The sequence below is a fragment of the Acinetobacter sp. Q186-3 genome, from assembly GCF_013420655.1.
GTDB lineage: Bacteria > Pseudomonadota > Gammaproteobacteria > Pseudomonadales > Moraxellaceae > Acinetobacter > Acinetobacter indicus.
Map to the genome: position 1 here is coordinate 1 of NZ_VOXS01000019.1, position 49,115 is coordinate 49,115.

The following is a 49,115-nucleotide window of genomic DNA, read 5'->3' on the forward strand; positions in this document are numbered from 1 at the left end:
AAGTGGAATATGCCTATTCGCGACTGGCGTTTAGCCATGAGCCGCTTTATTATTGAATTCGGTGACCGCTTAAGCAATCGCCTTTAAATTTATGAAAAGCAATTACACAAAATTATTTACAGGCTCTAAAAAAAGCAGCTATCTTTAGCTGCTTTTTTATTTTCAAACTATTGATAATTTTCTAAAAATTTTACTCGCTTGTAGTTTTCCCGAGCATAACAATCTATTAAATAAATCGGTGCTTCACGCCCCCCTTCTGCAGCTGAATATTCACAGATACATTTATATTTTCTATTCTTTAACCACAATCTCTGACTTTCTAATAATTTCTCTTTTTTAGTTCCTTTTAATAGTTTCATTCTTTTTTTATATTCTATATTTAATTTCTTATCTGAATCTAAATAACTTCTTGAAACACAATACATTAAGTCTTCTTGCATAGGACTTCCATCTTTACACTCTACCTCTAAGGCATCTGGATATAAGAAGTCTTCAGGAGTTACTGCATAAGAATTTAAAGAGATAAATAAAAGATTCAAAATAAATAGCTTACTTATAACATTCACATTTTAATCCTTTTTCAAAAATTTTTGCTTCTTCTTCCCGTCTAGCTTGCAACCCTCTATTAGCTTTTGTTGTCCATAATCGTTTCATACTTCTTAACAACGAAGGAACCTTTTTTCCATTACTTTTAAGATCATCTTGGATTTCTTTCATTTCTCTACGACGATCTCCTTTTAAACCTATATACCTGTTATACACTAGAGATAAAATAGCTCCTTGACAATGAGGATGATATTTCAAAATATCTGGATAAACTTTTAATGTATTTTCCGCATACCTTTTTTTTACTATCATTACCATTTGATAAGCTTTATCTTTAGTAATAATAATATCAGAAAGACTATCTACTAATTTTTGTGCTGCTATTCCTTTTTTTCCTTGGGCTTTGAGTAATCTTTGAATCTGACCTAAAGTATAATAGGAAGCTAAATCTTTTTTAATTTGTTCTACACTTTGGTGACCTAAATCATAGCCATATCCTAAAGTTACTCCACTTTTACCATCTTGTCCTTTACTAGGTACATAAGGCTTAGATTCATATTTTTCCCATTTTAAAATTGCATCAAGAGCTTCTTTTGAAATAATCATTGCTCCTAAAGAAGTTTCAAAAGTATAAGTTTCTACAATACATTCTGGAGGACAAATTTTCTTAATATTCTTGTTTATGATCGGTTCATTAGGCTTTGTACTTCCCTCAGTTATATCCACATCTAATTCCAATTTATTAGAATGTTCTTTTATTCTTTTAGAATAATAATTTTTAGCTTCTAAAGACGTTCCATCTGGTTTGAATACTGTAATTTTTACTTTTTCTCCAACCATACTCTGAAATGAAAATTTTCCATTGGATGTATTCGCAACTTTCTTTATTTCACTTTCCAAATATAAGATTTCAATTTTAGTATTTTCAATCCTGTAGTCATTTCCTAATCTGTCTACTATTTTAAAATTTGAGAGACTTTTAAACTTTTCATAGGGTTCATCTAATTGAATCAGAATAGGTTTTTCTGTGCCATTACCTGAATTAAGCGATCTTTTTAAAACAAACTCATCATTCGATGTTAAGGCTAAAAATTCAATATCACGATTAGCCGAAGAGAGGACTTCAACTCTTCCTTGATCATCTGTAATACGTTCAAAACTTTTCTTTCCCTTTGGTCGTGTTTGTATCGGAAAATTAGCCATAATCTTTCCATGAACATCAACCACTTGAAAAGGTGTTACCACCAAACCATTCTGAGAAATCGTACTATTCATTTGTCGATATTCTTCAATGGTGTTAGGTAACTGAATTTTTATAGGATGCTCTGAAGAGGAGAGTGTCGAAGAATTAATGACCTTCACCACAGTATAATCAGATGCCTTCGGTGGTTTTGCTAAAATTTCTACCATCCGATTAGGAGAAGCTTGAAAGACAAATAAGCCATCTGTATCTGTTTTCTTCAGATTCTCTCTCGATGAATTTTGATAACGTGATTTCACCTTCAGATTTCTGACATATCGTCCAGATTTATCATAAAACTTAGAGGTAATGGTCACCAGTTTACTCATGATTCAATATCCTCGTGTGTAGACACCTCATCCTCCTGATCTTCTTCTATTTCTTCGAGCAAATAATCAATCTGTTCATCACTCACTGCTCCACTCAAATGTGTACGCAAAGAGTTAAAGCCCAGTGCAATAAAGTCAGTTGACTGCGACGTATAGAACCTAAAAGTACTCAATTGATGTTGTTCATTTAATATGGATTTATTGGTTTTCAGAAGTTTTCCATCAGTTTGATCAATCACAAAAATTTCTTTTTCTCCTGCAGATGAGCTATTCCATTGATAATTAATCTGATTACTAAACAATGTTGCCATCTGAGGTAAGCTCATCTTCGGTTCAACCACATTTTGTGGCTGTAAAAACAGATGCTGCCCTGCTTTCACCTCGAACTTGCCACCCGTGGTCGGTAACACACCTGAACCACTAATCTCAATCTGACTTCCTCCAGCCACCAATATAATTTTTTTACTCGCCTTGACTTCAATCCTGTCTTCCGTCGAAATAATTTGCACCCCCTTTCTGGCAATAAGATCTGCACCATCACCCTGTGCCTGAATCTCGACTTTGCCTTTACCGGCATACAGTCGTGCCCCTTCTTGTGCTGCAAACAGGCTTAGTTTCTGGCTGGCATGCGCAATCAAAGACTGCTGCGTGCTGAGGTTAATACTCTCTCCGGCACTGTGGCTGATCTGACCATCAGCAGAGAGATGTACATCTTGCTGGCTACTCAACGCAATAGAGTTTGGTGCACTGAGAATCATCAGTGCCTGTTTAAAAGCAGCGGCTTTGCTTTCATCCTGCTGTTCGATCTGCTCTAAAAAGTTCTTTAAGTTATCGAGAACTTCTAAAGGATCGGTCTGCTGGTTTTTGGCCACTTCACTTAGGGCTTGGGTATTGTTCAGTGAGCTTTCAATCTGGCTCTTGGCTTCACTGGCATCGAGATGATTGCCTTCTGCCTGTGCCTGTGGATGGGTGGAAATTAGTAGCCCTTCTCCAGCACGAACTGCGCCCCACTGATCGGTTCTCAGTTCAAAGCCTTCTCCCCGACCGTCACTTTCAGCGCTGGCTTTGGGATGGCTCAAGTTCCCCAGGTTCAGTTGGGTCGCACCATGGCTGCTTTGCAGCTGGGCAGAAATCTGCTTCGGAGTATCATCAAAACGCAGCTGGTTAAAGCCACTGCCTTCAATTTCCTGTGAGCGGATCCCGCTGAGTTTTTTGGTATCGGGTAGTTGGCCTTGTTGGTCGAATTGGGTTGGCGAGCGTTCTGCTTCATGTAAACGACCAACCACGAAAGGCCGGTCGATGTTACCGTCAAAGAAGTCGATCACCACAATTTCATTAATCCGTGGCAGGAAACGTGCCCCGTAGCCTTCTCCGGCCCAGGGGGTCAGTACATCCACCCAGGCCGAATCGGTGTCATTGTCATTACTGCCGGCCCCGCCATCATGCTGATGGTCATCACTGCGGGTAAACAGGAAACGGACTTTGATTCGGCCCCATTCATCGACATGGATGCTTTCGCCAGCAGGACCGACTACCCGGGCGCGCTGTGGATGAGCCGCCGGTCGGTGCTGTAGTGGATGGTATTCCGGTACGGTGCGGATATTGCGGCGTTGCAGGGCTAAGGTATTGCCTTGACGTTCATCCGGGTGTTGTTCGTGTTTAACATTAATATGGCTATGCCAGTGGCTCTGGCTGAGTAACTGGTTAATCTGCTGATTGAGGTCTTTGGGTAAGTTGTTCTGGTTATAGAACTGTTTGCCGGTAATTAGAAATTCTTTGTCTGCTGCGCTGTGCTGGTCAATTTCCGGGTGTTCATTCAGTTCAAACCAGTAGCCAACCTGGGCATCACGGACGGTGGAGTGGGCACTAAAGTATTTGGATTGCAGGTCGTGGTAGTGACTGAGGTTCTGGTTCAGTTTGTCCAGCTGGTTATTAGAGGATGCGGTGGCCTGGTCTTCGCCATTTAAATCCTGCATCCAGGCCGGGCTGATCTGCCAGGCTTGTTCCAGGCTGAGGCTGGCATTGTCCTGATTGTGGCTGTGCTGGTGTTTGCTTTGCACTGAACCGGCACCTTCTTCCTGGCTCAGGCTATCTGACTGCCAGCGTTGCAGATGTACGGCGGTCGGTTGCAGGCTGCGCTGGGCAATCAACTGGGTGATGCTATCTAATTGTTCGGTGGCACTGGAGCGATGAAAGCGGATACTGCGACGATTTAAGGCGCTGTACTGGTTGTTATCATCAATCAGGCGCAGTTTCTGGGCCTGAATCGGGCTGCTGGAATGTACGACCTGTAACTGGGCTTCATCAATCAGCCAGTTAATGCCTTCACTGCGCCAGAGCCGGGTCAAAAAGTCATAGTCGGTTTCATTGGACTGCATGATAAAAGGACGCACATCCAGTTCCTGGGTCAGTCCGGTTAAGTCCAGAGTCAGGCTGGCAGCAAAGAGCGGGCTTTTGTTTTGCCATTCTTTAAACAGAATCTCGCTGACTTCGCGCACGCTTTTATTCATAAACACGCGGCTGTTACGGCGTTTATGCCAGAGTGCAGTCGGATCTTCTAGCGTAAGTTTATAGAGGGTGAGAGAGCCATCACTCTGGCCTTGCGCGGCTGCGGTGATAATACCGCTGCTGCGAAATAGCTGGCCCTGGTCAGTGACCTGATCGACGGCAACCTGCGCGCCGATAAACTGTTTTAACGGAATCTGGGCATTGGTCGAAAGACAGATCAGTTCGGCATGTAAACCGTCATTGAGCTGGTGTTCACCGTCGATGCGCTGTAAAAAAACATCGGCATTTAAGGCCGGCTGAGAAAATTGAATATGGAGGGCACGTTTTTGTGGGCTGAGGCCGGCCTGCTCCAAGGCAGTATGGATATGAACACGGGTTATCATTGTTATAAAAGGTATTGTTTTAATTTGCCCCGATTCTAAACAATGCTTATTTTTTAATCCAGCCTCCCGCTTTCATTTCTTGCCTACAAACCACCTGTTTCCGACCAGTTGCGATCAACAGCTGCCCAAAAAAGGAGCCGAAGCTCCTTATGGTGTTTGTCTATATTTTAAAAGGTAATCCGGCGATAACTGCGATATTCCGGTTTCCAAAAATTCGCCTCAATCGCCTCTGCCAGTAACTCGTCACTGATTACTGGTGCTACACCGGCCAGCATCGCCGCTTTAGCCACCTTAAAAGCAATAATTTTCGAAACCTTCTGGATTTCATTTAAATCCGGTAACAGATCGGCTGCTGGATCGAGCAGCATCGGCGAACAGTCCGCCAGTGCATTACTCGACGCCATCAGCATACTGTCTGTGACTCGGGTCGCGCCGGAGGCGACTACACCCAAACCGATGCCCGGGAAAATATAGGAGTTATTGCACTGCGAGATATGATAAATCTTGCCATGATAATTCACCGGCGCAAATGGACTACCGGTTGCAATGAGGGCCTTGCCTTCAGACCATTGCAGGATATCAGCCGGCACCGCCTCAACCCGCGAAGTTGGGTTCGACAGTGGCATTACAATTGGTCGCTCACAATTCTCGGTCAGGGTGCGAATAATTTCTTCGGTAAACAGCCCCGGCTGACCTGATACGCCAATCAGTACCGTTGGTTTGGCATGTTTGACTACATCGAGTAGTGAAATCATGTCATCGGCATTGCCCCAGGCTGCAACCCGTTCAGGCGACTGTGCCAGTTTGCGCTGGAAGTCCAGCAGATTCGGCTGGTTTTCGGTGATCAGGCCAAAACGGTCAACCATAAATACCCGCGCACGCGCTTCGGCATCGCTTAAACCTTCATACATCATCTGCGCAATAATCTGCTCGGCTATGCCGCTACCAGCAGAACCGGCACCGAGGAAAGCCACCACCTGATCTTTCAGCTGTTTGCCAGCGGCGCGCGATGCAGCAATTAAACTGCCCACCGAAACGGCTGCGGTGCCCTGAATATCATCATTAAAACAGCAAATCTGGTCACGATATTTGTTTAACAATGGCATCGCATTGTTCTGAGCGAAATCCTCAAACTGGATCAGCGCTTTTGGCCAGCGGCGCTGGATCGCGGCAATCACTTCATCAACAAAGGCATAGTATTCATCTCCGGTAATCCGCGGCTGATTCCAGCCCATATAAATTGGATCATCCAGCAGTTGCGGGTTGTTGGTACCTACATCTAAAGTAATTGGCAAGGTATAAGCCGGGCTGATCCCACCACATGCGGTATATAAGGATAATTTGCCAATCGGAATCCCCATCCCGCCAATCCCCTGATCACCAAGACCTAAGATGCGCTCGCCATCAGTGATTACAATCACCTTCACGTTTTTCTTGTTCACATTTTGCAGAATGTCATCAATATGGCCGCGGTCCGGATAGGCCAGGAAGATGCCACGATGACGGCGGTAAATATCAGAAAAACGCTGGCAGGCCTCACCGACCGTTGGGGTATAAATAATCGGCATCATTTCACTTAAATGATGCTCAATTAAGTGATAGAACAGGGTTTCGTTGGTGTCCTGAATATTTCTTAAATAAATATGCTTGTTGATGGCATCGTTAAACGACACATACTGCTGATAGGAGCGCTGACTCTGTTCTTCAATGCTCTCGATGGCATGTGGAAGTAAACCGTGGAGATTAAAATGGCGGCGTTCCTCTTCTGTAAATGCACCGCCTTTATTAAGCAAAGGCAGCTCCAGAAGCGTGTTTCCGGCATAAGGGATGTAAAGCGGTTTTTTGGTGGCTGAATTCGCTGATGTCATTTCCGATCTCATTATTCGATGATCCAGAAGGAGGCTCAAAGCAAAAGTTCCTCTGGGAGATAAGCTAGCTTAGCCCGTTTTGAGGACAATGGGGTATTTAGAAAATTGATAATGATTTGTGGATAATTTAGGTACTGAATAAATTTGTCCAATCCGGCATCCAGTCACGACATAACGCTTTCCCGAAGCTCAAAATGCGGTTTTTTATGCCCAAATCAATCCCCTGCCTGTTTAGCTTACAAATCCTCGACCCATCAGGATGTAGTTTTTCGCTGTTTTTCTGTTACATGCAGCCAGTGCAGATTTTTCAATTGGCCTCAATTTGGGTATGCTCTGGGGCAAAACACAACGACATATTTAAAAATCATGTATATCAAGCCATGGATTACACTGGGCGGTTTGGCCGCTGTGCTGGGGTTAGGCGGCTGCCAGACCCTTTCCAATACCACTGAAAAAGTCAGCGATCAGGTGACCGGTTTATTCTCCAGTAAAGACAAAGCGCCGAAAATCGACAAAGATGGCGTGGTCGATATCAGTAAAAAAACCCTGGAGCAACTGGAAAAATTTACTGCCAGCATGCCCACTCAACAATGGGTCTATATTGAAAATGAACAGCTGGGACGCTATCAGCTGAAAAACAAGGCTCAGGATGGAGTGATTCTGACTCTGGCCCTGCACTGCAAGATCAGCAGCCAGCGACCAACCTTCTCGCTGAGCAGTGCCGAAGGCAAGACATTGTTAAAGGCTTATGATCCGAATGCCGGACAGATCCAGTTCCTGCTCGACAATCAGAATTATGGCAATCCTTTTAATGTACATACCGATGAGCCATTGAAACGCTTCCAGGCAGCCATTGCGCAGGCCAAGGTGATCAAGATTTTTAATGCCTCCCGGCTTTATACCTTCCAGAATGGCAATGCCGATCTGCTGAGTAAACCGGTGTCCTGTCAGGAGTCTGGTGCATCGAGCTAAATACTATTTGGGTGCACCCGGCATATCCACCAGCATCGCGGTAAACCGGCGCACCAGCGGCAACACCACCAGCACCACCGGAAAGGCAATGGCCCAGGAAATCATCCAGTTCTGGAACCACAGTGTGATCAGTCCTTCGACCCAGCCCAGCGCACGCAGCATATTGACCATGGAAATAATACCGCTCATCAGGCCAGACAGCAGCAGCGGCATAATAATGCCCGCCCATTTTGCTGGCAGTTTAGGAATATTGGCGATGATTACAGGACGTTTGGCGTGCATGCGTGCTCCTACAGCGGGACAAATCCGTCATTGATCAGGTCATTTCATGGCCATGGTAGCATTTTCAGGCTACAGATGGCGCAGAATGTCGGACAATCTTCATTCACTACAAATGGGTTCACCTAAAGACAGTGAAATTTGCTATATTTGCTGTTTTTCTGCGACATTTATTTTTCGACTGATTATGAATACGGCAATCCAAGCAGCTCTTGAACATGCAGTGCAATCCCTTCAAGCAGAAGGTGTCCTCCCAGCAGACTGGAACAACACCAGTAATTTGACGCGAACCAAAGACCGAAGCCACGGTGACTTTGCCTCAAATATCGCCATGATTGCCTCTAAAGCTGCGGGCATGAAGCCGCGTGATCTGGCCGAAAAAATTCTGGCCGCATTGCCAGAAGTGGCAGATATCAGCAAAGCAGAAATTGCCGGTCCGGGGTTTATCAACTTCTTCTTAAATGCCGACCAGCGTTTTGCCATTCTTGATCAAATTCAGGCGCAGCAAGACCAGTTTGGCCGCACCAAGGTCAACGCGGGCAAACGCATTCAGGTTGAATTCGTTTCTGCCAACCCGACGTCCAGCCTGCACGTGGGTCATGGTCGCGGTGCCGCTTATGGCATGACCGTTGCCAACCTGCTCGAAGCCACTGGCGCGACTGTAGATCGTGAATACTATGTGAACGATGCCGGCCGTCAGATGGATATTCTGGCAACATCAACTTACTTACGTTACCTGGAACTGACCGGTCAGGAGCTGGTGTTCCCGAAAAATGCCTATCAGGGTGATTACGTCAAAGAAATCGCGCAAAGCATTATCGACCAGGATGGTGATGCTTATGTACGTCCAGTGGCCGATGTCTATAAAGATGTACCGGAAGATGTGCAGTATGCAGCTGAACCGGATGCAGAAGGCAATAAGGTGGTCCTGTCTGGCGACAAAGAAAAACACATTGATGGTCTGATTTTCAATTCACAAACTTTAATTGGCGAAGGCTATCGCGTATTCCATCAGGCGGCTTTAAAAGCCATTCTGGATGACATTAAAGATGACCTCGGTGAATTTGGCGTAACCTTTAACCAGTGGTTTAGCGAAGCCTCTTTAACTGAAAAAATTGATGAAGCGCTGCAAACACTGGATCAGCGTGGTTATCTGTATGAGCAAGATGGCAACATCTGGTTTAAATCGACTGAGTTTGGCGATGAAAAAGACCGCGTGGTCAAACGCCGTAATGGTCAAACCACTTATTTCGCTTCAGACATTGCATATCACCTGAATAAATTACAACGTGGCTATACCAACCTGATTGATATCTGGGGTTCTGACCACCACGGTTATATCTCCCGTGTAAAAGCTGCAATTGATGCGATGGGTTATGACTCGAAAAAACTAACTGTTTTACTGGTGCAGTTTGTCAGCTTATGGCGCGGCGGCGAGATGGTTCAGATGTCTTCCCGTTCTGGCCAGTTCGTGACCTTGCGTGACCTGCGTAAAGAAGTCGGCAACGATGCAGCACGTTTCTACTACGTCATGCGTAAATCTGAACAGCACATCGACTTTGACCTGGATTTAGCGGTCTCACAAAGCAAAGACAATGCGGTGTATTACATCCAGTATGCGCATGCCCGTATCTGCCGTATGCTGGAAAAAGCAGCCAGCACAGGCGTGAATTTTAATGCGCTTGACGCGCGTCAGTTTGCGGCCAAGCTGGAACTGGAGGCTGAAACTGAAATTCTGGCCAAGCTGGCGGCCTATCCTGAAATTGTGACCCGTGCTGCCAATGCCTGCGAACCCCATCAGGTTGGTAACTACTTGAAAGAATTAGCAGCTTTATTCCACGGCTGGTATAATGAACACAAAGTGCTCAATGATGATGCTGCGCTTACTCAAGCCCGCTTATTGCTTTCAGTAAACGTACAACAAACCTTGCGCAATGGTTTAGAATTATTAGGTGTTTCTGCACCTGAAAGCATGTAAACCAAGACATTCTTCTGCTGGGCAGGCGTACCATCACGCACCTGTCCAGCCAATCAGCCAATAATCAGAATAAAGAGGTTCCCTCGTGTTTGGAAAAACGCAACGCGGTGTATCAGAACGACCAAATAAGCCCAAAAAACCACTCATTCCGACCTGGTTAGGCACACTGGTGGTGATTCTGGTCGTGTTATGTTTCGCAGTGGCCTTAATGCTGTGGAAGCCGTGGGAACCTGTGCCACCAAAAGGCCAGATCACTTCTGAACATTATCAGGAAGACACCAACAAGGATTACCGCTTCTATGACCTGCTGCCCCAGCAACAGGTAACACCAATTCCGGAGCAGGCCGTACCTGAAACCCAAGAACAGACGGCAGTGGTGATTGTCGAAGCGCCAATTGTTGAGCCGGCAGCGCCCGCAGCCGCCAGTGAAGCGACGGCGGGCATCACGCCAACTGAACCGCCCGTGGCCGCGCCTGCCAGCTATATTCTGCAGGTCCGCAGCTATACCGATCCGGATGCCGCCGATGCACGTCGAGCTGAAATTATTCTGAATGGTCTGTCCGCCGATGTGGTCAAAACCGTAGAAGGTGGTGAAACCTGGTATCGGGTAATTTCGGGGCCATATACCTCTGCAGAGGCGGCGCTAATTGCTCAGCAAACCCTGCAACATAGCGGGATTGATTCGATTGTGGTGAAACGCCAATAATAAAAAAGATGCGCAAGCATCTTTTTTTATAGCTTCAAATTTTGTTTAAGCCAACTGTGCCTCTAGCTTCTGTTCACGAGCGAACGCCCGCTGATAGCCCTCGCGCTGTGCCAGTCGCTGCAGATAACGCTCAATCTGCGGATATTTGCCATCAGTACGGCTTTGCAAGGCCTGTAGCGGAAAGGCCATCTGAATATCGGCAAAGGAAAATGTGCCGGCAAAATAGTCATGTGTGGCCAGATAATCTTCCAGAAACTGGATATGATCTTTGAGTCGCGGCTGAATAAAACCCTGCCGGATACCTTCACTGACTTTTGCTGCCACCGGACGAATCAGCCAGGGTGCGCGCTGCGGCACTTTGCTGGCCACCAGCTGCATCACCAGCAATGGCATCAGTGAACCTTCGGCATAGTGCATCCAGTAACGGTACTGCTGCTGATCGGCCGGACGTGTTGGCTTGAACTGCTGCGCCGCATCATACTGTTCCTGTAAATACTCTAAAATCACCGCAGATTCGGCAATCGGCTGCTCACCATCTGTCAAAATTGGTGCTTTACCCAGCGGATGCACCCGTTTTAACTCTGGTGGCGCGGCAAAACTCGGTAAACGGCGATAAAATTCAATCTGATAAGGCTGGCCCAGTTCTTCTAAGGCCCACAAAATACGAAAGGAACGCGACTGTTCCAGATGATGCACAGTAATCATAATGACACTCTGATTGTTTTTCTTGAAATAAAGAACCACCGGCCACCTTGACCGGTTGCGGCAACTCAGCATCATCAGGCCCACCCATCGATCGCGACGCTTGGGCCTGAAGTTCAATTCATCATGCCTGCTTAACATGAAGCACGCATTTTATCTGGCAGGGCCGGTGCTTCCAGCCGTGGCCCATTATAATCTGGAATGCTGCCAAAACGCGGGTCCTGATTGACCCACTGGTCACGTGCCTCGCTCAGCTCGTCCTGGGTACGTCCGACAAAGTTCCACCATAGTAAAATCGCGGATTCAAATGGCTCACCGCCCAGTAACAGTACGCGTGCACCCTGGTGCAGTTCAATCTCAATGTCCTGCAGACCCGGCTCCAGCACCACCATATTGTCTTCGTTCAGTTCATGCTGGTTAATATGCGCCGTGCCTTCTAGCGCCATAAAGCCATATTCAAAGGCCGGATTCAGCTGAAGCCGGGTGCGTACCGTTTCTGCCGCAGTTAAGTCCAATGCCAGTAACGGGCTATGCACCTCAACCGGCGAGCGGGTTTCCAGAAACTCCCCGACCAGCACGGTAAATTCAACCCCATCTCGTGACACCACCGGTAATTCAGGATAATGGTCAAAACGCGATGGCATATTGCGCTTGGCATCCGGCAAGGCAATCCACAGCTGGGCCGCATGCATGTGGGTTTCCTGCTCTGGCGCGACTTCGGTATGCGAAATCCCCTGCCCGGCTGTCATCAGGTTGACCTGTTTCGGCCGGATCAATTGTTTGGAGCCGATACTATCGGTATGCATGAGGGTGCCTTCAATCATCCAGGTAAAGGTTTGCAGGCCAATATGCGGATGTGGTCCGACATCCAGCCCGTCACCCTGCGGAAAGCTGACCGGACCGGCATGGTCTAAAAAGCACCAGGCGCCAATCATGCGTTTATGACGGCTGGGCAAGGCGCGTTTAATGACGGTGTCCTGCCCGATTTCTGCACGGCGCAGCGGCACTTCCTGAATAAACTGCTGGATATATTTTTCACAATCGTCTGAATGGGACAGTTCGGTATAGTTGGCATTGGTCATAGTTGTATCCTAACTCTGGCGATGTTCCATGTCGCTCATCTTGTTGTTTATCTTATACGCGGATGCTGCATGAGTTTGCTATAGTTCAGTTAATATGCAGCATTCTCCTGGCAGAACAATCAAAAAATCGCTTTTTGTTGTAAGGATTCATGTGAGCACCAGCGCACAATTTCCTCTCTTTTCCTGCCGTTTTGAGGCTTTTTTTCAGCAAATTACCCATATTTAGGGAGGTCTTTTTTTAATCGCGAAAGCTATACTATTACTTTGATTTTATTAAAGACTTGGGGCAATTCTATGAAGATGGGAAATCGGATTAGAATGTCGACGAATTCAACAGATCTTGCACCCGATGATTCGGATCGACATATTTTACAAGCGTCAGAGTGCGACCTGGAAAGTCGTCAGGCCCTGGAACAGGCCCTGCAAGATCCGGCTGCCCGTATTCCGCCCCAGTTTGAAGACTATTTTTATAAATTCCAGACCATTCACCAGAAGCTGTATTTACAACAGGTCAATCACATTGGCCAGCTGGCATTTTTACTGTACTTTTTCGCCGATTATTTTGTACTGCCCGATGTCAGTCTGCTCTCCGGCATCGCCAGAGTCATCGTGATTGTACTGGCCATCAGCATTAATTATTTCCTGTTCAAATATGTGAAAGATATCCGGATCCATGACCAGATTTTACCGGTCGGCACGCTGGTTTGTGCCGGCCTGTGGTTTTATCTGATGTCCTTGTCGAACAGCCCCTATATCGATATCTATATCTATGCCTCGGTCATTTTTGTGGTGCTGGCCAATTTGTGTATTCAGGTGCGCTTTAAGCCGGCGCTATATACCTCGTTTTTAATCAGTACCGTGGTGTTTTTAGGCGTATCTAACTTAACCAGCGCCATTGAAACCATTATTTTTGCGCTGGTCTATCTGCCAATCTGGCTGTTCAGTTTATATATCAGCTGGACCAATACCCTGAATGCACGGCGTAATTTTCTCAGAACCATGCTAAATGACTGGAATTTCCATATTCTGCAAGAGTTGGCGCATACCGACGAGCTGACCCAGCTCAGCAACCGCCGCCAGTTTGTGCATATTGCCGAGCATAAGGTACATGAATGGCCGCAGCATGCTTCGACCTGCCTGCTGATGTTTGATGTCGATTATTTCAAGCAGATTAATGACACCCATGGTCATGACGTCGGTGATCAGGTGCTGCAGACCATTGCCGATATTGCCCGTAAGGAAATGCGGCGCAAGGATATTCTGGCGCGTTTTGGTGGCGAGGAATTTACTGCTTTACTCACCGAAACCAGTCTGCAGGATGCACTGCTGATTGCCGAACGTTTAAGAACCAAAATTGCTCAGCACCGGATTTATATTGGCCAGAATATCAGCCTGAATTTTACCGTTTCGATTGGGGTATCTGAGCTCAAAGCCGAACAGCCTGATTTAACCACATTAATTAAAGAAGCTGATATTGCCTTATACGCGGCCAAACAGCATGGGCGTAATTGTGTACTGCACTATGATATTGGCATGAGCGAACCGAAAAAACCGGCCTGCCCGTCCAATATTTCCTGGGTGGTTTAAATGCAAAAAGAGCGCCGAGGCGCTCTGCAAAATGAATTAGAAATTATCTTCATCAAAACGGTCTTGGTCGATTTTATAGATATGGAAACTCCGTTCTATCTGTACCCCTAAACCAAATTCAATCATCAAGGAGGTCAGCTTATTGCCATCAATTAAAACAATACCTGATTTCTTCGCAGACTCAATTGCCTCTTTACTAAAACTTGAAGTTGTAATGAAAACACCCTTCTTGGCGACCTGATCTGCCAAAGCGCCTTTAAACTGCTGAATATCAGGACGCCCCACGGTATTTTCCCAGCGTTTTGCTTGAATATAAATTTTATCCAGATCTAAGCGATCTTCGCTGATTACACCATCAATTCCACCATCATTCGTTTTTCCAATTGCTTGCGCTGCATCTTGATGTGAACCGCCATACCCCATAGCGACAAGAAGATCGACAACAAGTCGTTCAAAAAATAAAGGAGATTTATCTTTTATGATCTGAAGTAAATCATTTTTCAAATTAGACTTTAATAATTCTGTCGTAGTCTGAATCGTTTCTTCAGGTGTTTGTGTTTCCGGATAAACATTTAAACTTTCTGCATCTGTTAAAGTTTTAACTTCCGATTCAGCTTCATTTTTCTTGCCAAATTTAAAACTTTTAAACCCGTCAAATTGGGCTAAAAATTCATTGGTTATAGCATTTAAATTTTTTAAATCAATTGTTCTTCCTAAATCACTGATCTCACAATAGGCCCTTTTAGGCTGCTGAATTAAGCCTGCTTTGACTAAATATGTCTTTGCCCATGAAACTCTATCTTTAAATATATTTTTTCCACTTGGCAGTGTTTGATTTAAATCTTCTTCAGACAGATTTGAACGTTCAGCTAAAACATCAGCAGCATCTGAAATTTTAATGGGCTGATCTAATTCCGACAATAATCTCATTAAAGGAAGCATTAACTGATCGTATGTAGGTAAAGACATATTTTTAAACTTAAGATTTTATTTTTATTCAGTATAAATAAAAAAGAGCGCTTAAGCGCTCTTTTTTAAATAATTTCGGGCTTCTAAACTGCCGCGCACCTTGCGCCGATTTTAAAAGCAATGCTTTAAAATGGGCTCATGGCGTAATTCAGGCACAAAGCAATGCTTCGTAAAACCCCACTGCCGCGGGCACAGCCCTTGGCGTAATTCAGGCGGACAGCAGTACTGTCCGAAAGCCCTGAATTACTCCCATTCAATTGTTGCAGGTGGTTTAGACGATACGTCATATACCACACGTGAAACGTCTTTAATCTCGTTCATGATACGAGTTGAAATACGATCTACCAGATCATATGGCAGGTGCGCGAAACGTGCTGTCATAAAGTCAACTGTTTCAACGGCACGCAGGGCAACAACCCAGGCATAACGACGGCCATCACCCACCACCCCAACAGATTTCACTGGCTGGAATACAGCAAAGGCTTGTGCAGTTTTGTCATACCAGCCGCTGGCACGCAGTTCCTGCATAAAGATGTCATCAGCCAGACGTAAAATGTCGGCATATTCTTTTTTCACTTCACCCAGAATACGCACGCCCAAACCTGGACCCGGGAATGGATGACGGTAAATCATGCTGTGTGGCAGACCTAAAGTGGTGCCCAGTTTACGTACTTCATCTTTAAACAGGTCACGTAACGGTTCAACCAGTTCAAAAGCCAAATCATCCGGTAAACCACCCACGTTGTGGTGTGATTTAATTACATGCGCCTTGCCCTGTTTGCTGGCGGCAGATTCAATCACGTCTGGATAAATCGTACCTTGTGCCAGGAATTTCACACCATCTAATTTACGTGCTTCTTCAGCAAACACTTCAATAAATTCACGACCAATAATCTTACGTTTCGCTTCAGGATCAGTGACCCCTGCCAGTGCAGACAGGAAACGATCTTCCGCATCGGCGCGAATCACGCGGATCCCCATGTTGTCAGCAAACATTTGCATAACCTGGTCGCCTTCGTTTAAACGCAGCAAACCGTTGTCTACGAATACACAGGTCAACTGATCGCCAATTGCTTTATGCAGCAATGCAGCAACCACAGAAGAATCCACACCGCCTGACAGACCCAGCAGTACTTTTTCATCGCCAATCTGTTCACGTAGCTGTTCTACACGCAGGTCGATAATGTGCTCTGGTGTCCACAGACCGCGACAGCCACAAATCTGGTGTACGAAGTTCGACAGTAATTCCGCACCTTTAGAAGTGTGCGTTACTTCCGGGTGGAACTGGATGCCGTAGAAACGACGTGTTTCGTCAGATACCATGGCAATTGGGCAGCTTGGAGTTTGCGCTGTCACCTGGAAACCTTCCGGAATACGGGCAACTTTATCGCCGTGGCTCATCCAGACATGCAGCTGGTTTTCACGGTCTTGCAGGTTACCAATCAGCTGGTCACGCACCACGATGTCTACTTCTGCATAGCCAAACTCATGGACAGTACCTGGCTCAACTTTACCGCCAAGCTGTTCGCACATGGTTTGCAGGCCATAACAAATGCCCAATACCGGCACACCCAGTTCAAACACCACTTGTGGTGCACGCGGGCTGCCTTCCTGGTGAACGCTTTCAGGTCCACCCGACAAGATGATACCGTTTGGATTAAATGCACGAATGTCTTCTTCAGACATGTCATAGGCATACATTTCAGAATATACGCCAGCTTCACGAACACGACGTGCGATGAGCTGACTATATTGAGAACCGAAATCCAGAATCAGGATACGATCTTCAGTAATTTGAGTATTGGTAGTCATGACAAACAACTATGAGAGGCAAACGAATATAAGCGCCGTATTCTAGCATTTTTTCTGCGCATTAAACACAAGATTCAGATCAGTCTGTGCGGATCCCCGAATCAGGCCGCTACCGGCAGATGTTCTCGACCCTCTTCTTTATTATCTATTTAGGCAAAAAATAAGGCAGCCGGAGCTGCCTGTACTGAATGACGGGACATTATTTCCCTGCATCACATCTTATTTTTCAATCAGATGATCCAGACTCAGTTTACCTGCACCTTGCAGCACCAATAGCAGGAAACCACCTGAAATCGCCAGGTTCTTCATCAGGTTAACTGCATCTTCCGGTGCACCATGGAACATAAATGCAGTCAGCAAACTGAATACTGCCAGTGCCAATGCCACCAGACGGGTTTGCAGACCCAGTAAAATCGCCAGACCACCACCCAGCTCCAGCAGAATCACCAGTGGCAACAGGCCACCCAGCACCCCCATCGCTTCCATATAGCCCACCGTTGCGCTATAGCCGGCAATTTTGCCCCAGCCCGACACAATAAAAATATAAGCCAACAAGACACGCGCCAGTAGCAGCGACAGGTTGTTTAAGGCAGGGGTTTGAAAGATTTTGGCAACCACAGTATTTGGATTAAACATGAGAGAACCTACAGCAGATCAGTAAAAAGATGCTGCTATCTTAGGGACTGGCCGAAGATCAAAAAATCACCATTTCAAAGATGTATCGTTGCAAATTTAGAATGATGACAGCGGAAATTTATTTACGTTTTTCTACTGACTTTCACCAACCGGACTGATAGGATTTGACTACATTTCTGCTTGTTTTTCCCTCATGGAACTGATTGATTTTATCCTGCATGTTGATGCGCATTTACTTGAGTTCATTACCAATTATGGGGTCTGGATTTATGCCATCCTGTTTCTGATTATTTTTGTTGAAACCGGTCTGGTGGTGATGCCCTTTTTACCGGGGGACAGCCTGTTATTTGCAGCCGGTGCGCTGGCGGCCTCGACCGGTGCCATGGATCCGTGGTTATTGGGCGGCTTACTGTTTATTGCCGCTGTCTTGGGCGATACCCTGAACTATCATATTGGTAAATATATTGGGCCACGGGTATTTGAAATTGAATCACGCTTTATTAATAAAAAACACCTGATTGCCACCCAGCAATTCTTTGCCAAGCATGGCGGTAAAACTATTATTTTTGCCCGTTTTGTGCCTTTTGCCCGCACCTTTGCCCCTTTTGTTGCCGGTGCCGGGAGCATGAACTATAAATACTTTCTGACCTATAACGTAGTGGGCGCTTTCTGCTGGATTGGCTCATTTATTACCCTAGGTTATCTGTTTGGTAACATGCCAATTGTGAAAGAGAATTTTACCTATCTGATTTTTGGCATCATTATTTTAAGTGTCTTGCCGGGGGTGATTGGTTTTGCCCGCCAGAAGCTGAAAAAGCAGGTCCGCGCTTAAGCAAAAAAGCGCAGAATAACCGGAAAAGCACACAGCACCAGCAACATGGCCGATCCTTTATACAAGAGATCGGCTTTTATTTGCTTAGATTCTCCCGACAAAATCGCGCGACCAAAAGACATCCAGAACAGCGCAGTCGGCAACAGCACCAGACAGAACACTGCATAAACCATCAAGAAATTGGTCGGATTATCCCAGGTTTCAGTCGGTAAAATCCCGGCAGCAAAAAGTAGTGCCTTGGGATTTTTTAAGGTGGCAAAAAACAGCTGATGCGGGCGGATAGACGGGTTGAGCTGGTTATGCTTGACCAGATGCGCATGCTTCCACAAATGAAAAGCCGTCCACAGCACATATAGTGCGCTCAGGCCATGCAGAATATGGCTTAAATACGGCCAGATTGGGACGGTCAGATGAATCAGCAGCGCCCACAAACTGATGGCATATAAATAGCCAAGCAGCTCGGCAGGCACAAATAAACTGGTTCTGGCAATTCCATGTTGATGTGCTGAACTTGCAAGCAAAGCATTGGTTGGTCCCGGAATAAGCAGAACCGCAATCATTGCCAGCACAAACAGCCAACTTTCAATCATAGACACCTGAAATTACCTGAAATTAGGCGCACACCTTATATTAATTTGATAAAAACTGACAAGTTTTTCTCACGACTGGGAGGATATTTGGACAGATAAAAAAGCCTTTATTTTTATTTAAATTTAAGATTTTTAATAATTTTTTCTGAAACATTTTGCTAAGATTTTTCACGCCGTGACTCGCATAAACTGCCAGCCCAGCGTGAAAAATGCGAAGCCTTAACTGGCCTGCTTGGTGCGTACAACAATTGGACAGCCTTTAAAACGCGCCGCCTGCACAATGGCTTCCTGCTCGCCCAGCACCCGTGCCAGTTCAGTATTTTTGGTATTCGATGATTGTCCCATATTGACCGAAACACTTGGGCCAATGCCCCAGCCGCCACGACTGCCCCAGCCTCCGCCAAGACCCACCCCCACACCAACACCGGTCCGTTTAGGCGCCTGTACGCCCTGATCAATATAGGACTGAATCCGGTTATATTCGCTTTGCAGCTGCTGACAGTTCAGCGCCTGATAATGTGTAGGCGAGACATAGGTCGGTTTAACCGTCGTGGCACAGGCACCCAGCAGCAAGGTTCCGGCAGCCAGCAGGCTGATATACAGTGTTTTCATGCCCATCTCAGGATTGTTTCTGTTCAATCTCATTGAACAACGATTGATAGGCCTGCGTCAATTTATGATCTGTAGCAAAATGAATAAGCGGCAGATTTTTATGATGCGACTCTTTCATGATGACTGAGGGTGGCAGCATGCTGTTAAATACCGGTAACTGCTCCTCTTTCAGCTGCTCGACCACTTCTCGTGGCAGCTTGGCCTGGGCCTGGAACTGGTTCACCACAATGCCTTCAATCTCCAGCTCGGCATTATGATCTTCCTGGGTTTCCAGCACATTTTCAATCAGGCTGTGCAGGGCACGTTTGGAAAACACATCGCAGTCAAACGGAATTAATACCCGGTCAGCCGCAATCAGCGCCGATAAGGTAAAGAAGTTAAACGCCGGCGGTGTATCAATAAAGACCCGCTCATAACGCCCGGCCAGTGAGGCCAAGGCATCCCGCAATTTATAGATTTTATGTTTGCTTTCTAAGGCATGGGCCAGACTGCCCAGGTCCGGACTGGCTGGAATTACATCCAGATTTGGAAAAGGCGATTGATGCACATAGGCTTCCAGCCCCTTGGCGCGGCTTTTTAAGATCGAGCCCAGGGCATTGCCAATCAGGCCTTTGCTTTGGGTATTGCCCAGCACTTCTTCAAAATAGTTCTGGATATTTGGCTCTAGTGCCGGCTTATGGGTGGAATAGGTGGCATCATCACCCAGTAAATACTGGCTGGAGTTGGCTTGCGGGTCCAAATCAATGACCAGGGTTTTAAAGCCCTGATGGGCACTGATGGCGGCCAGATTGACCGTAATACTGGATTTTCCAACGCCGCCTTTCTGGTTAAAGACCACACGTGTTCGCATGTCTATCCCTCTGATTTTATATTCTAATTGGCTCAAGTGTAGCGAAGTATAGCCGAGAGATAGACATTATTGTCGAACAATTAACCAAAACTTGGCTTGATCATTACCAAGGCGATAATCGCCAGCAGTGCAACCAGGGCTATGCCCCAGCCGGCGCGGCGTTGCACCAGTAAAATACTGTCCGTTTTACGGTAGGCTTTCATTAACGAAGACAGCATCACCAGGAATAAAATGATTTTGGCATAAAACCAGGTTTCGACCTGAAAATCCTTTAATGCCAGCAGCACAATTCCGGTTACTACTATCAGCGTAACCGATAAATGTTGTAGCGCCACCCACAGCGTGCGCCCGGCCGGATTGGGCTGGTTGCCCTGCACGCCTTTAAATAAGGTCAGGCCACGGGCCAGCAGAATGACCAGCAATACGCTGATGCTGGTCATATGAATAATTTTAAGTAAAAGTTGGGTTTCCATGAACTGTTCTGATCTCTATTTCTTGTTCGGGGTTATTGTTTCGGGGCGTGGGCACATTCCGGGCTTGAGGTATCCTGTCCTTGCCATTCATCCTGAACAAAAGCATGAATTGCCAGCGCATGAATCTTGCTTGGACTTAACAGATCACCGACCGCGGCATAGACCTGTTGATGGCGCTGCACCAGACGTAAACCGGCAAACTGTTCACTGACGATTACCACCTTAAAATGAGATTCCTTCCCCGGATAATAGCCGCCGTGACCAGAAGATTCATTCACCACGTCTAAATGTGTCGGGTTCAGGGTGTGTAAGCGTTCAATCAGTTGTTGTTCTATACTCATGATCATGCATCCAAAAAGGCCTGAGATTAATCTTAGTATACCCTGTTCTTTTTGCGATATTGTGGCGACCGGCTGAAAACCACCTTTTTCCCGCTTGAACCGCCGCTATTGGCTGATTTCACAGCAGAAATCATCTAAACCTTGGTCAAAATGGCTTTTATTTATGCAATCAGCACAAGTTTTTTCACAAAGTTATTGACCCTGTTTTTGCATAATGTATTATACACCGCATGCGGGAATAGCTCAGTTGGTAGAGCACAACCTTGCCAAGGTTGGGGTCGCGAGTTCGAGTCTCGTTTCCCGCTCCAAATTCTTTTTTGTTCATTTTTTAAAGTAAAAAATTGATCGACCCTGCGGGAATAGCTCAGTTGGTAGAGCACAACCTTGCCAAGGTTGGGGTCGCGAGTTCGAGTCTCGTTTCCCGCTCCAAATTCTAAAAGCCCTCATCGAAAGATGGGGGCTTTTTTATTATTGATTTTAAATAATATTTTTTCTTTCAGTCTATAAAGCTATCAGCTTCAACGCGAGTAAAAAGTTAAGTTAGATCAGTTAAGAGTGGGCTTACGTGACCAAAAGTGACCTAAACGTGCCCTGTAACCATCACATATAGATCAATATATTAAAGATTTTGTATAAATTTTAGTGAACATCGGCTGAGTAATTCTAAAAAAACTTAAAATACTTCATTCTGACTTTTATTGAAGTCTTTTTCACTACTTTATAAAAATGGTGACCAAATTTGGTCACCAAAAATACTTAATAAAAACAATATACTAACTAGAAAATTATTAAATTACATGACGCTTTTTATTAGCAATAATTATTCATCTGGCTTGAACTTTAATAAATCGCCAACGTCTACATTTAACAATACGCACAATTTTTCTAATGTTTCAAAATCAATACGAGTTGATTGACCATTATAAAGCTTATGTAAAGTCGTCTTACTCATTCCGGTTGCCCGAGCTACATCTGCCACTTTCATTCTTCGTTCCGCCAAAAGAACAGGCAAGTTACAAACTATCATTAATTACCACCATTGTGTAATAAAGTACTTGCATGATGTATTAAACGCATTTATTATTGCATTGTGATCTTAAATAACACCATTGTGATACTTTATAAAAGGATACAAACATGAATCTTACTTATATTACTACAAAAGAACTGGCGGAACGAATCCATTACAACGAACGCACTATCCGAAATCAGTTGAAGGACAGTGTTCTAATCGAAGGCATTCATTACATCCGCCCTTTTGGTGGACGCAAAATTTTATATGTATGGGAGCGTATTGAAGAAGATATGACTAAAACCACTTTAGGCTCGCTACACAGCCTACAACTTCAATAAGGAGGATATTATTATGGCTGCCATCCGTACTAGATACGGTAAGTTATGTGTCGATTTTCGATACTTAAACATCCGTTGTCGTGAAACAACAGCTCTTGAAGACAATGCTCCAAATCGCAAAAAGCTTGAAAAAGTGATTGAGCGAATGGAAGCGGAAATCTTATTGGGTATTTTTGACTATGCTAAGTACTTTCCAAAAAGTTCTCGTTTGAAAGAAATCAAAAATGCAGAAAACAGAGTAAATGAAATCAGCTCTAAAACACCTCTATTTTCAAAGTTCTGTGAAATCTGGTTCACTGATAAAGAAATAGAGTGGCGTACAAGCTACAAGGGAAAAATTCAAATTGTAATCAAAAAGTACTTGATCCCTTTTTTTGGCGCAATTCCTGTTATTAATATTAAAAAGTCAGACATTCTTGGATTCCGTTCATCCCTCGCCAAAGTGACTAACGGAAAAAACCAAGAATGCCTTTCACCATCAAGAATCAACCAGATTATGATAGTGCTTCGTATGATACTCGATAGTGCTGCCGAACGATATGAATTTGATAGCCCTTATAAAAATATCAAGAACTTAAAGCAAGGAAAGATTGAAGTAACACCTTTTTCATTAAAGGAAGTACACGCAATCCTTGCCACAGTTCGTGATGATTTTAAGCCTTATTATACTGTTCGATTTTTCACAGGTATGCGCACCAGTGAGATCGATGGCTTGCAATGGAAAAATGTGGACTTACAACGTCGGGAAATCCACATTCGTGAAGCATTGGTGAATGGGGAGCTTGGTGGAACTAAAACTTATGGTTCTGACCGCACGATCCAGATGAGTGATCGGGTTTATCAGGCCTTTCTGCAACAGAAAAGCTTAAATAATGGTAAATCAGAGTTTGTCTTCTGTAACCGCGATGGTGGACCTCTCGATTATCGTTTAGTGAATAAACGTGTCTGGCATCCCCTGCTACGCTATTTAGGACTAAAGCCTCGTCGTGCTTATCAAACACGTCATACCGCTGCAACGCTCTGGCTGTCGGCAGGCGAGAATCCAGAATGGATCGCACGCCAGCTGGGCCATTCAACGACTGAAATGCTGTTCCGGGTCTATAGCCGCTATATTCCCAATGTTACGCGCCGCGATGGCAGTGCATTTGAAGCCATGCTGGAAAAACTAAATACAGAGGAGCTTGCACATGAATAGTAAAGCTTTCTTTGGTGGTGTGGTCGTCAGCGCTGAAGCAGATATGGTCGCTCGTGAATTAATCCATGAGCTACACATTCCCAAACTTCACAATCTAGCTTTTTTGTTGGAAATCAATAAATGCTTCGATGATCACCAGGCGTTGAGACTCTGGTTACAGCGAATGTTGGATGAAGGGCAAGCCCATTACGATGACTTGGCCCAACAGGCCCGTCTCCGCTTAATGAGTCTCGCTCACTAATAAAACAAACACAGACAGAAGGTCATCCAATCGATGACCTTAGCCCCTCTATATCTATAAAAAGGTGAACACATGCATAAAGATATTTCAATTTGGATGCCACTCTATATTGGCGACCTACAGGCAAAATTTGCACGAATGACGGCAGAACAAATTGGTGCGGCACTGCTGTTAATGATGGATTTCTGGAAAAATGGTGCCATCCCTCATGACCTAGCTACTGTATGTAGCATCACGAAATTACCTCAGCACACCAAGGCTAAAACTTTGTTGAATACGCTGATGGCTCTGGAATTGTTTGAAGTCGAGTCTGAGCAGATTCATTCAAGTTTTTTAACCAGTTTAAAAAGCCAGGCATTGCAAAATCAGCAAATGAAATCTGATAAAGCTAAAAATGCAGCTCAAGCACGTTGGGGTAAATCCGCAAGTAATGCTCAAGCATCAACCAAGCAACGAAAAGTAAATGCTCAAGCAGCTCCTGAGAAGAGCCCGAGTATTACTCAAGTCATGCTTGAATCATGCCCTTCATCTTCATCTTCATCTTCATCTTCATCTTCATCTTCAAATTTTGAAGAAAAAAATGAGAGTTTTTTAGAAAATTCAAAATGGATTTAGGAGAATAATCATGAATACCATGCTTAAAACGCTCCAGTTTCGCGCAGAAACAACGGAAACAGCTTGCCCTACCCATCATATACCCCTAATGGAAATTGCGGGTCACAGGCTCTGTAAATTGTGTGCCAAAGAAACCGTCGATCACTCACATGCAGCCTATGAGAATGAACTGCAACAGCGATTGCTACAACAGAAAATTAAAAATTCAGGGCTCAATAAACGCTACCTGGATCGTGGCTTCAAGAATTATGTAGTTGCATGCCCTGCACAAGACAATACCATCAAGCTATGTCAGGCCTTTGCACAGCAGATTATTTCTGACCACAACCCGAATATGTTGATGATTGGTACACCGGGTACAGGTAAAACCCATCTGAGTGCATCAATTATTCGCAACATTCTGCATAACAGTACAAAATCTGCACGCTACTATACCAGTGCAGAAATTGCTCAAAAAATGATGGACACTTGGTCAGATGCTTCACGCTCTGAAAAGGAAGTCATCGACCATTTCTCCAGCTTTGATTTATTAGTGATTGATGAATATGGCCTGCATGACCGGCATGAAAAACGCCTGGAGATGGTGCATAAGGTCTTATATAGTCGTTATGACAATATGAAATCTACCCTGCTGATTTCCAATTTCACAGTCCAAAATATGCAGCGGGATTTAGGTGTCCGATTATGGTCAAGGTTGCATGAAAATAGCCTGATCATTGTTCCATGCTACTGGGCAGATCAAAGGATTACTTAATACTGCTTGCAAAAAAGAGCCTTGTTAGACGGCTCTTTTTAACTTATCTCTTTTTTAAATTAAGTGGCTTTGTTGCACAAACCTATCTGTAAAGGGTTTTTCAGCGATATAATTTTCAAATGAAGAAGCCTACACACAAAATCTACCGCACAACCAATTGGCCCGCATATAACCGAGCACTCATGAGTCGCGGAAATATTGCCATTTGGTTTGACCCTGCTACGCAATGGTATGCGCCCCTTCTAAGCTAGGTTTGTGCAACAAAGCCTTACCTCAATTAAAATCCCACATAAAACTTCTCAATCAATTGCCTTGTCTTCACCATTAAACTGGTCAAAACATTATCCCGCTCAAACAGCTTAACCTTATAGTTTGGTAAGTCCTTCAACTCTTCTTTACGTGGCAAACGATGCGTATATTCATAGTGATCGAGTACTTCTTTCATCGCTTCAGGCTTTAGATTTTCCTGTTCACAAAGCTGCTGGTAAGCCTGTTCTTTTTCGATATCCCAAAATTGTGCAAAGGCATCTTGTACGCTTTGACCATTGATCATCTTCGGCATGTTTTCTTCAATGAACTTCTGAATCAGTTCCTGCTTGTCATGCAAGGTAACTTCATTACCAATTAGATCATGTATCTGTGCTTCGTATTTCTTGCGTTTGGCCTCATCCCCGCTATCCAGAGCCATTTGCAGCAAATTGATAATATAGCCCACATTGATCCGGTCACTATGTAGCAGATCCAATTGGAAATCGACATCATCCAGTACAGAGACTTTTTCTTTTTTCGTAGTCTTGCGTACATCACGACATAAGTCAGCATACTTGGAAGCAAAATTGGCAAAGTGCTGTTTATCTAAAGCGGTCTGGTTCTGATCGTATTCGATAAAGGTTTGCAGCTGAGCGTTATAACGCATCACTTCACGGAAGGCCTTAATAAACTCCAACTGCTGATCTTCTGTCATGAGATCATCCACGCTTTGATAATCAGGCGTGATCTTGAGCAACTTCTGAACAGCAGCATCATAATCCTGCTTAATTTCCTCAAAGCTTGGAACCAGTACCACCTTTTGCGCATCTTTATTGGAAAATAGCGCCAGTGCTTCATCTGTCGCACGTTTCAGGTTACGGAAGCAGATAATGTTTCCAAATGGCTTCTTATCGTTATAGACACGGTTGGTGCGTGAGAATGCTTGAATCAAGCCATGATATTTTAGGTTTTTATCGACATACAAGGTATTTAACGGCTTAGAGTCAAAGCCCGTGAGGAACATATTGACCACGATTAGAATATCAATCTGTCTGTTTTTTACGCGCTGTGCAATGTCGCGGTAGTACGCATAAAATTGATCACCAGAATTGTAGTTGGTTTTAAACTGTCGATTGTAATTCGCTATGTAGCGATCTAGCTTATCCCGACTGGATGAATTGACCTGACTTGGAATATCTGCGGCTTCTTCATGAATTAAGCCATTTAAGTCATCAGTCGGTACAGCCTCATTTGCAGCATAGGAAAAGATAGTGGCAATGGTCAACGGTTTAAATATCCGACCTTGTGCTTCATCTTCAATTTGCTTTTCAGCCTGCACCTTTTCAAAGATGTCGTAATATTGGGTCAGTGTTTCGACCGAACTGACACAGAACATTGCGGTAAATTCACGATTACGGGTTTTGGTATCGTGAATATTGACAATGTAGCGGGCAATCATTTCTAGGCGTTGTGGGTTGTCATACAGTTCTTTGGTATCGATGCCTTCTACATCTTCCTCATAACTTTCATTCGTCGCCATGCCTTTGGCGGTGTATTTGCCACGATAATCAATCTGGAACTGCAAGACATTACGGTCACGGATGGCATCGACAATCACGTATTTATGCAAACACTCATTAAACAGGTAGTCTGTGGTGAGTTTTAAACCTGCTTTGCTTTGGCTGTTCTTTTCAAAAATAGGCGTACCGGTAAAACCAAACATTTGTGCATTGCTGAAGAATTTTTTGATGTTCTGATGGGTCTCACCAAATTGACTGCGATGACATTCATCAAAAATAAAGACTACTTTTTTATTTTTAAGATAATCAATCGATTCTAAATAACGCTCGGTGCTGATGGCCCGATTGAGTTTTTGGATGGTGGTCACAATCAGTTTGTCATGACGTTGATCCAGCTGTTTCACCAAGGTCGATGTGTTATCGGTGCTGTCCACGCTATCGGCTTTAAAAGCATTAAATTCGCGTGAGGTTTGCGTATCGAGGTCGTTACGATCGACCACAAACAGGACTTTTTCTACATCAGGCATTTGCATGATGATCTGACTGGCTTTAAAAGAAGTCAGGGTCTTGCCTGAACCGGTAGTGTGCCAGATATAGCCATTGCTGTTGGATGTTTGTACATGCTGCACGATTTTCTGTACTGCATAAATCTGATAGGGACGCAGCACCATCAGGCTTTTGGTGGTTTCCAGCAGTACCATATACTGGGTCAGCATTTGGGTCAGATGCTGCTGATTTAAAAACGTATCGGCAAAGTCGACAATTTCATTGATGTGTTTGTTGCTGACATCGGCCCAGGGAAAGGCAAATTCAATGCCGGTCGTGCCGTTGGAGTAGTAACGGGTATTGGCGCCATTACTGATGACAAAAAGCTGAATAAAACCAAACAAGCCCTGTCCAGCCCAATACGCTTCACGAGTATAACGCTGAGTCTGGTTAAAGGCTTCGGCGATTTCCATGCCTCGTTTTTTCAGCTCGATCTGTACCAAAGGCAAACCATTGACCAAGAGCGTGACATCAAAACGGCTGGTTCTGCCATTATAGTCACGGTGGTCGATGGTGATTTGATTGGTCACCTGATAGATGTTTTTGCTTGGATCATTCGAGAGAAAAAAGATGTGCTTGCTTGTACCATCATCAAATTTGACCGGGAACAGATCACGCAGATTTTTGGCGCGCTCAAATACTGTGCCCGTATTTAAAAAACTGATGACCTGTTTCCATTCAGTTTCTGACAGTGGTGCTAGCCCATTGGCACGTTCGACTTGGGTTTTGAGGTTAGACAGTAGTTGGCTTTCATCCTTGAGCGTGACTGAGGCATAACCTAATTGTTGCAGTTGGCCGATCAGTTCATTTTCAAGTTGATATTCGCTTTGCACTGTCATTTCCTTTCCCTCTAAAATCTTAAATTATTCACTTCAATGTTTGTTTAATTAAACTCAAGATATATTCTAAATTTTCTGTATCTGAGACGATCACCTCACAATCACCATTTCCCCAATGTCCAATATTGGTCATATCTTTCGCGAGCTGTTTCGGGTCATCCAGTTGATTAAAAGGCATATTCAGCCATATACGAATTTGCTTTGTCCCAATACTCATATAGACATAGTTACGCTTACCCTTACGGAAGGCGATGTACATTTTCTTGGGATGAACCTCTAAATCGGTGGTTAAGCCCAGAATTGAGTCTCTGAATTGCTCATATAGCTCTTTGATGTCATCGGACTTATCCGCCAAGTGATAGGCTTCATCATATTGCTGGATTTCTTTAGCAATTTTTTGAATATCTTCAGAGTCAACCTTTTGCACTTGCTTGATTGAAGGGGCTGATTTGGCTTTCTGCAATGGATTGACTGAAACAATTCCACCTTGATAGCGTTTGATTTCCCACAGCTCAATGCCCAAATCTTTAAAATTAGTAGACTGCTTTTGAAAGTCGGTAAAGCTCGGTGAAACAAAGATGATTCGACTTTGTGACCAGTCGACATCCTGACGTTTAAGCTGTTTACTCTGGTTCTCGTTGTACTCAACGATGAAATCTGCCTTGTAGTCGAGCATCAGATTCAGATAAGAAACGCCTTGGTCAATCACGCTATAATTGCGTTCACGCTTGTATTCGATAATTACGAAGGCCTGACTTTCGGGATCGAAAGCTAGCGTGTCAATACGATTATTCTTGATCGTGAACTCGGACTTGATGAATTCCAGACCTGTAAAACTGTAAAGATTACTTTCAAACAGGCTTTGAATCTCTCTTTCCAGACGAAAAGGATCTTCTGTAAGTTCTACTAATGACTGTGCTTGGGTTTGATAAAGCTGCATTAAAAATCTCGAATTATTTATTCTTCAAATGTTTGTCTAAGCGGATTCCTCAAAGAAACACTATATAAAAGTTTTAATCTCTCAATTGTCATTGGAAGACCATTTTCGGTTTTATGGAGCATGGCGTGACAATTTGGACAGACTGGTCTTAGATCTTCTTTAGGGTCTACTTCATATTGTTCGCCAATCGTGTGCAAAGACTTAAGATGATGTACATGGATGAAATCTTTAGCAAATGAGCCATACATATGTTCAAAGCTCAAGCCACAAACGCAACAACGTGTTCCATAAATTTCTATACATTTAGCCCTTGCTTCAGGGTTACGCTCATATTTATTCACTAAAACCGTTTGCTTAGCTCCTTCAGGAAAAGTTTCATTTTCTAAACCTGCTTCATCGGGATAGTCGGTATTCACACTATCAGTTTTAAACTCATTAAAAATATGAGTTAAAAAAATGCGGATTGGATCATTTGAAGCTTTATCTCGATCTGTGCGACGGCCTTGAATAGGAGCATCAGGAATTAAGTTTTCCTGTCTGAAATATTCAAAAGACAAAGTGGATTTATCCACTTTGTTTAACTTTTCAAAAATAGAGTACCCACCTAGATAACTTTCAATTTTCTTTTTATCCGACCAAAATGCTTTCTGTGCTACTGGGTATTCTGAGTTTTCCGCATGCCCAATAACTTTGAATTGATACATCACCTTTGAGATGGGTTGGGTCACATATACATGAACAATATCATTGATTTGTAACCCTTTACCTTCACTAGTGGCTGAATTCTTCCAATAAATCTGCGGCAAAGCCTCATAAGCTGCTTCTAAATCAAACTCAGCATAATTCACGGTTACTAGCCAATTTGCCATAATTTCCCCCCTACACAAACATCTGCTGCAACAAGCCTTTTTTCCAAATTTTCGCTTGTTCAATTTGCTGTACCACGACTTCAATTTTTTGGTCGATGGCAGAGAGGAAATTGGCGATTTTGGTTTGTTCTTCTAGACAAGGGAAGTCGAATGTAAACTCATTTAAAGTGCCCGTTGTAATTTGATTAATACGAGCACCTAAGTTCATTTGAACTTGCTCAAAGAACCATGGCGTTTGCATCAAGTAAGCGATAAATCTGTTGTAATCACTTCTATAGACAGACATGAATGCGCCAAATGTCATTATCTCATCATCATTAATAATCACGCTTTTACCGATTAGTCTTTGACTACCATTTCGAGTACAAATCAAAATATCATTAGGTTGAATAATAATCTTGTCTTTAATCTTTTTATTCACTCGCACTTGGTCAGATTTATCTAAACGCCCCTCTTTAATATTTGAAGAACGCAAAACAAGTATCCCTGTACTGTCATTAGTCACATCTGTTGGAGAGTAAGTCAAACCTATAATATTTTCGCCAACTTCACCAAGTGTTTTATTCTCCCACTCCCCAAACTCACTACCATCATCCGCCTTAAAACGAAGCTGCTGACTAAACAGCTTTTGCATCATGCCTTGTTTGTATTGGCTCAGCAGTTGGTGTTTTTGTGTCAGTTGATTAATCTTTTCATCTACTGCGGAAAGAAAAGAGGCAATTTTTGTTTGTTCATCTAAAGATGGGAGAAAAATAGGCATTCCTTGAATTGCATAAAGAGCAAGCTTAGGTTGTGCACCTATTGTAGAAACAGAGTCTATTAATTTAGATAATGATCCATTATTTAGGTAATGTAACAAATAGAACTGATTACATTTGATATTAGTTAATTTATCAGCATTCTCAGTTAAATTGGCATTATTAAGTTCTTGAGGAATAATTCCAACTAGTCCTAAAGTTCCTGCCACGGAAATATATATTTCATCAACTGAAATCCGATATCGTTTTATTTGATCAATTGCTTCTAATGGAACATAACGAATCTTTTCTAAATTAACTGTTCCATTTTCCATATCCGTCACAGTTATATAGGGAAACCCATTATTTTCTTCCTGAAGTGAATATCCTTTGGGTAGTCTTTTGCCACCACGAACATCCGCAATCTCTGAGATTATTTTCTCAACCCAACATCCATCAAACTCTTTAAAACGCAATTTAGGGGTAGTCATTACTTCACCTCCGCAAACGGTGAAACAATGCCTAGCTCTTTGCAAAAATCTGCAATGATGGCATCGGTCTTTTGGCTCTCAACTTCCAAAGCTTGAAGCTGTTTTGCAATCGCATCTAAATCAATCTCGGCTTCCGCTTCAAAAGTATCCACATAACGCGGAATATTCAGGTTGTAATCGTTATCTTTGACTTCTTGCAAGGTCGCCACATGCGCATATTTTTCAATATTTTCACGCTTTTCAAATGCCGCAACAATCTTATCCAAATGCTCAGGCAATAACTTGTTTTGGTTCTTCTGCTTTTCAAAATCATTGCTGGCATCAATAAACAGAATATTACCGCTCTGCTCACGATTTTTCTTCAACACCAAAATACAGGTCGGAATAGACGTTCCATAGAAAATATTGGCGGGTAGACCAATAATGGCATCCACCACGTTCATCTGTTCAATCAGGTACTGACGAATCACACCCTCACTGGAACCACGGAACAATACGCCATGCGGTAACACCACCGCCATGGTGCCATTGTCATCCAGTTGATACAGCATGTGCTGTACAAATGCCATATCCGCTTTGGAGCTTGGCGCCAGTTTGCCATACGCAGCAAAGCGTTCATCTTGTAAAAATAACGGATCGGCAGACCATTTTGCAGAAAATGGCGGATTCGCCACCACCGCATCAAACTTTTTATCTAAATGCTGCGGACGGGTTAAAGTATTTTCCTGCTTGATGTCGAACTTGGCAAAATGCACATCATGCAGAATCATGTTCATGCGTGCCAAGTTGTAAGTAGTACGGTTCATCTCCTGACCGTAAATCATATCGACATCTTTCACTTCACGTTTTACCCGTAGCAACAACGAACCTGAACCACAAGTCGGGTCATAGACTGAACGTAAACGGTCTTTGCCTTGCGTGACAATCTTCGCTAGTAAGGTCGATACCGTTTGTGGCGTATAGAATTCCCCCGCTTTTTTGCCCGCGCCTGAGGCAAACTCACCAATCAGGTATTCGTAAGCATCCCCCAGTACATCGGCTTCGGTATTGGAAATATCAAAATCAATATCATCTAAATGACTGAGGACTTTCGCCACCAGTGCATTACGGTCACTGGCATTATTGCCGAGCTTGGTCGAGTTTAGATCCAAATCTTCAAACAGGTTGGCAAAGTCATCGGCAGAGTCGGTGCCTAAAGTGCTTTGTTCAATCGATTTTAAGGTCGCAGTTAAATCATCCAAAATGAATTCGCCCTGACGACCACGCTCGGCTAAGGTATGGAATAGCTGTTTTGGTGTAAGCGCATAACCCACTTCGGCAATGGCATTCTTTTTAATTTCTTCGATGTACGGCACATGCTCAGCATTATTTTCATCTAATTCTAAAAAGCTGAGGTCTTCACCATCGAGCAATTCATTGGCAAAGTTCACCGACTTTTCCGATAAATATTTAAAGAAAATAAAACCCAGAATGTAATCACGGAATTCATCTGCCCCCATGGTGCCACGCAAAGTATTGGCGATATTCCAAAGTTGTTTTTGTAATTCTTGCAGTTGTACTTGGGTCATTTTTATAGAAGTCCAATTAAGTGAATCATTAATTAAATGATTTTACCTAAAATTCTAAATCATGCAGCAGTAAAAAGGTGGACAAGGACATGAATTGTCGTGCTCCAGCGATGTAATCTATCAATTCAAGCGCTAGACAGATACATGATCTAAATTTTATAGCAGCCTACTCCAGTAATCTTCACTACAGAAAAATAAAGACATTAAAGTACTCCAGATATGGGACTAAACACCTAATATATGTTTATCTTTTCCACCTAGCCAGACTAAATATTCATTCTCTATTGCCTGCTTATACGCCCAGTCGGCAACCCGATGCGAACGTTGCAGATCGGTTAAAAAACCTAATTGAGAAATTTCCCGAACAATAGATTGATCATGTAGATAGTTCCGCTCCTGCCACTGTTGCAGAAATTGTTCTGACGCCAAATAATTACTTTTTTGTGAGTTGCACTTTTCATCCGCCAGGACAAAATTATGTCCGGTATCGGCAGGATATAATGACCATGGAATAAAATGATCCACGGCATATTTTGAATTTTTTAGGCTTTTGCCACAGTAAAAACACTGGCATTCTTGCAAATCAATCAGAAAGTCTGCGACCTGTCCTAGTTGGTTACGACTCGGTGCAAACATGAATTCATCTAGGTCAGGCAAACCATCCAGTACCACCAGGTTCTGCTTATTTAGCCGAACGAAATCAATCCAGCGTTTCTGACACAACTCTTCAATGATTTCACTAAACTGTCTTAAGCAATACATCACCTTGGGCAACAGCTTGAGGGACTGTTTGGAGTCTTCAAGGCAATAGAGAAATTCTACCGTTTGACCATTCAGATTCTGCAAATATACCACCGGCATTTGCTTTACCGTTGTCGCCACTGTTCGCTTCAGCCTGTTCCAGTAAAGTACATCCTTTCTCAACGCGGCCAAGGTCTTGAATTGTTGCTGTGCTTTCTGGATTTCACTGATGATCTTTGCCTGCTTACCAGTGCTTTGATGAATAGTAAAAGGCTCATACTGGTTAAACTGAAACGGCAGTGACTGTTTCCAGTATAAGTCAATAAACTTTTCAGCAATATCCTGATATTCTAAATGCAAGGCAGCACCAGTATCTTGCCCCTGTTCAATCGCCAGACGCGTGATACTTATCAGCAAAGCAAACTTATATGTCGAAGTAAAAGTCCCTGACTGCAAAATCTGCTGAATATGCTTTAAGAATTTCAACTGTTCTTGAGGGGTTGGTATTTCGGCTATACTGAATAACATATCTAAGCCTGCACTTTTCTAATCAGAATATTCATCCACTCTTCTGTACGCTCTGGACGTTTATCTACAGTAATCCATTGTTGTAACAGTAAAGCCTGATCGATCTGCTTAAGTAAGTCATGAGCTTGCTGTTCATTCAAGTCAGTAAAGCTACGCCCCTCTATCTCACGGTCTGTATTGCCATACTTAAAAGACATGTAACACACACCATTTAGCTTTAATGCTTTGAATATAAGCCCCAGCACTTCAGTTAGGCGATCTCTTTCACAATGTAAAAGAGATGCACAAGCCCAAATACCATCGTATTTATTATTCTCAGCTAGGTCATAAAAACTTTGCTGACGTACTTCAATATTGGTCAGCTCCCTGGCCTTTTTAACCAGCTCGGCAGAATAATCAATTGCCTCAACTTGATAGCCTTTTTTCTTAAATGCCAAAGTGTCCCGCCCCGAGCCACAGCCCAAATCTAGGATCAATGCCTGTTCCGGCAAATATCTTAGAAATGGTGCGTAAAGACTTTCCATTTCAACCTGATAGGTATTTTCAAAAAATGCTTGAGCATGTTGATTGTAATAATTTGATGTTTGATTCATTGTCTAAAAGCCAATATCTTATGTTAAAGAACATACTGATTTTTCACTAGATAAGTCAAATGATCAGTCCTATGAATGAATCAAACTCTTATTTCACTGTATCCGGACAACTGAGATAGAAACCAAACTGGTTCTTTTAAATGGAAAAAAATGGGCTTCAGATTTCGCAAGAGTATTAAAATATTACCTGGATTAAAAATCAATCTGACGCATAAAGGCATTAGTAGCGCGAGCATTGGCAAACCTGGTGCTTCTTTAAATATTGGCAAAAAAGGCACCCGAACCAGCGTTGGTATTCCTGGCACAGGCCTATCCTATTCCAAGCACCAACCCTATAAAAACAGAGCCGGCAACCAAGAAAATCCTGCTCAGGAACAACAACCGCTCTATACATCACATACTGAGCAACCCAAATCGAATGTCTGGATTTGGGTGATTTTTGGATTATTTTGTTTTATTGTCGGGGCAATTATTTTTTGAATTTAGCCATTCTTTGTACCTCATAATATCCACTGCTAGGCAAAATTTAATTCATTCATTACTATGGACGGATGTTAAATACAATAAAGGCTGCCGCTGATGTCTGATAATGACAGTACTATGGATTATGATGAAAATGATTTAATCGATTCTCCCTTGTCTCAAATTTTAAAAGAGGATAATGAGCAAATTGAAGTTCTAATTTATCGATTACCCGATAGTGACTGGACACTGGAAGTGGTAAACCAAAATGGTACTTCTACTGTATGGGATGAAACATTCCCGTCAGATCAGGAAGCTCTATCTGTCGCTTTAGATGGAATTAAAGCCGCAGGCGGTATTCAAGCATTTTCCGAACTCAGTGACCTCGAAGCAAAGAAAAATATTTTTCCTGAATCCCTTACTCGCCATTAAAAATGAAGCTGCTGGCGTGGATCTGAATCAGTATTTTCTGGATTCTTAGAACCTGTCGCGATGATAGGTTCACTTCAACCCAAACCCATCCAGGGTTGAAAGGTCAAAATTTTCATCAAACATAAACTCATCTGCTCGCTCTTTTTTCAATATTGCCAAGGCATAAAAGAAATATTTTTCACATAACTGCAATTCATATCATTCCCCGTCATGCCTGGAGCCATAGCCCCAATGTGCCGATAAAGTTCCAAACTCCAATTTCGTTGATTGGTTGCATACATCACATAAAACATCGGTAACGACTTCTACCTGTTTCAGTTGTTTAATTTCCATATACGGCTCCCGGTATCAATCAAGTTAAATTTGTCCCCTGCTTAGAAAAAACTTATTTATTTTTGATTTAAATCACACTTTTACAAACAACAGATAACTATATATAGTGATTTAAATAATCTAAAAACACAATATATGGTATTTTTAGCCATTACCCCCTATTGAAAATTATATGAATATTATTGTTTTATTTTCAGCCATTTGGCACAAATATGGGGAAGTATCACTGTATGTCTGTAAAAAAGAAAAGCATACCCAATTACCGCGTACCTGCAAAAAATCTGCAATTAATATGCTATCCAAAATGTATGCACGCCTACCAAGTTTGGATAGCTTTATTTTTTCAACTTAATGAAAAACAGCAAAGCTATCATTTGGATTTTACTTTTAAACAGAATATCAACATCCCGCTCCTTACAACTAATAAACCGGACCTCTATTTTTTTAGTAGTCATTTCAGCTGGATCTATGCCTATTTTTACAGCAAAAATAAAAATGAATTCAAGTTCAGAGCTTATGAGAAAAATAATTCCTACGAATTCACCATCCAGGCTTTAAGCGAAGTAAGGGCCTTACTGTGTTCCGGATTACATCAATCAATTCATGGCTTAGACGTCATTTCAAATTGGCTAAATGAACAATACTTAGCTGTACATCTTCAGGACGTTTTCGGTCATGAAGTTTTAACTATCGATCATCTACGAGAATTATCAGGACTGTCTAAATCCAAAAGTCCAGTAAGTTCTGTTTCAAATTATGCCGGCCCACTGTCATTAGAAAAGATTCTGGAGGGAATTGCATAATGAACGGATATAGTTATTTAGAAGATACTCAAGAATTAAAGCTTGAGCCATTTCGAGACTTCTATCAAGCACTGGCGGAAGCAAAACTGAAAAATGATCAGGACTTCTTTAAGCTGAATGATTTCATCCAACCAACTGAAGTCGTTAAACTAATTAAAATTATGACTCAGCATCCTACTGATCTATCGATTAGTAAATATCCATTGGCGCATTATCTCTTGGCACTGATCAACACTCCATCAGCATATCAATCAAATGCACTGAAATGGGCTATTTTCAATACTCAATGTATCGAGTTACTGAATAGTAAAGAACATACAGCAACTGTAGCTAATCTATGTAGGCGTTTTCGTTTAGCAAGTACAAAGAAAGAATACTATTGGCTTTACAATTTTTTACCGTCTCTTCCGATCGAATTAGACGATCTTGTTAAATTTCTAAAAGAAGCTGAAACTGAGAATGGAAAATTATTTGACGAATCTAAAGAGAGTTTAGAGAAAAGGGAAATGGGCCAACTGGCAGAAATCCGCGTTATTTATACGTATACCCATATTCAATCAGAACGTCAAAAAAGAAATCGTCAAAGTAATCCAAACACCCCAAAACAGTCTCAAACTGACGTTAAAAAGACATTAAGAATTTCACTTGATGGAGAAAAAACATATCAAACTCATTTTGAGCGAGGTGTGGCAAAACAGCCACCTGAGGATAAAACTATAGAAAAAGTTGAAGATCATAATTTTGAATTTAACTCACTAGAGCAATGTTCTATTACAGCTCAGATCAATAATCTCAAAAATAAAATTCTGCATCAAAACAAGAATGAGCTAATGAGCAAGCCGAATCCTCGGGTCTTCGATTTGCCTACCGCACAGTACATTATGCAAATTTTATTAGAACAGGCAGAAAACTCTCCAATTCATACCCTGCTTTTATTTTCAGCCCTCAGTCTTACTCATTATAAAGATCTGCCGGTATTTCAAAAAAATTTACGAGTCAGTACGAAAAACAAAGAAGTATCACTGAAACCCCAAAAATGTTTCTTTAAGCAAAGCTTTGAAGTCTCAAAATTCAAGGATTTTGTTTTAAGAAAACATCGGTTGAATACCGTGAATTCTTTTACGATTCCTCTGCCTCAATATTATCTGGAAAATCTAAATCAGTTGAAAAAAATGGATGGTGTTGAGATTGATTTCAAGATACAGGAGTATTTACGAAAAATTAATAAAGGGCTGACCTTCCAGTTAACATCACAAAATCTTCCTCGCTTACTCAGTGATATTGCATTGAATGAAATGGGGTATGAGCTGGAAAGCAAATTACTGAATGGAGAAAGTGTTCAGCACTATATTCCATGCCATTACTTTTCAAAACAGATCGTAGATATTTTTGATATTTATACTCAAACTCTAATTTTGACTGTTCCTCAACTGGAAACTGAATATCTTGAAGAATTCAGCAATCCGCATTCTTTTGGTAGCCAGCAGACACCTAATCTCCCATTCGTCCAGTCTTTTTTTTACCAGCTTGACCACCAAGTTCGGAATAATCCCAATCCCTTTCAGACTTTAAATCATTATTCAATCTGGCTGTGGCATATTTGCATGCTGATAACTTCAGCACGGCCGAGTGAGTCCTTCCCACCCAATCTAGATTATATTGACCTTGACAACCAATTGATGGCTGTTGCAGATAAAGAGCAGCGTTATTCGGGCACCATTGGACGCTATTTACCTTTTAATAATTTTCTTCGTGATGAAATACAGCATTACCTAAAGTATTTGAAACATTTTCTGCACCTCACTAAAGCCTATCTGTCGCAAGAACAAGTACAAGCAATCCAAGAGGTCTTCGAGGGGGAACGCCCCTTTCTATTATTTTACGATCCACAAGGATATATCCGAAATCTGGAACTTTCTGATATTCAAAAATACTGTACTGAAATAGCATTACAGCGCAATTGGACCCGCCACTTCGCTCGCTATTTTTTTGCCCAATACTGCAATGAAGATCTAATAAAAGGCATCTTTAGTCATGACGAAGCTATGCAGGAACTGTTTGACCGCTATTCAGCTTTTCAGGCGACTGATTACGATCAAATCAGAACAGCACAAGACAAGCTGGTCGAAATTTTAGAACTTAAAAGCATGTCAAGTTTCACAGGAATAATGATTACATGAGCAAACATCCTCACTCGCTCAAACGATTAAAGAAACATAGAGAGAGAAAAGCGTTTCTTCTGCAATTATTTAGCGAAAAATGCTCAAAGATGACACCTGAAAATTATCCTGAAGTTTATCGACAAATTGATGACCGGCTTTTAGAGCGCTGTAAATCCAATATCCGAAGCTACCAAATAGCACGTATAGAATTTGCTAAATATATCAAGCGCTTTAATCTTTCATCGGATCACCACTATCCGGTGCCTGCTGCCCCCGTGAGGCACGAAAGGTCTCTGCCACTACAAAATATTGAAACCTTAAAACATGGTAAAAAAGTTACTCAATTTGCCAAAAATATGATTGCTTACTGGACACGACATAATGACTTCAGTCCAACCCAATCACTTGGCTTCTGCTTGATCAGTTCAATATTATTTAATGGCATTTATAACCATGCCGAACTGCAAAAGTTTTTAAAAATCATTTTAAAAACAAAGAAATTTCAAAGTTTTTTAAATCTAAATCATATGATTACACTCGAAATCCCGAACCGGCATTTCGGTAATCAGCGGATAAATGACCCTGATTTTTCAGTCAGCTATACAAAAACGTTTGTGCTACACGACATTGTGAAATGCTGGATCTACAGACTAAAACATCAGAAATTTGATTTATTTTCAGATATTGAAGATGCAGAAAATCTGATTAACACTTGTATTATTGAATGCTTCCCTGAAGAGAAGGTGGGTTGTAAAGACCTGTTAAAATACGGTTTTTACTATACACAGTTCCTGAAAAACAGCGGACTGGATCAAATGTCCATTTGTATCTTAAAAAATGAAATTTACAGTTCCAGTCCTCTCGAAAAACAATTAGCAGCTTATTTTATTCAACCTGAACCCACGCCTACCCATACGATTCAGAAAGTTTATGAGAACCCTCAGGACCAGTCTACAGTCACTATTGCATTAGATATAGCCGATATTTTAGTAGAAATACGTCAAGCTATTCGTGCAAAAAACTATAGCGATCAACTCATAGAATTATATGCTAAAGAACAATCTCCAGCCTTGGAACGTTTGCTGCTGTGGAGCATTCTACGCTCAAAAGTAACGGAACCTCAACTGGACCTTCTCAATCATATTATTCAGCAGCAGCAACGATTTAAGCGCAAGCTTATACGCGCAGATTTTCAGCCAATTAAACAAAGCTCTCTAAAAACCATGTTTTCACAATTTGCAGTCCATTGGCTGCAGGCAACGCAAGACAAAGATATTTCATCATTTTCAGATGCTGATTTTGAAGATCTGTATGGAGAAATGCTTCTATTAAAGAAAGAAACAACTAGAGCGACTTTACAAAAACGTCTACAGGAGTTTCATCACAAACAGACCTTATTTTTTAACGCACCCACTGTTGATCTGGATAATTTAATCCAGGTAAAAATCTGCAGAACCGCATTGATCTCGCCCCATATTTTTCACCACATGCTAGAGCAGCTCGAAAATACTCAAGATATTTCGATTCAGGATAAAAATATATTTAAACTGATTTTTATTCTAGGATTCAGAGTCGGACTACGGATCAATGAAACATTGAATATCTTCGTACGTGATCTATTTATTAGTGAAGATGCTGTGATACTCACCATTCGCAACAATCGCAATAAAAATCAAAAAAGCTACTCAGCTTACCGCAAGATTCCCCTGCATCATCTACTTAAAGCCGACGAATTACATGCATTTAAAACATACAGTCAGAATAGAAAACGTCTGCTAAAAGAACAAGGAAAATCAGTTGCACACCCGCTGTTTTTAAAACAGTCCTTAGAAGAAACTCATGAAAATGCAGTGAATTCCCTATTGAAACAATTGATCCAGCCAGCTTTTGGAGAGCACAATTTTACTTACCATAGTCTGCGTCATTCTGCATTTAATCATCTTTACCTGATTTTAAAAAACTCAACACTTGCAGATGCATTTACTGACTATAGCCCACATGAGCAATTACGTATCCGTTATGCATTGCTGCGAAACAGAAATACTCAGCAAACCTGGTATGCGCTTTCTCATTTTGCCGGGCACCTGACACCTGAAACTACCTGTTCTAGCTATCTGCATTTAATGCATCTAGCAATTAGCTACCAGCTGAATCAAATGCACAGCCCGCTTCCTAAAGAAGCCTATTTTAATATTCTAAAACATGATGATGCTATTAAATATCCTGTTCAGCAACGGGCGATCAAACAGTTTTTATTTGATCAACTCACTAAAGACCGTTACAGGCAACATGATCATCAATATCAACCAGGGCAACAGAAATCACCTGATTCACTGATGCTAGGAGCTCATGACTCAGAGATGACTTTTGAACTATTGCATCACATTCTTGCAGTAGAAAAAGAACAAGACCTTTTGTTACCTGAAGCTATTCCTTTGCAAATCGCGCAAAAATTACGTGCCAGAGCTCTGCATTTGAAAACCTCCTGTGTAAACCAAAAAAAATCATCGAGGTTATTTACCACAGATTTTTTAAGGAAAACTCCTGATGCATTAGTCACCATGTTGCCGACCAATCAGGAGGAAAAAAAGGTCATTCAACATGTTCAGGAGCGTTATGCAAATGTACAAAGTAAATACAAAAAACAGCTTCATACGATCTACTCAATTTATCTTGAAAAAGTTCAGCCCAATTCTGCTCAGTTCATTTTTGAAATAAATGAAAAACGTCAACTGAAAAAGTTTCTGTCTTTTATTAGTAAACTGTTTCCAACAGAATATCTTCACCTCGAACTTTCTAAACAGAGCAAAGAACAGCTCAAGAATACATTACAGGGTTTGAAATTAGGTTCAAAAAACTTCAGCCTGAATGAAAATGAAAGGCGAATTAAGTTCTGCTTCAAAAGTAAAGATGTAAAAGCACTTGGGGTATTCAAGTTACTGATGTATCTCATGATAGTTTCTCATCTTTAAGCTGTTTGTAATAAAAATTTGAACTCTGAGAAACGATAATCAAATAGTATAAACTCTAGGTATCAGCAACGTCTGAAACTGAGATCAGTCATGCATAAAACATCAGAAAAAATTGCAAAACAAAAAAAGGTATTAGCTAAAGCTGTTTTATCTTCCGCAAAGCAACTTGGTTTGACACAGGAGCAGCTTGCCATCGTTCTAAATTTAGATTCAATGGAAACTTTAAATTCGCTTGAGTTAGATCCAGATTCAAGTCAGGGAGAACTCGCAATTATTTTAATTCGTATTGCGATATCACTAGATGCTCTAACTGGTGGAGAGACTAAATGGATGCAACATTTTATGAAGTCACCAAGTAAGTTAACCAAAGGCATTCCGATAGAGCAGATTCAGACTACTGAGGGATTAACCACTGTATTAAACGTAACCGAAGGACTTCGGCTTCAGGGTAAATATTAATAAAACAAAGCTTCATTACACAGAAAATTAAAAGTCATAATTTTGTCTAATCATTCAAATTCAAGGCATATGAAGTTCCTCTTCTCAAGAGGTATATGACTGTCTCATTATTGATAACTGCCATACATATACGGATTCTATTAACTTAATTCGAGGCTAAATTGAATCTTATAAGTTCAATTTAGCCATTCAAGAGTCATTATAAAAGTTTGCTATATAGCGAACATTAACTATTATTAGTTAAAAGTTTGCTATATAGCTAACAAATTTGGGGAGCAAAAAATGGCTACACGAGGTGAAATAGGTAAAAAAATACGTTTGGCCAGAAAAGGATTGGGCCACACACAGAAAAGTCTTGCAGAAAAAACTAAAGTCAATAAAACAACAATTTCAGAGATGGAAAATGGCCGTTTTACAGGTTCATTTGACATATTTGAACGTGTGCTTGATGGTGTTGGTTTACAATTCGAAGTGAATAAAAAAAATTGTAAATTGCCACAGTGGGATGAAATTGAAGAAATATTTTCAGAATATGATAAATAAACAGCTTTTTTACACAAACATTCAAAAGGTGAATTCTCCCCAATCCATTCAAATTAATTTTTTTATATGAAAGCTGATTGAAATACACATCTAGATCATAAATCTGATTAGATAAATGCGGATCAAATCGACATGGCTTTGTTGCACAAAGATTTCATAACTATATGATTTTAAAAGTTTTGATTGTTTTTGATCCAAAATTAAATTTATTTAAATCAGATGCTTACATATTTATGCAACAAAGCCAAAATGACTTAAAATAATCTGAGAACTACAAAAACTTATACATATTTTGATTTCAAATCAAATCTGATAAAACTAAAAATGCAGCCCAAGCACGTTGGGGAAAATCCGCAAGTAATGCTCAAGCAAATCATGAGCACAGCCCGAGTATTACTCAAGTCATGCTTGAACCATGCCCTGAATAGCCACCACTTTCCTAGACACATACAGCCCAAAGAATGATTTCACCCTGAAAATGCCGACCATGGAAGGGATTCATATGCTGCACCTTTAGCTAAAAGAGGATTCAGCTTACCATTAGTGGTTATTTGCAACAGTGCCCTTTTTCTTATGCACGTGGCATGTTCCCTCAGGTTTGATTTAAACCTTCTGCAGTAGAAGTTGAACCTCAACAGCTTGGGCTGCAAATAATTTTTAGCTCAAGTTTGATTGCTCTAAGTAATCTATAACCACCTTCTGGTGAGATAGATATTCAGAACACAATCCGACGAATGGAGTTGTTTTTTTCCACTGCTGTTTTACCATCTTGATTATGTTACACAATCAAGATGAACAAGTAAAATGGATGAATTTCAGCATGGTGGTGCCCGTGAAGGTGCTGGTCGCAAACCAGTTCATGAAGGCCCAACCAAAGTGATCCGGGTTCCCGAAGCCCGTGTACTGGAGATCAGGCAGTATCTGGATCAGATAAAAAAACCAGCCCGCAATGATGTTGCTTCGATTACTCCGGTTGAAGCCAGAACACATTATGAGATTCCGGTTGCCTTGCAAAAGGTGGCTGCAGGTTTCCCTTCCCCAGCCCAAGACTATATCGACAAGACCCTGGATCTGAACGAGTTCCTGATCCAGAACCAGCAGGCTACCTTTATCGTTGAGGTGGAATCGCTTTCCATGCGCGATGCCGGGATTGATCTGAAGGACAAGCTGATCGTGGACCGCAGTATTGAGCCCAAGCATGGTGATATTGTTCTGGCCCTGATCGACAATGATTTCACCATCAAACGACTGATGATTGAAGGCGACAAACGCTGGTTACAGGCGGAAAACCCGGATTATGCGGATATCCATTTGAAAGATGGTCAGACCCTGCTGATCTGGGGTGTAGTCACCAGTGTCATCAAGAAGTTCAGATGAACAGCCCCGAGCGGATTTATGCCCTGATCGACATCAACAACTGTTATGTCAGTTGTGAACGGGTGTTTAATCCCAGCCTGAATCACCGTCCAGTGATTGTGCTGAGCAATAATGATGGTTGTGCAGTGGCCCGCAGTAATGAGGCCAAAGCCCTGGGCATCAAGATGGGTGTTCCGTTGTTTCAGGTTCAGGACATTGTCCGGCAGCATCAAGTGGTGGTGCTGTCGAGCAACTATGCCCTGTATGCGGAAATGTCCAATCGCTTCCATTCGATTTTGGCCGGTTATGTGGCTCCGCATGAACAGGAAATCTATTCGATTGATGAATGTTTTCTGGATTTAACCAGTTATGCACAGCATTTTGACTTGACCCGCTATGCCAGAGAGATGAAACAGCGGATCTGGGACTGGATCGGGTTGCCGGTATCCATCGGGATTGGTCGCAGCAAGACCGAAGCCAAGCTAGCCAATCACCTTGCCAAGAAATGGCCTGGCTTTGCAGGCGTATGCAATGTGCTGGAGCTGGATTATCTGGATCAGGAAACGCTGTATGCTGGAATTGAGGTGGGTGAAGTCTGGGGTGTGGGACGTAAGCTGGTCAAAAAGCTGAACCAGATGGGCATCCATTCGGTACTGGATCTGGCCATGCAGGATGCGCATCGCATGGGAAGTTTGTTTTCAGTGCTGATGCAGCGCACGGTGCTGGAATTACAGGGCATCTCCTGTTTGCAACTGGAGGATGCTCCTGCACCCAAGCAGCAGATTGTGGCTAGCCGCTCCTTTGGAGAACGGATTACTGAGCTGGATGATCTGAAAGAAGCCATGGGTAAGTATGTGCAAGATGCAGTCATGCGCTTGCGTGCGGATGCCTCGCTGTGTGGCTGTATCATTGCTTTTGTGCAATCCAATCCCTTTGATCAAAACACAGCGTATTACAGCAAATCGTTGGCCTTTGAATTCCCGGAACCCACGGACTGTGTACTTGATCTGATTCATGCTGCGATGCAGTTACTGCAAGGCATCTATAAGCCAGAGGTAAAGTATAAAAAATGTGGGGTGATTCTGACCGGTCTGGTCAGCAAGACCCGCTATGTGCCTGATCTGCTTACAGACCATCGCCAGCGTGAAAGCAACGAACAGCTGATGCAGGCTTTAGAAGCCGTGCAAGCCAGATATGGCAAGACTAAACTGGCAGTGGGATCGTGTTATTTACCACAGCGGAAATGGTCGATGAACCGGACACATCTGACCCAGAACTATTTCAGCTGGCAGGGATTATTGAAAATTACCCATTAAGCCAACACCCCTTTTTAGGTTAAACAGGTGACAATTAACAACCGGACATCTATCCAGCCCCCCTATTGCGGACGGATCGCTGCTGGGAAGATACTCATATCGCTATGGTAAAACATTGAGCTCATCATATTGCAAGCAACTCAGGAGGCTTAAATCGCATGGCTAAAACAACAAAGGACGAAATCCCTGTAGAAGAATCAGCTCAAGCCAGTGAAGTTTCTGACAAAGTAACGGAAGCTAGAGCGTTATTGGGCAAGCAAATGTCCGCAAACCTGATTGCGATCGCAGAACTGACCCATACCCCGATTCCACACATGCAGGTAGATGAACACGGGGTTTTTCACGAGATTCAAAACACTGATAGGTAGACCGGCATGGATTGCAGTAACGGACGGTATTCTCCTGTTCAATCGGTCGAGTGCTCAGATCCGGTTTGATCGTTATCGTTAAGTCCATATTTTTGTACCTAACACATGGTTTTATACAGTTAAGTACAGGAATACGTACTGAACAGACAAAGCGTTTTTATGGTCCTTAGGCTTTTTTTCTATTCCTTAAAGGTGTCATTGAGCGCCTGCTGAACCGCCTCAATCCTTGATTTGCAGGCTTTGTAGGCGGTCATGGATTCTTCAACGATCGCCATCAGGTTATCAATATCCGGTTCTTCCTGCGATTCCAGCAGTTCGGCATTCTTCTTCAGAATCTCGTAGCCCTGTTTGAAACTGAGTTCTTCATTGTTCATGTGTATTTACCTGTGTCACGGTGGCATCAATCATGCCATCCTGGAGTTCGATCTGGAGTTGCTGGCCAGTGATTTGTTGCACTGAGCGGATGGCTTTGCCCTGACTGCGGACAATCGCATAGCCTTTAGCCATCACGTTTCGTGGGTTCTGTAGCAAGGTTTCCCGCATCAGGGATTCGGTCTGCTGTACAGCCTGCCGCAGCTGTTGCTGGGCAAAATACTGGGTATCGCTTTTCAGCAGATCAACGCTACGCTGCGCATCATTGAGCTGGCTTTGTGCCAGGGTTTGGATGGTTTTCAGATACTGGTCATTCTGGCTTTGATAGGCGGTCAGCTGATGCTGGGACAGCAGTTTGATGGTTTGCAGCGCAGTACTGGCTTCATTGACCCGTTCGACAATCAGGTTACGGATCCCGGCGATGACTTTACTTGGGGTATCAAAGGAGCGATGCGCGATTTCATCCAGAATGGTGCGGTCTTTCTCGTGGCCAATGCCCACCCAGATCGGCACTGTTCTTTTACACAACAGTGCAGCCAGATCATAGTCGTTCAGGTACGCCAGATCATTCACTGCTCCACCCCCACGGATGATCACAATTAGGTCGGGAGCGGTCTGGTAATCTTGAGCCCACTGCCTGAGTGCACTGGCCAGAGCCTGCATGATGCTGGTTGGGGCAGTATTGCCCTGGAAGGTGGCTGAATGATAAACGAAGTGGCAGACACCCGCCTGAGCCAGGGCATCGGCATCTTTTTTAAAGTCTCCCAGCCCGGCGGCATTTTCCGGGGCGATGACCAGTACGTTCTGCAAATCAAAAGGTGCCGGTAGCTGTTTGTTGTTATTGAGCAGGCCTTCCTGGGTCAGGCGCTGCAGGATCTGCTGATAGCGTTTGGCAATGTCACCTAAGGTGAAGCTGGAGTCGATATCTTCAATATTGACGGAGAAACCATATTGCGGATCAAATTTGGCTTTGACCTTGATCAGGACATTCAAGTCTCTGGACAGTTCAATGCCGCTTTCCCGTTCAAACCTTAACACGATTTTTTGTGCGGTGTGAACCGTACCGGGTTTGTCGGAGACCACTATTCGTTCAATATTTCATGAATTTAGTTAGATTCTTTACCTAATCCCAATTCTAGATAACTTACTTTTTATAAGCTTGTTTATAAAAGTAAGAAGTGTTATTTTTATATGTAAAAATAGGGTATAGCCTAACGGAACAAAATAAAGTCTTAAAAAGCAACTCAAAAACCGTATTTATAGAGGCGGATTCAAGCAGCAAGTGCAACAGTATAAAAACCAGCCATAACTTCACTAGGCGTATACCAGCCTAGTGTTTTTCTAGGGCGATGATTGAGAGCAAATTCTATCTGCTCTATTTGTTCATTTGACACTTCATCAAACGAAGATGATTTTGGCAGATATTGCCTGATCAGACCATTGGTATTTTCATTTCTGGCTCGTTGAATCGACTTGTATGGATCTGCAAAGTACGTCTCTATCCCTGCTTCCGTTATCCGCCGGTGCTCGGAGAACTCCTTACCATTATCAAAGGTTACACTGTAGGCATGACTGCTGCGCAAACATGCTAAAGCACACGAAATCGTTTTAGTTGTGGTTCTAGTTTGTCCCAAATGAACGATATGTACATACAAGCTTTTGCGCTCAACCAGAGTTAATAATGCCCCCTTGTGATTCTTGCCTATCACGGTATCACCTTCAAAATCACCTAGGCGTTGACGTTTCTCGACGACCTCATCGCGACAGTGAATACTTGTTCTATCAACGAGTTGGCCTCTACGGTCTGTATTTTTATAACCTCGTTTACGATATTTCTTTTGATGCCTTAAATGAAGGTGGAGCTTACCACCTTTAGATTTATCTAGATAAACATACTGATAAATCCATTCATGTGAAGGCACATCAAGCCAACCTCGTTGTGTTAAAGCACCTGAAATTTGCTCAGGAGACCAATCTAAGCCAATCAGATAACGAATATAAACGAGAGCAAAATCTGTCATTTGTGAAGAGGATCGATATCGTCTTTGACTTGAAAATTTCTCTGCCTGTTGAGCTCGATATCCACGTTTTCCAGTATTTCTTTTGATCTCACGATAAAGGGTTGATCGAGAACGTCCAAGCTCCCTGGCAAGGGTAGAGATTGAAGATTTGCTTTTCAAAGCAGCATAAATTTCGTATCTTTCATCTTGAGAAAGTTGGGTGTATTGCTTCATTGGGTGCTTTCCAATTGCGAGTTGAAAAAAGTCTAATGATTTTAATACACCTAACTTTTTCAACTAACTACAAATATGTCGCACTTGGTATTTGAATCTGCGAGACTTAATATTTAATTTCGGTACAATATGTATTTAATTATCTAAACTCTAACGGTACAGAATGCCTAATCAGGTCGGATATATTCGAGTCAGTTCAACTGAACAAAATACTGAACGTCAATTAGAT

General features: G+C 42.6%; 44 protein-coding genes, 2 tRNA genes and 5 pseudogenes. 23 read left to right on the forward strand and 28 right to left on the reverse strand.

The genetic code is table 11. The annotated features are described in order from the left end of the window. Positions 1-167 precede the first annotated feature (167 nt). The 4 genes from FTT64_RS12450 to FTT64_RS12465 all read right to left on the reverse strand — a co-directional run bounded on the left by FTT64_RS12450 (position 168) and on the right by FTT64_RS12465 (position 6,874). On the reverse strand, positions 168-566 hold the full coding sequence (locus FTT64_RS12450; protein ID WP_127801689.1) for a lysozyme inhibitor LprI family protein: 399 nt from the start codon (positions 564-566) through the stop codon (positions 168-170). After that, the gene (locus tag FTT64_RS14485; protein ID WP_227554597.1) at positions 550-2,115 is read right to left on the reverse strand and encodes a pesticin C-terminus-like muramidase; all 1,566 of its coding nucleotides are present in this window, start codon (positions 2,113-2,115) and stop codon (positions 550-552) included. The genes FTT64_RS12450 and FTT64_RS14485 overlap by 17 nt, the downstream gene beginning before the upstream one ends. Beyond that, positions 2,112-5,006 carry a type VI secretion system Vgr family protein gene (locus FTT64_RS12460; RefSeq protein WP_180182449.1) on the reverse strand — a complete coding sequence of 965 codons (2,895 nt, stop codon included), beginning with the start codon at positions 5,004-5,006 and terminating at the stop codon, positions 2,112-2,114. Before FTT64_RS12460 ends, FTT64_RS14485 begins: the two co-directional genes overlap by 4 nt. 167 nt (positions 5,007-5,173) lie before the next feature. Further along, positions 5,174-6,874 (reverse strand): NAD-dependent malic enzyme, encoded by a 1,701-nt coding sequence (locus FTT64_RS12465; RefSeq protein ID WP_180182450.1) that lies wholly within the window; start codon positions 6,872-6,874, stop codon positions 5,174-5,176. 366 nt (positions 6,875-7,240) lie between these two features. On the opposite strand from FTT64_RS12465, the gene FTT64_RS12470 reads away from it, so the two are divergent. Next, the gene (locus tag FTT64_RS12470; protein WP_075175156.1) at positions 7,241-7,846 is read left to right on the forward strand and encodes a hypothetical protein; all 606 of its coding nucleotides are present in this window, start codon (positions 7,241-7,243) and stop codon (positions 7,844-7,846) included. Between the two features lie 3 nt (positions 7,847-7,849). On the opposite strand, the gene FTT64_RS12475 is transcribed toward FTT64_RS12470, so the two are convergent. Then, complete coding sequence (locus FTT64_RS12475) at positions 7,850-8,128, reverse strand: DUF2798 domain-containing protein (protein ID WP_005181365.1); 279 nt, start codon at positions 8,126-8,128, stop codon at positions 7,850-7,852. Positions 8,129-8,312: 184 nt separating this feature from the next. Here FTT64_RS12475 and argS point away from each other — a divergent pair, with 184 nt between their 5' ends. Further along, positions 8,313-10,103 (forward strand): arginine--tRNA ligase, encoded by a 1,791-nt coding sequence (gene argS, locus FTT64_RS12480; RefSeq protein ID WP_168369830.1) that lies wholly within the window; start codon positions 8,313-8,315, stop codon positions 10,101-10,103. A gap of 85 nt (positions 10,104-10,188) precedes the next feature. Then, a complete protein-coding gene (locus tag FTT64_RS12485; protein ID WP_075168056.1) occupies positions 10,189-10,809 on the forward strand; it encodes an SPOR domain-containing protein in 621 nt (206 codons plus the stop codon). Positions 10,810-10,854: 45 nt separating this feature from the next. On the opposite strand, the gene FTT64_RS12490 is transcribed toward FTT64_RS12485, so the two are convergent. Both FTT64_RS12490 and FTT64_RS12495 read right to left on the reverse strand, forming a co-directional pair. Continuing rightward, positions 10,855-11,514 carry a glutathione S-transferase family protein gene (locus FTT64_RS12490; protein ID WP_016658968.1) on the reverse strand — a complete coding sequence of 220 codons (660 nt, stop codon included), beginning with the start codon at positions 11,512-11,514 and terminating at the stop codon, positions 10,855-10,857. A gap of 131 nt (positions 11,515-11,645) precedes the next feature. After that, a complete protein-coding gene (locus tag FTT64_RS12495) occupies positions 11,646-12,593 on the reverse strand; it encodes a pirin family protein (protein ID WP_180182451.1) in 948 nt (315 codons plus the stop codon). Positions 12,594-12,911: 318 nt separating this feature from the next. Here FTT64_RS12495 and FTT64_RS12500 point away from each other — a divergent pair, with 318 nt between their 5' ends. Then, positions 12,912-14,180, forward strand: a complete 1,269-nt coding sequence (locus FTT64_RS12500) for a GGDEF domain-containing protein (RefSeq protein WP_016658966.1) — start codon at positions 12,912-12,914, stop codon at positions 14,178-14,180. Between the two features lie 36 nt (positions 14,181-14,216). Here the strand turns inward: FTT64_RS12500 and FTT64_RS12505 are convergent, their stop codons facing one another. The 3 genes from FTT64_RS12505 to FTT64_RS12515 form a co-directional block, all read right to left on the reverse strand. Continuing rightward, on the reverse strand, positions 14,217-15,149 hold the full coding sequence (locus tag FTT64_RS12505; protein ID WP_180182452.1) for a restriction endonuclease: 933 nt from the start codon (positions 15,147-15,149) through the stop codon (positions 14,217-14,219). Between the two features lie 243 nt (positions 15,150-15,392). After that, positions 15,393-16,961, reverse strand: a complete 1,569-nt coding sequence (gene guaA / locus FTT64_RS12510; RefSeq protein ID WP_016658965.1) for a glutamine-hydrolyzing GMP synthase — start codon at positions 16,959-16,961, stop codon at positions 15,393-15,395. 219 nt (positions 16,962-17,180) lie between these two features. Further along, entirely contained in the window at positions 17,181-17,597 is a 417-nt protein-coding gene (locus FTT64_RS12515) for a DoxX family protein (RefSeq protein WP_180182453.1), read from the reverse strand. Between the two features lie 193 nt (positions 17,598-17,790). On the opposite strand from FTT64_RS12515, the gene FTT64_RS12520 reads away from it, so the two are divergent. Then, a complete protein-coding gene (locus tag FTT64_RS12520) occupies positions 17,791-18,429 on the forward strand; it encodes a DedA family protein (RefSeq protein WP_005181345.1) in 639 nt (212 codons plus the stop codon). Here the strand turns inward: FTT64_RS12520 and FTT64_RS12525 are convergent. The 5 genes from FTT64_RS12525 to FTT64_RS12545 form a co-directional block, all read right to left on the reverse strand. Then, positions 18,426-19,019: a LysE family translocator gene (locus FTT64_RS12525; protein ID WP_016658963.1), complete on the reverse strand. Its 594-nt coding sequence runs from the start codon at positions 19,017-19,019 to the stop codon at positions 18,426-18,428. The two genes, FTT64_RS12520 and FTT64_RS12525, sit on opposite strands and share 4 nt — an antisense overlap. 219 nt (positions 19,020-19,238) lie before the next feature. Further along, entirely contained in the window at positions 19,239-19,631 is a 393-nt protein-coding gene (locus FTT64_RS12530; RefSeq protein ID WP_005181343.1) for a hypothetical protein, read from the reverse strand. Positions 19,632-19,638: 7 nt separating this feature from the next. Continuing rightward, on the reverse strand, positions 19,639-20,481 hold the full coding sequence (locus FTT64_RS12535) for a ParA family protein (RefSeq protein ID WP_005181342.1): 843 nt from the start codon (positions 20,479-20,481) through the stop codon (positions 19,639-19,641). Positions 20,482-20,561: 80 nt separating this feature from the next. Beyond that, complete coding sequence (locus FTT64_RS12540; protein WP_160241736.1) at positions 20,562-20,954, reverse strand: SirB2 family protein; 393 nt, start codon at positions 20,952-20,954, stop codon at positions 20,562-20,564. A gap of 32 nt (positions 20,955-20,986) precedes the next feature. Continuing rightward, positions 20,987-21,295: a BolA family transcriptional regulator gene (locus FTT64_RS12545; protein ID WP_016658959.1), complete on the reverse strand. Its 309-nt coding sequence runs from the start codon at positions 21,293-21,295 to the stop codon at positions 20,987-20,989. 232 nt (positions 21,296-21,527) lie between these two features. Between FTT64_RS12545 and FTT64_RS12550 the strand changes: the two genes are divergently transcribed. Together FTT64_RS12550 and FTT64_RS12555 are read left to right on the forward strand one after the other, a co-directional pair. Further along, positions 21,528-21,603 (forward strand) — tRNA-Gly (locus tag FTT64_RS12550). A 45-nt stretch (positions 21,604-21,648) separates the two neighbouring features. After that, positions 21,649-21,724, forward strand: a tRNA-Gly gene (locus tag FTT64_RS12555). A 391-nt stretch (positions 21,725-22,115) separates the two neighbouring features. On the opposite strand, the gene FTT64_RS12560 is transcribed toward FTT64_RS12555, so the two are convergent. Beyond that, complete coding sequence (locus FTT64_RS12560; RefSeq protein ID WP_004280956.1) at positions 22,116-22,322, reverse strand: helix-turn-helix transcriptional regulator; 207 nt, start codon at positions 22,320-22,322, stop codon at positions 22,116-22,118. Between the two features lie 110 nt (positions 22,323-22,432). Between FTT64_RS12560 and FTT64_RS12565 the strand changes: the two genes are divergently transcribed. The 6 genes and pseudogenes from FTT64_RS12565 to FTT64_RS12590 all read left to right on the forward strand — a co-directional run. After that, on the forward strand, positions 22,433-22,648 hold the full coding sequence (locus tag FTT64_RS12565) for a hypothetical protein (protein WP_001054887.1): 216 nt from the start codon (positions 22,433-22,435) through the stop codon (positions 22,646-22,648). Positions 22,649-22,661: 13 nt separating this feature from the next. Further along, positions 22,662-23,843 (forward strand): tyrosine-type recombinase/integrase, encoded by a 1,182-nt coding sequence (locus FTT64_RS12570; protein ID WP_156188727.1) that lies wholly within the window; start codon positions 22,662-22,664, stop codon positions 23,841-23,843. After that, positions 23,836-24,084 (forward strand): hypothetical protein, encoded by a 249-nt coding sequence (locus tag FTT64_RS12575; protein WP_156188726.1) that lies wholly within the window; start codon positions 23,836-23,838, stop codon positions 24,082-24,084. The genes FTT64_RS12570 and FTT64_RS12575 overlap by 8 nt, the downstream gene beginning before the upstream one ends. A gap of 72 nt (positions 24,085-24,156) precedes the next feature. Continuing rightward, positions 24,157-24,699: a DUF1376 domain-containing protein gene (locus FTT64_RS12580; RefSeq protein WP_104498409.1), complete on the forward strand. Its 543-nt coding sequence runs from the start codon at positions 24,157-24,159 to the stop codon at positions 24,697-24,699. Between the two features lie 10 nt (positions 24,700-24,709). Further along, the gene (locus FTT64_RS12585; RefSeq protein ID WP_156188724.1) at positions 24,710-25,453 is read left to right on the forward strand and encodes an ATP-binding protein; all 744 of its coding nucleotides are present in this window, start codon (positions 24,710-24,712) and stop codon (positions 25,451-25,453) included. A gap of 119 nt (positions 25,454-25,572) precedes the next feature. Continuing rightward, positions 25,573-25,689: pseudogene (locus tag FTT64_RS12590) on the forward strand (IS5/IS1182 family transposase); the annotation flags it as partial. 41 nt (positions 25,690-25,730) lie between these two features. Here the strand turns inward: FTT64_RS12590 and FTT64_RS12595 are convergent. The 8 genes and pseudogenes from FTT64_RS12595 to FTT64_RS12625 all read right to left on the reverse strand — a co-directional run bounded on the left by FTT64_RS12595 (position 25,731) and on the right by FTT64_RS12625 (position 35,074). Then, a complete protein-coding gene (locus FTT64_RS12595; protein ID WP_180182454.1) occupies positions 25,731-28,607 on the reverse strand; it encodes a type I restriction endonuclease subunit R in 2,877 nt (958 codons plus the stop codon). 28 nt (positions 28,608-28,635) lie between these two features. Beyond that, positions 28,636-29,547 carry a DUF5655 domain-containing protein gene (locus FTT64_RS12600; protein ID WP_180182455.1) on the reverse strand — a complete coding sequence of 304 codons (912 nt, stop codon included), beginning with the start codon at positions 29,545-29,547 and terminating at the stop codon, positions 28,636-28,638. 17 nt (positions 29,548-29,564) lie between these two features. Beyond that, positions 29,565-30,416, reverse strand: coding sequence for an HNH endonuclease (locus FTT64_RS12605; protein WP_034585572.1), 852 nt, complete (start codon positions 30,414-30,416; stop codon positions 29,565-29,567). 10 nt (positions 30,417-30,426) lie between these two features. After that, positions 30,427-31,155 (reverse strand): annotated as a pseudogene (locus FTT64_RS14590) (restriction endonuclease subunit S); the annotation flags it as partial. Next, a pseudogene (locus FTT64_RS14595) lies at positions 31,144-31,644 on the reverse strand (restriction endonuclease subunit S); the annotation flags it as partial. The pseudogenes FTT64_RS14590 and FTT64_RS14595, both read right to left, overlap by 12 nt. Next, positions 31,644-33,212 (reverse strand): type I restriction-modification system subunit M, encoded by a 1,569-nt coding sequence (locus FTT64_RS12615; RefSeq protein WP_180182457.1) that lies wholly within the window; start codon positions 33,210-33,212, stop codon positions 31,644-31,646. The gene FTT64_RS12615 and the pseudogene FTT64_RS14595, both read right to left, overlap by 1 nt. 225 nt (positions 33,213-33,437) lie before the next feature. Next, a complete protein-coding gene (locus FTT64_RS12620; protein ID WP_127801940.1) occupies positions 33,438-34,481 on the reverse strand; it encodes an HNH endonuclease in 1,044 nt (347 codons plus the stop codon). Positions 34,482-34,483: 2 nt separating this feature from the next. Then, complete coding sequence (locus tag FTT64_RS12625; protein ID WP_016658949.1) at positions 34,484-35,074, reverse strand: bifunctional 2-polyprenyl-6-hydroxyphenol methylase/3-demethylubiquinol 3-O-methyltransferase UbiG; 591 nt, start codon at positions 35,072-35,074, stop codon at positions 34,484-34,486. A gap of 150 nt (positions 35,075-35,224) precedes the next feature. Here FTT64_RS12625 and FTT64_RS12630 point away from each other — a divergent pair, with 150 nt between their 5' ends. Continuing rightward, positions 35,225-35,554, forward strand: a complete 330-nt coding sequence (locus tag FTT64_RS12630) for a DUF4236 domain-containing protein (protein WP_180182458.1) — start codon at positions 35,225-35,227, stop codon at positions 35,552-35,554. A gap of 99 nt (positions 35,555-35,653) precedes the next feature. Further along, entirely contained in the window at positions 35,654-35,968 is a 315-nt protein-coding gene (locus tag FTT64_RS12635; RefSeq protein ID WP_078210213.1) for a hypothetical protein, read from the forward strand. A gap of 69 nt (positions 35,969-36,037) precedes the next feature. Here the strand turns inward: FTT64_RS12635 and FTT64_RS14555 are convergent. Continuing rightward, positions 36,038-36,301, reverse strand: a pseudogene (locus FTT64_RS14555) (hypothetical protein). A 308-nt stretch (positions 36,302-36,609) separates the two neighbouring features. On the opposite strand from FTT64_RS14555, the gene FTT64_RS12640 reads away from it, so the two are divergent. From FTT64_RS12640 to FTT64_RS12675, 8 genes are all read left to right on the forward strand, one after another. Next, positions 36,610-37,104 (forward strand): hypothetical protein, encoded by a 495-nt coding sequence (locus FTT64_RS12640; protein ID WP_168396133.1) that lies wholly within the window; start codon positions 36,610-36,612, stop codon positions 37,102-37,104. Beyond that, entirely contained in the window at positions 37,104-39,284 is a 2,181-nt protein-coding gene (locus FTT64_RS12645) for a hypothetical protein (protein WP_180182459.1), read from the forward strand. The genes FTT64_RS12640 and FTT64_RS12645 overlap by 1 nt, the downstream gene beginning before the upstream one ends. Further along, complete coding sequence (locus tag FTT64_RS12650; RefSeq protein ID WP_180182460.1) at positions 39,281-42,238, forward strand: site-specific integrase; 2,958 nt, start codon at positions 39,281-39,283, stop codon at positions 42,236-42,238. Before FTT64_RS12645 ends, FTT64_RS12650 begins: the two co-directional genes overlap by 4 nt. A gap of 90 nt (positions 42,239-42,328) precedes the next feature. Further along, positions 42,329-42,697: an antitoxin Xre/MbcA/ParS toxin-binding domain-containing protein gene (locus FTT64_RS12655; RefSeq protein ID WP_016658943.1), complete on the forward strand. Its 369-nt coding sequence runs from the start codon at positions 42,329-42,331 to the stop codon at positions 42,695-42,697. Positions 42,698-42,979: 282 nt separating this feature from the next. Beyond that, positions 42,980-43,240, forward strand: coding sequence for a helix-turn-helix domain-containing protein (locus FTT64_RS12660; RefSeq protein ID WP_016658942.1), 261 nt, complete (start codon positions 42,980-42,982; stop codon positions 43,238-43,240). Positions 43,241-44,044: 804 nt separating this feature from the next. After that, positions 44,045-44,617 (forward strand): LexA family transcriptional regulator, encoded by a 573-nt coding sequence (locus FTT64_RS12665; RefSeq protein WP_005180682.1) that lies wholly within the window; start codon positions 44,045-44,047, stop codon positions 44,615-44,617. After that, positions 44,614-45,912 (forward strand): DUF4113 domain-containing protein, encoded by a 1,299-nt coding sequence (locus FTT64_RS12670; protein ID WP_016658936.1) that lies wholly within the window; start codon positions 44,614-44,616, stop codon positions 45,910-45,912. The genes FTT64_RS12665 and FTT64_RS12670 overlap by 4 nt, the downstream gene beginning before the upstream one ends. Positions 45,913-46,070: 158 nt before the next feature. Beyond that, positions 46,071-46,280, forward strand: coding sequence for a hypothetical protein (locus FTT64_RS12675; RefSeq protein WP_016658935.1), 210 nt, complete (start codon positions 46,071-46,073; stop codon positions 46,278-46,280). A gap of 179 nt (positions 46,281-46,459) precedes the next feature. Here the strand turns inward: FTT64_RS12675 and xseB are convergent, their stop codons facing one another. From xseB to FTT64_RS12690, 3 genes and pseudogenes are all read right to left on the reverse strand, one after another. Beyond that, on the reverse strand, positions 46,460-46,654 hold the full coding sequence (gene xseB / locus FTT64_RS12680; protein ID WP_005180690.1) for an exodeoxyribonuclease VII small subunit: 195 nt from the start codon (positions 46,652-46,654) through the stop codon (positions 46,460-46,462). Beyond that, a pseudogene (xseA, locus tag FTT64_RS12685) lies at positions 46,644-47,705 on the reverse strand (exodeoxyribonuclease VII large subunit); the annotation flags it as partial. The pseudogene xseA and the gene xseB, both read right to left, overlap by 11 nt. 218 nt (positions 47,706-47,923) lie before the next feature. After that, positions 47,924-48,886 (reverse strand): IS30 family transposase, encoded by a 963-nt coding sequence (locus FTT64_RS12690; RefSeq protein ID WP_180182461.1) that lies wholly within the window; start codon positions 48,884-48,886, stop codon positions 47,924-47,926. Positions 48,887-49,115: the final 229 nt, after the last annotated feature.

What these genes read in the sequence shown, in the direction of transcription:
- FTT64_RS14485 (WP_227554597.1), bottom strand. Translation starts at nt 2,115, where the DNA reads ATGAGTAAACTGGTGACCATTACCTCTAAGTTTTATGATAAATCTGGA.
- FTT64_RS12460 (WP_180182449.1), bottom strand. Translation starts at nt 5,006, where the DNA reads ATGATAACCCGTGTTCATATCCATACTGCCTTGGAGCAGGCCGGCCTC.
- FTT64_RS12465 (WP_180182450.1), bottom strand. Translation starts at nt 6,874, where the DNA reads ATGACATCAGCGAATTCAGCCACCAAAAAACCGCTTTACATCCCTTAT.
- FTT64_RS12470 (WP_075175156.1), top strand. Translation starts at nt 7,241, where the DNA reads ATGTATATCAAGCCATGGATTACACTGGGCGGTTTGGCCGCTGTGCTG.
- FTT64_RS12475 (WP_005181365.1), bottom strand. Translation starts at nt 8,128, where the DNA reads ATGCACGCCAAACGTCCTGTAATCATCGCCAATATTCCTAAACTGCCA.
- argS (WP_168369830.1), top strand. Translation starts at nt 8,313, where the DNA reads ATGAATACGGCAATCCAAGCAGCTCTTGAACATGCAGTGCAATCCCTT.
- FTT64_RS12490 (WP_016658968.1), bottom strand. Translation starts at nt 11,514, where the DNA reads ATGATTACTGTGCATCATCTGGAACAGTCGCGTTCCTTTCGTATTTTG.
- FTT64_RS12495 (WP_180182451.1), bottom strand. Translation starts at nt 12,593, where the DNA reads ATGACCAATGCCAACTATACCGAACTGTCCCATTCAGACGATTGTGAA.
- FTT64_RS12500 (WP_016658966.1), top strand. Translation starts at nt 12,912, where the DNA reads ATGTCGACGAATTCAACAGATCTTGCACCCGATGATTCGGATCGACAT.
- FTT64_RS12505 (WP_180182452.1), bottom strand. Translation starts at nt 15,149, where the DNA reads ATGTCTTTACCTACATACGATCAGTTAATGCTTCCTTTAATGAGATTA.
- guaA (WP_016658965.1), bottom strand. Translation starts at nt 16,961, where the DNA reads ATGACTACCAATACTCAAATTACTGAAGATCGTATCCTGATTCTGGAT.
- FTT64_RS12515 (WP_180182453.1), bottom strand. Translation starts at nt 17,597, where the DNA reads ATGTTTAATCCAAATACTGTGGTTGCCAAAATCTTTCAAACCCCTGCC.
- FTT64_RS12520 (WP_005181345.1), top strand. Translation starts at nt 17,791, where the DNA reads ATGGAACTGATTGATTTTATCCTGCATGTTGATGCGCATTTACTTGAG.
- FTT64_RS12525 (WP_016658963.1), bottom strand. Translation starts at nt 19,019, where the DNA reads ATGATTGAAAGTTGGCTGTTTGTGCTGGCAATGATTGCGGTTCTGCTT.
- FTT64_RS12530 (WP_005181343.1), bottom strand. Translation starts at nt 19,631, where the DNA reads ATGAAAACACTGTATATCAGCCTGCTGGCTGCCGGAACCTTGCTGCTG.
- FTT64_RS12535 (WP_005181342.1), bottom strand. Translation starts at nt 20,481, where the DNA reads ATGCGAACACGTGTGGTCTTTAACCAGAAAGGCGGCGTTGGAAAATCC.
- FTT64_RS12540 (WP_160241736.1), bottom strand. Translation starts at nt 20,954, where the DNA reads ATGGAAACCCAACTTTTACTTAAAATTATTCATATGACCAGCATCAGC.
- FTT64_RS12545 (WP_016658959.1), bottom strand. Translation starts at nt 21,295, where the DNA reads ATGAGTATAGAACAACAACTGATTGAACGCTTACACACCCTGAACCCG.
- FTT64_RS12560 (WP_004280956.1), bottom strand. Translation starts at nt 22,322, where the DNA reads ATGATAGTTTGTAACTTGCCTGTTCTTTTGGCGGAACGAAGAATGAAA.
- FTT64_RS12565 (WP_001054887.1), top strand. Translation starts at nt 22,433, where the DNA reads ATGAATCTTACTTATATTACTACAAAAGAACTGGCGGAACGAATCCAT.
- FTT64_RS12570 (WP_156188727.1), top strand. Translation starts at nt 22,662, where the DNA reads ATGGCTGCCATCCGTACTAGATACGGTAAGTTATGTGTCGATTTTCGA.
- FTT64_RS12575 (WP_156188726.1), top strand. Translation starts at nt 23,836, where the DNA reads ATGAATAGTAAAGCTTTCTTTGGTGGTGTGGTCGTCAGCGCTGAAGCA.
- FTT64_RS12580 (WP_104498409.1), top strand. Translation starts at nt 24,157, where the DNA reads ATGCATAAAGATATTTCAATTTGGATGCCACTCTATATTGGCGACCTA.
- FTT64_RS12585 (WP_156188724.1), top strand. Translation starts at nt 24,710, where the DNA reads ATGAATACCATGCTTAAAACGCTCCAGTTTCGCGCAGAAACAACGGAA.
- FTT64_RS12595 (WP_180182454.1), bottom strand. Translation starts at nt 28,607, where the DNA reads ATGACAGTGCAAAGCGAATATCAACTTGAAAATGAACTGATCGGCCAA.
- FTT64_RS12600 (WP_180182455.1), bottom strand. Translation starts at nt 29,547, where the DNA reads ATGCAGCTTTATCAAACCCAAGCACAGTCATTAGTAGAACTTACAGAA.
- FTT64_RS12605 (WP_034585572.1), bottom strand. Translation starts at nt 30,416, where the DNA reads ATGGCAAATTGGCTAGTAACCGTGAATTATGCTGAGTTTGATTTAGAA.
- FTT64_RS12615 (WP_180182457.1), bottom strand. Translation starts at nt 33,212, where the DNA reads ATGACCCAAGTACAACTGCAAGAATTACAAAAACAACTTTGGAATATC.
- FTT64_RS12620 (WP_127801940.1), bottom strand. Translation starts at nt 34,481, where the DNA reads ATGTTATTCAGTATAGCCGAAATACCAACCCCTCAAGAACAGTTGAAA.
- FTT64_RS12625 (WP_016658949.1), bottom strand. Translation starts at nt 35,074, where the DNA reads ATGAATCAAACATCAAATTATTACAATCAACATGCTCAAGCATTTTTT.
- FTT64_RS12630 (WP_180182458.1), top strand. Translation starts at nt 35,225, where the DNA reads ATGGGCTTCAGATTTCGCAAGAGTATTAAAATATTACCTGGATTAAAA.
- FTT64_RS12635 (WP_078210213.1), top strand. Translation starts at nt 35,654, where the DNA reads ATGTCTGATAATGACAGTACTATGGATTATGATGAAAATGATTTAATC.
- FTT64_RS12640 (WP_168396133.1), top strand. Translation starts at nt 36,610, where the DNA reads ATGCACGCCTACCAAGTTTGGATAGCTTTATTTTTTCAACTTAATGAA.
- FTT64_RS12645 (WP_180182459.1), top strand. Translation starts at nt 37,104, where the DNA reads ATGAACGGATATAGTTATTTAGAAGATACTCAAGAATTAAAGCTTGAG.
- FTT64_RS12650 (WP_180182460.1), top strand. Translation starts at nt 39,281, where the DNA reads ATGAGCAAACATCCTCACTCGCTCAAACGATTAAAGAAACATAGAGAG.
- FTT64_RS12655 (WP_016658943.1), top strand. Translation starts at nt 42,329, where the DNA reads ATGCATAAAACATCAGAAAAAATTGCAAAACAAAAAAAGGTATTAGCT.
- FTT64_RS12660 (WP_016658942.1), top strand. Translation starts at nt 42,980, where the DNA reads ATGGCTACACGAGGTGAAATAGGTAAAAAAATACGTTTGGCCAGAAAA.
- FTT64_RS12665 (WP_005180682.1), top strand. Translation starts at nt 44,045, where the DNA reads ATGGATGAATTTCAGCATGGTGGTGCCCGTGAAGGTGCTGGTCGCAAA.
- FTT64_RS12670 (WP_016658936.1), top strand. Translation starts at nt 44,614, where the DNA reads ATGAACAGCCCCGAGCGGATTTATGCCCTGATCGACATCAACAACTGT.
- FTT64_RS12675 (WP_016658935.1), top strand. Translation starts at nt 46,071, where the DNA reads ATGGCTAAAACAACAAAGGACGAAATCCCTGTAGAAGAATCAGCTCAA.
- xseB (WP_005180690.1), bottom strand. Translation starts at nt 46,654, where the DNA reads ATGAACAATGAAGAACTCAGTTTCAAACAGGGCTACGAGATTCTGAAG.
- FTT64_RS12690 (WP_180182461.1), bottom strand. Translation starts at nt 48,886, where the DNA reads ATGAAGCAATACACCCAACTTTCTCAAGATGAAAGATACGAAATTTAT.